At 52.9% G+C, this 57671-nt stretch carries 37 protein-coding genes (1 of these 37 only partly in view); 15 read left to right on the forward strand and 22 right to left on the reverse strand.

Annotated elements, in window-relative coordinates; genetic code table 11:
- Positions 1 to 191 precede the first annotated feature (191 nt).
- On the forward strand, positions 192 to 1145 hold the full coding sequence (locus OOT00_RS09750) for a universal stress protein (RefSeq protein WP_265425188.1): 954 nt from the start codon (positions 192 to 194) through the stop codon (positions 1143 to 1145).
- A gap of 69 nt (positions 1146 to 1214) precedes the next feature.
- On the opposite strand, the gene OOT00_RS09755 is transcribed toward OOT00_RS09750, so the two are convergent.
- The 5 genes from OOT00_RS09755 to OOT00_RS09775 all read right to left on the reverse strand — a co-directional run bounded on the left by OOT00_RS09755 (position 1215) and on the right by OOT00_RS09775 (position 6775).
- Entirely contained in the window at positions 1215 to 3401 is a 2187-nt protein-coding gene (locus tag OOT00_RS09755) for a monovalent cation:proton antiporter family protein (RefSeq protein WP_265425189.1), read from the reverse strand.
- Between the two features lie 130 nt (positions 3402 to 3531).
- A complete protein-coding gene (locus OOT00_RS09760) occupies positions 3532 to 4047 on the reverse strand; it encodes a GNAT family N-acetyltransferase (RefSeq protein WP_265425190.1) in 516 nt (171 codons plus the stop codon).
- 42 nt (positions 4048 to 4089) lie between these two features.
- Entirely contained in the window at positions 4090 to 4533 is a 444-nt protein-coding gene (locus OOT00_RS09765; protein WP_265425191.1) for a VOC family protein, read from the reverse strand.
- A 2-nt stretch (positions 4534 to 4535) separates the two neighbouring features.
- Positions 4536 to 5228, reverse strand: a complete 693-nt coding sequence (locus OOT00_RS09770) for a superoxide dismutase (RefSeq protein ID WP_303649941.1) — start codon at positions 5226 to 5228, stop codon at positions 4536 to 4538.
- An 89-nt stretch (positions 5229 to 5317) separates the two neighbouring features.
- A complete protein-coding gene (locus tag OOT00_RS09775) occupies positions 5318 to 6775 on the reverse strand; it encodes a protein adenylyltransferase SelO (protein ID WP_265425192.1) in 1458 nt (485 codons plus the stop codon).
- A gap of 377 nt (positions 6776 to 7152) precedes the next feature.
- Between OOT00_RS09775 and OOT00_RS16240 the strand changes: the two genes are divergently transcribed.
- Positions 7153 to 7863 carry a methyl-accepting chemotaxis protein gene (locus OOT00_RS16240; RefSeq protein ID WP_303649942.1) on the forward strand — a complete coding sequence of 237 codons (711 nt, stop codon included), beginning with the start codon at positions 7153 to 7155 and terminating at the stop codon, positions 7861 to 7863.
- A gap of 57 nt (positions 7864 to 7920) precedes the next feature.
- Here OOT00_RS16240 and hisF read toward each other — a convergent pair whose 3' ends face one another.
- The 6 genes from hisF to OOT00_RS09815 all read right to left on the reverse strand — a co-directional run bounded on the left by hisF (position 7921) and on the right by OOT00_RS09815 (position 17331).
- Positions 7921 to 8682 carry an imidazole glycerol phosphate synthase subunit HisF gene (gene hisF / locus OOT00_RS09790; protein ID WP_265425193.1) on the reverse strand — a complete coding sequence of 254 codons (762 nt, stop codon included), beginning with the start codon at positions 8680 to 8682 and terminating at the stop codon, positions 7921 to 7923.
- 192 nt (positions 8683 to 8874) lie between these two features.
- Entirely contained in the window at positions 8875 to 10320 is a 1446-nt protein-coding gene (locus OOT00_RS09795; protein ID WP_265425194.1) for a GntP family permease, read from the reverse strand.
- A gap of 2 nt (positions 10321 to 10322) precedes the next feature.
- On the reverse strand, positions 10323 to 11408 hold the full coding sequence (locus tag OOT00_RS09800) for a patatin-like phospholipase family protein (RefSeq protein WP_265425195.1): 1086 nt from the start codon (positions 11406 to 11408) through the stop codon (positions 10323 to 10325).
- A gap of 98 nt (positions 11409 to 11506) precedes the next feature.
- Positions 11507 to 13795: an alpha/beta fold hydrolase gene (locus OOT00_RS09805; protein WP_265425196.1), complete on the reverse strand. Its 2289-nt coding sequence runs from the start codon at positions 13793 to 13795 to the stop codon at positions 11507 to 11509.
- Between the two features lie 27 nt (positions 13796 to 13822).
- A complete protein-coding gene (locus OOT00_RS09810; protein WP_265425197.1) occupies positions 13823 to 14731 on the reverse strand; it encodes an SDR family oxidoreductase in 909 nt (302 codons plus the stop codon).
- 14 nt (positions 14732 to 14745) lie between these two features.
- Positions 14746 to 17331 carry a PAS domain S-box protein gene (locus OOT00_RS09815; protein ID WP_265425198.1) on the reverse strand — a complete coding sequence of 862 codons (2586 nt, stop codon included), beginning with the start codon at positions 17329 to 17331 and terminating at the stop codon, positions 14746 to 14748.
- A 339-nt stretch (positions 17332 to 17670) separates the two neighbouring features.
- On the opposite strand from OOT00_RS09815, the gene OOT00_RS09820 reads away from it, so the two are divergent.
- From OOT00_RS09820 to OOT00_RS09845, 6 genes are all read left to right on the forward strand, one after another.
- Positions 17671 to 18102 (forward strand): NIL domain-containing protein, encoded by a 432-nt coding sequence (locus tag OOT00_RS09820; RefSeq protein WP_265425199.1) that lies wholly within the window; start codon positions 17671 to 17673, stop codon positions 18100 to 18102.
- Positions 18099 to 19142: a tRNA 2-thiouridine(34) synthase MnmA gene (gene mnmA, locus OOT00_RS09825; RefSeq protein ID WP_265425200.1), complete on the forward strand. Its 1044-nt coding sequence runs from the start codon at positions 18099 to 18101 to the stop codon at positions 19140 to 19142. The genes OOT00_RS09820 and mnmA overlap by 4 nt, the downstream gene beginning before the upstream one ends.
- Positions 19132 to 20490, forward strand: coding sequence for a tRNA (N(6)-L-threonylcarbamoyladenosine(37)-C(2))-methylthiotransferase MtaB (gene mtaB, locus OOT00_RS09830; protein ID WP_265425201.1), 1359 nt, complete (start codon positions 19132 to 19134; stop codon positions 20488 to 20490). The genes mnmA and mtaB overlap by 11 nt, the downstream gene beginning before the upstream one ends.
- A gap of 218 nt (positions 20491 to 20708) precedes the next feature.
- A complete protein-coding gene (locus OOT00_RS09835) occupies positions 20709 to 21758 on the forward strand; it encodes a TRAP transporter substrate-binding protein (protein ID WP_265425202.1) in 1050 nt (349 codons plus the stop codon).
- A 158-nt stretch (positions 21759 to 21916) separates the two neighbouring features.
- Complete coding sequence (locus OOT00_RS09840) at positions 21917 to 22474, forward strand: TRAP transporter small permease (RefSeq protein ID WP_265425203.1); 558 nt, start codon at positions 21917 to 21919, stop codon at positions 22472 to 22474.
- An 87-nt stretch (positions 22475 to 22561) separates the two neighbouring features.
- A complete protein-coding gene (locus OOT00_RS09845; RefSeq protein ID WP_265425204.1) occupies positions 22562 to 23845 on the forward strand; it encodes a TRAP transporter large permease in 1284 nt (427 codons plus the stop codon).
- A gap of 104 nt (positions 23846 to 23949) precedes the next feature.
- Here OOT00_RS09845 and ilvC read toward each other — a convergent pair whose 3' ends face one another.
- Positions 23950 to 25416, reverse strand: a complete 1467-nt coding sequence (ilvC, locus tag OOT00_RS09850; protein WP_265425205.1) for a ketol-acid reductoisomerase — start codon at positions 25414 to 25416, stop codon at positions 23950 to 23952.
- Positions 25417 to 25563: 147 nt separating this feature from the next.
- On the opposite strand from ilvC, the gene ilvY reads away from it, so the two are divergent.
- Complete coding sequence (gene ilvY, locus OOT00_RS09855; protein ID WP_265425206.1) at positions 25564 to 26442, forward strand: HTH-type transcriptional activator IlvY; 879 nt, start codon at positions 25564 to 25566, stop codon at positions 26440 to 26442.
- A gap of 57 nt (positions 26443 to 26499) precedes the next feature.
- On the opposite strand, the gene recD is transcribed toward ilvY, so the two are convergent.
- The 4 genes from recD to recC form a co-directional block, all read right to left on the reverse strand.
- A complete protein-coding gene (recD, locus tag OOT00_RS09860; RefSeq protein ID WP_265425207.1) occupies positions 26500 to 28377 on the reverse strand; it encodes an exodeoxyribonuclease V subunit alpha in 1878 nt (625 codons plus the stop codon).
- A gap of 48 nt (positions 28378 to 28425) precedes the next feature.
- Positions 28426 to 29082 carry an HAD family hydrolase gene (locus OOT00_RS09865; RefSeq protein WP_265425208.1) on the reverse strand — a complete coding sequence of 219 codons (657 nt, stop codon included), beginning with the start codon at positions 29080 to 29082 and terminating at the stop codon, positions 28426 to 28428.
- 178 nt (positions 29083 to 29260) lie between these two features.
- Positions 29261 to 32806, reverse strand: a complete 3546-nt coding sequence (gene recB, locus OOT00_RS09870) for an exodeoxyribonuclease V subunit beta (RefSeq protein WP_265425209.1) — start codon at positions 32804 to 32806, stop codon at positions 29261 to 29263.
- Positions 32806 to 36021, reverse strand: a complete 3216-nt coding sequence (recC, locus tag OOT00_RS09875) for an exodeoxyribonuclease V subunit gamma (protein WP_265425210.1) — start codon at positions 36019 to 36021, stop codon at positions 32806 to 32808. The genes recB and recC overlap by 1 nt, the downstream gene beginning before the upstream one ends.
- A gap of 463 nt (positions 36022 to 36484) precedes the next feature.
- Here recC and OOT00_RS09880 point away from each other — a divergent pair, with 463 nt between their 5' ends.
- The 5 genes from OOT00_RS09880 to OOT00_RS09900 all read left to right on the forward strand — a co-directional run bounded on the left by OOT00_RS09880 (position 36485) and on the right by OOT00_RS09900 (position 43405).
- Positions 36485 to 38074 carry a TolC family protein gene (locus OOT00_RS09880; RefSeq protein ID WP_265425211.1) on the forward strand — a complete coding sequence of 530 codons (1590 nt, stop codon included), beginning with the start codon at positions 36485 to 36487 and terminating at the stop codon, positions 38072 to 38074.
- Positions 38075 to 38091: 17 nt separating this feature from the next.
- Positions 38092 to 39855 (forward strand): PAS domain S-box protein, encoded by a 1764-nt coding sequence (locus OOT00_RS09885; RefSeq protein ID WP_265425212.1) that lies wholly within the window; start codon positions 38092 to 38094, stop codon positions 39853 to 39855.
- On the forward strand, positions 39852 to 40538 hold the full coding sequence (locus tag OOT00_RS09890) for an ABC transporter ATP-binding protein (RefSeq protein WP_265425213.1): 687 nt from the start codon (positions 39852 to 39854) through the stop codon (positions 40536 to 40538). Before OOT00_RS09885 ends, OOT00_RS09890 begins: the two co-directional genes overlap by 4 nt.
- On the forward strand, positions 40535 to 41719 hold the full coding sequence (locus tag OOT00_RS09895; RefSeq protein WP_265425214.1) for an ABC transporter permease: 1185 nt from the start codon (positions 40535 to 40537) through the stop codon (positions 41717 to 41719). Before OOT00_RS09890 ends, OOT00_RS09895 begins: the two co-directional genes overlap by 4 nt.
- Before the next feature lie 366 nt (positions 41720 to 42085).
- Entirely contained in the window at positions 42086 to 43405 is a 1320-nt protein-coding gene (locus OOT00_RS09900) for a sigma-54 interaction domain-containing protein (RefSeq protein WP_265425215.1), read from the forward strand.
- 137 nt (positions 43406 to 43542) lie between these two features.
- On the opposite strand, the gene OOT00_RS09905 is transcribed toward OOT00_RS09900, so the two are convergent.
- The 3 genes from OOT00_RS09905 to OOT00_RS09915 all read right to left on the reverse strand — a co-directional run bounded on the left by OOT00_RS09905 (position 43543) and on the right by OOT00_RS09915 (position 46090).
- A complete protein-coding gene (locus OOT00_RS09905; RefSeq protein ID WP_265425216.1) occupies positions 43543 to 44598 on the reverse strand; it encodes a lipase secretion chaperone in 1056 nt (351 codons plus the stop codon).
- 59 nt (positions 44599 to 44657) lie between these two features.
- A complete protein-coding gene (locus OOT00_RS09910; protein WP_265425217.1) occupies positions 44658 to 45533 on the reverse strand; it encodes an esterase/lipase family protein in 876 nt (291 codons plus the stop codon).
- A gap of 272 nt (positions 45534 to 45805) precedes the next feature.
- The gene (locus OOT00_RS09915; RefSeq protein WP_265425218.1) at positions 45806 to 46090 is read right to left on the reverse strand and encodes a hypothetical protein; all 285 of its coding nucleotides are present in this window, start codon (positions 46088 to 46090) and stop codon (positions 45806 to 45808) included.
- Positions 46091 to 46212: 122 nt separating this feature from the next.
- Here OOT00_RS09915 and OOT00_RS09920 point away from each other — a divergent pair, with 122 nt between their 5' ends.
- Positions 46213 to 54048, forward strand: coding sequence for a non-ribosomal peptide synthetase (locus OOT00_RS09920; protein ID WP_265425219.1), 7836 nt, complete (start codon positions 46213 to 46215; stop codon positions 54046 to 54048).
- 205 nt (positions 54049 to 54253) lie between these two features.
- Here OOT00_RS09920 and OOT00_RS09925 read toward each other — a convergent pair whose 3' ends face one another.
- The 3 genes from OOT00_RS09925 to OOT00_RS09935 all read right to left on the reverse strand — a co-directional run.
- Complete coding sequence (locus OOT00_RS09925) at positions 54254 to 54679, reverse strand: hypothetical protein (RefSeq protein ID WP_265425220.1); 426 nt, start codon at positions 54677 to 54679, stop codon at positions 54254 to 54256.
- A gap of 257 nt (positions 54680 to 54936) precedes the next feature.
- The gene (locus OOT00_RS09930; protein WP_265425221.1) at positions 54937 to 56775 is read right to left on the reverse strand and encodes a bacteriohemerythrin; all 1839 of its coding nucleotides are present in this window, start codon (positions 56773 to 56775) and stop codon (positions 54937 to 54939) included.
- Positions 56776 to 57023: 248 nt separating this feature from the next.
- On the reverse strand, positions 57024 to 57671 hold the 3' portion of the coding sequence (locus tag OOT00_RS09935; protein WP_265425222.1) for an OmpA family protein. It continues 387 nt past the right edge of the window; only the last 648 of its 1035 coding nucleotides appear in the window; the start codon falls outside the window, past its right edge; it ends in the stop codon at positions 57024 to 57026.

Below are 57671 nucleotides of genomic sequence, written 5' to 3' on the forward strand. Positions count from 1 at the left end.
TTAGCTCACCTGAAGCAAGGCTTTACAGAATGGCAGGAAAACAGACATCCCTTTCTCCGCTCCTTTCCGCGAACAGATCCTATCCGCAATAAAATCACCCATCCGGGTATGGCACTGCCTGTGCATTGGAAAGGCACGTCAGACATGAATGATACTCAAACCGAATTACGTGCAGCGAAAAGGACCTCTGGATGAAACATACATATCTGATCGCCCTTGATGGATCCGGTCCTTCTATGGCAGCTACCCGTTATGCCGCTGCCATGCTGCCGGCGGACCGCTCTGAAATCGTTCTCTTTCTTGTGGAATCGGATATACCGGACTCCCTCTGGGATATTTATTCCGAACCGGAAAGGCTGGGCAGCGAGGACGCCCTTATGGAATGGAACAGGCGGCAGAAACAATGCTTTGCCACCATACTGGAGGCAGCACGTCAGACTTTTGTGGATGCTGGTTTTGCAAGGAAGCACATATCCATCAAAATGCAGAAACGAAAAGAGGGAATTGCCCGTGATATTCTTTCGGAAAGCACGGATGGATATGCCGCCGTTTTTGCTGGCCGCAAAGGTGTCACCAATCTTCCCCGTCTTCCCATAGGCAACATAAGCCGCAGGCTGGTTGCGCGTATCCAGCAGATTCCCCTTGTGCTGGTGTCAGAAAGCCTTGAAACCCGGCATATACTCATCGGCTTTGACAATTCACGGGACTCCCGCCGCTGCCTGCGTCTTGCAGCCAGTCTTTTCGCCGATTCAGACAGATACATCCATATCCGCCACATTGCCCGCACCCAGCTTCCCTTTCCCTGCCCTTCCCATGAAGTGGCAGCAGGCATCCTGCGGGAAGCACAGTCAAAAGACCGGTATGGAAAAATGGAGTCGGCCCTGCAAAAAGCGGCTCAGATACTGCAAGACAACCACTTCCGCAAAGACAGCATCGACTGTCTCATTGCGGAAGGGTACATGAACCGTTCCCTTGGCCTTCTCGACATAGCGGAAAAAAATGCCTGGGGTACCATCATGGTCGGCCGAAGGGGGCTTTCAAGGATGCAGGATTTTCTGGTCGGCAGGGTAGGAGAAAAGCTTGTGGAATTGTCAAGGGACCAGACCATATGGATTGTGCCTGAAAATTCCACGGTCTGGCCCTGACAGAGGGGCATCCATGCCAGGCTGGCAGCCGTCTTCCCCCACCGATAAAAAAAGAACCGGGCACAACCATCAGAGCGCCCCCTGAAGTTGCAGCTGCCCTATAACCCGACTGGTACCAATCACAATCAGCCTGTCTCCTCCCAGCAGCTTTTCCGCAGGCTGAACAGCCGTAATCTTCTCCCTGTCGCGACGGATTCCCACAAGGGTAACACCATAACTTTGCCGGAAACGGACCTCTCCGATGGACTGCCCCGCAAGAACAGAATCTCCTGCCACCAAGAGTTCTGCAATTTCAAAACGGTCGGCAAGCTCCGAGCCTTTCCGAACATCCAGCTGGTTGAGAACCCTTCCTGCTTCCTTCAAGCCAGCAGGCGGTCCAACAATGAGCAGCCGGTCTCCCGGAAAAATTCTGAACTCAGGTCCGGGATCATAATGGATGCCCCCCCCCCTGCTCACAGCGATAATGGAAACTCCGGTGAGAGACCGCAAGGGAATATCCCTGATCAGCTGCCCCGCTGCCGTAGCATCGGACTGCACCCGTACCTCCAGAAAGGAAACAGGCCAGTCAATATTTTCAGGGAGAAAATCCATAGCGTAGGTCAGGGCATCTGCTGCCTGCTCCGTGGCATCCTTGAAGGGCCGGAAAACAAGATGAGCACCAGCTTTTTCAAATTCTCCGGCCTCTCTCTCGGACAGTGCTGTCATGGCCAGCTTTCCCGTATAACCGGATTCTTTGAGGTTATGGGCCAGAGCCAGATTCATTTCTCTGGAACGGACCGTACTGAGCACCCATCGGGTTCTGTTCAGAGGAAGATGCTCATGCATATCCGGATCTGCGATGTCTCCGTACAGCACGGGAACTCCGCGCTCCCGCCAGCGATCCAGTACGACCGGATCGAAATCCACACATAAAACAGACTTTTCCCTGCGCAGCAGGTAATCCGCCAGACCGCTGCCATAATTCCCCAGCCCCACAAGAATAACATCCACATCACCGCTGTCCTCCGATGTGTCAATGGCCATCTCTCTGTATGGAATGGAGCGCTCAAAAATTTTTAGGGGTTCTGAGAAAAACTCATACAGTGAGGAGGAATATAAAATCATATACGTGGAAAGAAAAATGGTGACAACTCCTACCAGGGTAATCAGCCCCACGGTTTCACCGCTTATATGCCCGATACTTAAGCCAAGGGCCGCCACGATAAGGGAAAACTCACTGATCTGTGCCACCGTTAAGCCCGCCAGCAGAGATGTACGCCGACGGTACCCCATATAGCCCATGATAATGAGAACAATCAGGGGATTTCCGATGAGAACAAAAATGGAAAAAACAATGGCTGCGCCCAGCTGGGACCCAACCATATCCCACTCCAGACGCGCCCCCAGATCGATGAAAAAAAAGAGCAGAAGGAAGTCCCTCAGGCCCGTCAGTCTTGCACCTATGGACTCCCTGTAATCCGTTGGCGCAAGAGAGACACCGGCCAGAAATGCGCCCACTTCCTTGCTGAAGCCCAGCACTTCACTGGCAGCGCCCAGAAAAACCGCCCATGCAATGGCAAAAAGGGTCAGAAGCTCCAGAGAATGGGCCAGACGCCGGACCAGAATAGGCAGAACATATTTCATGGTAAGGGCAATACAGCCTAAAAAACCGAATCCTTTCGCAACAATGAAAAAAGTGGAAAGCCATGCTCCCTCTTCCGTGGTGAGGGAAGAACCAAAGGTCGTGAGAGCCACAAGGGCCAGTATGGCGGCAATGTCCTGAATAATCAGAAAACCGATGGCTATCTGCCCGTGAAGGGAGTCTATCTCTTTTTTATCGGAAAGGAGCTTGACAATAATGATGGTGCTGGAAAAAGTCAGGGCCACAGCCACATAGGCCGCACTAAGCCAGTTCATGTCCAGGGCCAGTGCGATGAAAAACCCAATGACGGAGGTGAAAATAATCTGTCCCAGGCCCGTTGCCAATGCCACCGGGCCTGTGGTGCGGATCAGTTGAAGATCCAGCTTGAGCCCGACAATAAACAGCAGCAAGGCAATACCTATCTCAGCCAGCAGCTCAATCTGCTCGTAACTGTGTATGATGCCAAAGCAGGATGGACCCGCAAGAATACCCGTTGCCAGAAACATGATAATCAGAGGCTGACGCAGCTTCTGACCGATAAGACCCGCAAGGGTTGCCAGACTGAGGATAGCTGCAATTTCCACAAAAGAACTGCCGCTGGTCATACCATACTCCCATATAAGTGTTGTTCCCATACGTCATATTGCATCTCTGTTTTCATCATACAAAAACCCCTGAAGAACACAGAGGTCTTGGTAAGGAAAATCCGCATATTTTCTCATTCACAGACACAGCCCTGCAAAACATGGAACTCAAAAAAACGTTTCATGGACTGCATTCTGTCAGATCCAGCCTCCAGTACACCACACCAGACAGAGGATTATGATAATAAGGGTCTGTCTGTTCAAAACCAAGGCCCGTATACAGCTCCATGGCAGCAGCCAGCCTGTCCAGGGTATCCAGCACCATCATCCGATAACCCGATGCACGGGCTTCACGAATCAATCGGACAGCCATATCCCTGCCCAGCCCCCGCCCCCGTGCATGGGGGCGGACATAGAGACGTTTCATCTCGCAAGCCTCTTCGCCGGCAGCGGGGCAGGATCGCAGGGCAGCGCAGCCACACACATGGCCCTGATCTCTGCCAAGGAGCAGAATTCCCTCGGGAGAGGCATAGGCACCGGGAAGGCCTGCCAGTTCTTTCTCAAAATCCTGAAAACAGAGATCCACCTTCAGGAATGACTGATACTCCCTGAAAAGCTCTTTCACCGTTTCTATTTCTTCCGGAGTTTGTACGGCTGCAATATCCATCTGCCCCATCATCTTTTTTCGGATTGACAACCAAATTTCCTGCTTTCATCCCACCGCAGAAAAAAGAGCCTCTCACCGCTTCCCATCCGGATACTGACAGAGCTCCATCAGAATTCCGTCCGGCCCCAGAAAATAGACAAGCTTCTTGCCGGTTTTCTCCCATGTCTGAACCGGACTGAGAAAAGAAACATGGTGAGCCTTCAGAGCCTTTACACACCCTTCCATATCCTCCACCTGAAAGGCCAGATGACGGAAACCGGGCTGGGTGGCCAGTGAAATATTCCGGGGAATCTCTTCCGGAGGAGTATACTGCAAAAGTTCCAGCCGCATGGCAGATCCTTCATGCTCCATGGCCACAAAACGACCCTTCCGCCCGGCAAGACCTGTCACCTTTTCCAGAAAAGTCGCATCCAGATCCGAGGTCATCACAGAACGGAAGCCCAGAATCTCAAAAAATGTCAGTGACCTTTCCAGATCCGTCACAACAATATTGAGGTGATCCATACATGAAATCATGGCTATGCCTTATTCCGGATTCGCTCCAGTCGTTCTGCCACCTCCGGCCAGTTCACCACATGCCAGAACGCATCAATATAATGTCCCCTTCCGCTCTGATACTGGAGATAATAGGCATGCTCCCACACGTCCAGCCCCAGAATGGGTGTCCCTCTTTTTTTCACCGTATCCATCAGGGGATTATCCTGATTCGGTGTTGAAGTGACAAAAAGGGATCCATTGGCATCCACACACAACCAGGCCCATCCGCTGCCAAAACGGGAAAGGGCAGCCCCATTGAAAGCCTGCTGCATTCTTTCAAAAGAACCGAAGTCCTGATCAATCCGTTCCGCAAGCCTGCCCTGAGGCACCCCCCCACCATCCGGAGACATACTCTTCCAGAAAAAAGCATGGTTGTAATGTCCACCCGCATTATTCCGTAAAGCATCGGGCAGCTTGCCTGCCTGAGCCAGAAGGGTTTCCAGGGAACGGTTAGCAAAGGCCGTTCCCTTCACGGCTTCTTTCATTCTGTCGAAATATGCCCTGTGATGCTGTTCATAGTGAATTTTCATGGTTTCCGCATCAATGTGGGGCTCCAGGGCATCCAAGGCATAGGGCAAGGCTTCAAACTTCAGGCCCGACACACCATCACTACCGCCGGAACAGGACACCATAAGCAGAAAAACCGCACAGATACAACCAGACCAGATACGCATCATTCCTCCTTTATCGCACCCCGGAACCCTGTCCCGGAAATGCTGTTTTGTTTACGGGCAAAGCCCTGAAATACTGCCTGATTATTCTGTCAGGTACCGCAGAAAGTACGGTGAACCACCTCCTCCGGTGCAGGAGCCAGGGCATATTCCTCCCAACCTTCCTTTTTTTCAAAGGGATTCGACACCACAGTCAGAAGGGAATGAAACAATGAAAAATCCCCTTCCTTTTCCGCTGCTTTCAGTGCCGCCTCCACCCTGTGATTTCGTGGAATATACAAGGGGTTCACACTCCGCATGGAAGCGGCCCTCTCCTTTCCCCCTTCCCTGTTCAGCCGATGCTGCCACCTTTGCACCCATTGCTGCACAGCCTCCCTGTCCCTGAAAAGACCCGGAAAAACACTGTCCTGCGGAGATTCCGCCAGATCGCACAGACTACGGAAACCGATGGTGAAATCCACAGAATTGGCATGCATCATTCCCAGAAGATCCTGTGCCAGTGCCATGTCTTCCGGCTGCCGTGTTCTGAATCCCAGTTTTTTCCCCATGCCGGAGAGCCAGCAATCCTGAAAATAATCCGGGAAACTGGCTAAAATGGCGTTGGCTGTCTTTATATCTGCTTCATTCATGAGCGGCAGCAGGCTTTCCGCAAAACGCACCAGGTTCCAGTGGGCCATACCCGGTTGCCTGCCATAGGCATAGCGCCCATGATGATCAATGGAGCTGAACACCCGTGCCGGGCTGTAGGCATCCATGAAAGCACATGGCCCAAAATCAATGGTTTCTCCGGAAATGGCACAATTATCCGTATTCATGACGCCATGAATAAAACCCACATGCATCCATGCGGCCACAAGACGGGCCTGTGCTTTCAGCACCTCCCGAAGGAGCCCCATATGGGGGGGCACCTGCTTATCCAAATGAGGGAAATGGCGTTCAAGGGTATAGTCCGTAAGTATCTGCAGGGCCGTGACCTTATCCCGTGCGGCCAAACCGGCAAAGGTCCCCACCCGGATATGACTGGCCGCCACCCTTGTCAGCACAGCGCCCGGCAGAACGCTTTCCCTGTGCACCGGCTCGCCCGTCAGCACGGCTGCAAGGGAACGGGTTGTGGGAATACCCATGGCATGAAGGGCTTCACTGATCATATATTCCCGCAGCACGGCTCCCAGCGGAGCCCGCCCATCCCCATTGCGTGAAAAAGGGGTTTTACCCGACCCTTTCAGCTGTATATCCCACCGCTTTCCCTTGTCATCTTTGACCTCGCCCAGCAGAATGGCCCTTCCGTCTCCCAGTTGTGGAACAAAATGACCGAACTGATGACCTGCATAGGCCATGGCCAAAGGACAGGATCCTTCGGGAAGGCTGTTGCCACAGAAAATCCCTGCCCACTCATCTTCGGCAAGGGACTCCGGGTGCAGACCCAGATCCGCCATCAGCCCTCTGTTCAGAAGGATAAGGCGGGGTGCTTTCACCGCAAGCGGTTTCTGCAGCATATACAAATCATCGGGAAGACGGGCATAACTGTTATCAAAAGAAAAAACAGGCATGGTAACCTTTCGGGCCGACAGAGCCCCCAAACATTTTCCGGCATCCGGTACAACAATCCTGCCTTTTTTCCTGCACTGGCATTCTCCAGTTTCAGATCCGGCCACAAAAGGAGCTTCCGTATAAAAAAAGACTATAGCAGGGGCTGTGGCCGGAAAAAAGTATAAACCCCAACAAAAAACGACACGCTTCCGGGCACCGGCCGCCATATACGGAGCTTCTTCTTGCTATGGCAAAAAAAGCATATTATTATCATCCATTATCATTTCTCTTTCTTCCCTGCTTCCACCTTATCTGCCCCATGCCATTATGTTTCATGCGGCTTCATCAGTTCCATGGGCCAGAAACCGCCTGACCGCCATCCGAAAGGACAGCCTGTATGCACACAGAAAACACGGCCATTCCGGAAAAAGATATGATCCGAACCTTTGAAAGTGTTGCCAGCCGCATGAATGGCTTTCTGTACCGCTGCATGAACGATCCGAACTATACCATGCTCTTTATCAGCGGCATGGTAAGAAAAACCACAGGATACAACCCGGCCGATCTGCTGCACAACAGGGTGGCCTCCTATGTGTCCCTTATCCACGCCGATGATCTCGCAAAGGTGGATCAGGCCATAGAGCAGGCTCTGGCAAAACATGAAAACTGGGATATGGATTATCGCATTCACTGTGCCGATGGCAGCATACGATGGGTCAATGAACACGGAGGACCCGTCTTCAGTGACAATGGTGACATGCTGTTTCTGGAAGGGGTGATCACCGATATCAGCCAACGCAAAGAAGAGGAAACCAAACGCCGTGAACAGATGGCTGCCATCGGCATGGCCAGCCAGCAGATCATTGCCCAGACCCAGAACATCCTTGAAGTTCTGGATACCCTGAAAATGCTCAGTCTCAATGCAAGAATCGAGGCTGCCAGAGCCGGTGATGCCGGTAAAGGCTTTGCCGTCATTGCCGATGAGGTAAAAAACCTTGCCGATGAAACCGGAAAATCGGCCAAAGCCATCACGGATCTTGTCCAGACACTGGATCAGCTGCTGAACAGTGGAAAAAAAGTGGCACGGCACAGGACAGGCAAAAAATAAAAAAGCTCTGATCAGGCTGCTCCCGTGCGGTGTTGTCCACCGGCACGGGTCCGGCAATCAGGATACAGCCACACCCTTTTCTCTGAGGAATGCCTTCAGATCCGGAATGGCAATCAGACCATAGTGAAAAACCGAGGCCGCCAGCAGGATGTCGGCTCCCGCGTCCACCGCTTCATGGAAGTGTTCCAGCGTTCCCGCTCCTCCGGATGCCACAATTTCCGCAGAAACGGCCGCTTTCATGGCCCGAATAACGGGCAGGTCATAACCGGTTTTGGCTCCGTCACCCGCCTTGCTGGTGGGAAGAATCACCGGCACGCCAAAATCGTCCACCCTTTTGGCCCACTCCACGGCATCCACGCCCGTAGCCGTACGCCCTCCATTGATGTACACTTCATAACCCGAGGGCATGGAGGCATTCCGATCCACATCAATGGCAAGCGTAATCCGCTCCCTTCCCAGAGCCCTAACCAGTTCCGGTATCAGGCCCGGATTCCTGAAAGCCGCACTGCTCAGGGAAACCCTGTCCGCACCGGCCTGCAGAACCGCCTCTGCCGATGCCACATCCGCAATGCCGCCTCCCACGGTAAAGGGTACAGTGGTTACCTCGGCAACACGACGGACCACATTCAGCATGGTCTGACGTCCTTCCACCGTGGCAGTAATATCCAGAAGGGCCAGTTCATCCGCACCGCTTTCGCAGTAGGCCCTGGCGCAGGCCACGGGATCACCCGCATCCTGAATATCCACAAAATGGACCCCCTTCACCACACGCCCGTTCTGCATATCCAGACAGGGCATAATTCTCACTTGTCCGTTCATTGAAAAATCTCCTGATTTTTTCCTCGTTGCTCATCCCTCTTTACCGGATGAGCCTCTCATCTGCAGATAACAAAAAACTGACTTTCATACCGGCTTCCCAATCCGCAAAGAGGCAGCCCTTCATGAAAACCGGTTCAGCAGTGGCGGAACCCTCAGCCTATTTACGGGCTTTACGGCATTTTTTGTCAGCTCTCAAAAACTTCCAAACAGTGTTCCAAGAACAATCAGCACCACAAGGGAAACAAAAGGAACAACCATGGCCGTCATGGCAAGATCAAAATAGGCCTGGCGATGGGTCAGTCCCGTAATGGCCAGCAGTGTAATCACCGCGCCATTATGGGGAAGGGTATCCAGACCGCCTGTGGCCACGGCTGTAACGCGGTGGAGAAGATCCGGGCTGATCCCATGGAGTTCCGCCATCTGCATATAGGTATCTCCCAGAGTGGCAAGGGCAATGCTCATACCTCCCGAAGCCGAACCCGTCATCCCCGCAAGAACATTCACTCCAATGGCAAGGGAAATAAGCGGATTATTCCCCCCCAGCCCCACCACGCCATCGCGGATAAGCAGAAAAGCACCCAGCGAGGCGATAACCGCACCAAACCCCACAAGGCTTGCCGTATTAAAAATAGGCAAAAGGGAAGCATTCGCTCCGTTATCAAGGGTTTGTTTCAGATGACCCAGCCTGTTTCTGTTGGTCACAATGAGAAGAACAATGGCGATGACAAGGGCAGCGATAACAGACCAGATACCCCTTACCTTATCGATGCCGGTCTCGCCGTAAAGAGGCTGGGACAGATAAGTCGTGTCCATTCGCGGAATCACCCAAAAGGTAGCGGCAAGGTTCACGGCTATCACCAGCACCAGAGGCAGTACGGCCACCAGAACGGATGGCGGATTTTTGGGTTTTTCCTCAACGGGCAGCTCCATCAGATCAAAACCCTCACAGGCGGAACGTTCGCGAAGGTCCTTGTCCGGAATAAATTCTGCATCTTTATGATCCCCGTATCCCATGGAACCCAGTTTTTTTGCACGAAACTGCAGCCAGAGCATGCCGAGGCTGAACATAACCGCGGCCGTAATAATCCCCAGACCGGGCGCGGCAAAGGGAGAGGTCCCGAAATAAGGCATGGGAATGGCATTCTGAATGGCAGGCGTTCCGGGCAGGGCTGTCATGGTGAAGGTGAAAGCTCCAAGGGCAATACTGGCGGGTATCAGCATTTTAGGGATGTCGGCACGGCGAAACAGTGCGGCGGCAATGGGATAAACGGCAAAGGCAACCACAAAAAGGGACACCCCTCCATAGGTCATCACCGCGCAGGAAATCACCACGGCCAGAATGGCCCGGCCCGTACCGAGCTTTTCAATGATGGCATTGGCAAGAACCTCCGCACTTCCGGAATCCTCCATCAGTTTACCAAAAACCGCTCCCAGCAGAAAAACAGGGAAGTACAGGGCAATAAAATCCGCTGTGGAACCCATGAAAATCTGGGTATAACTGGCCAGCACTCGTCCTTCCAGGCTGGCCACAACGGCAAAGGTTGCCAGCACGGGGGCAAGAATCAGCAGGCTGATACCCCGGTAGGCAAGATAAATCAGAAGCCCGAGGGTCAGAAGAATGACAGAAATTCCCAGCATGACTATCCCTTCCCTTTCTTTGCTGCGTCCATGGTTTCGTCCACTTCCGGGGGTTGGAAACTGTCTGTGAAAAGACTTTTCAGATTAAAGGTGGATCGCTGCCCCAGATCTTCGAAGTGGTCGGCAAGAAAACGATCCGCCCACTGCCATCCCCTTTTGTTGAGATACTGAAGATAGGACCACTCCGCATTCATTTTACTGGACGCTTCCAGTCCCTTCAAATCTTCGTGGGCATGGATGATGTGAACGAAAATATCTCTGTATTGCTGGGAATCCAGCTTTGCCGATGCAATAATCTGGTGCAGCAGTTCAATGGAACGGAGTTCCTTGATAAGGCTGGAGTTAAAGGTAATTTCATTAATCCTGTTAATAATTTCACGGCTGGTCTTCGGCAGTGTGTCCCGGACCATCGGGTTGATCTGCACCACAATGAGATCCCGTGTAGCCGTATCCTCCACCAGGGGATAGAGGGCCGGATTTCCGATATAGCCTCCGTCCCAATAGGCTTCTCCGTCAATCTCAACAGCCTGAAACATAAGGGGCAGACAGGCAGAGGCCATGACCGCATCCACGGAAATCTCCGGCTGGGTAAATGTACGCCCCCTGCCCGTCCGCACATTGGTTGCGGTCACAAAGACCCGGATATCCGTGCAGTGGTTTACGCAGTCAAAATCCACCATGGATGAAACCAGATCTCTCAGAGGATTGATATTCATGGGATTCAGCTCATAGGGCGAAAACTGACGACTCAGCTGTTCAAAAAAAAGATAGCCCGGAGAACGCTCCATTGAATAACTGTCCGTCAGACGATCCCAGATACTGCGCTGAATGGGTGAGGTCATGGCCCCATCGCTCACTGCTTTCCAAAAATACTCAAGGGCTTCCCTTGCACCTTTACGGCCGCCACAATCCATGCCGGCGGCAACCACCACCGCATTCATGGCTCCTGCACTGGTGCCGCTCAGTGTTGCAATCTCGATTCTGTCATCATCCAGAAGCCGGTCCAGAACACCCCAGGTCAGGGCTCCGTGAGAACCACCTCCCTGCAATGCCAGATCCACAACCTTACGCTCTTTTTTTCCGGTCATTTGTTTCTCCTTTATGCCATGTAAACGCTTCAGAGAAAACAGTAGGCCATACCTGCTTTTCACTCTGTCATGCCCTGTGATATTTCCTTTGGATCCTATCATGGAATGGGGATAGTTTCATCTTTTGTATTCCCATGAAGAGAAAGGGAGCCCGCCCCCCTTCTGCGAAACGGCGGAAAGGCACCCGGCCCCACAGGTAATACCCTGCCCGACTGATCTGCCGTCGTTTTTCCCCACTCTACGAAATAATCCACTACCATGGCCTGCACTCTGTCCGAGCCCCTGACTCCCAGAACATCATGGTGTTTCCCATCCACCCGGTGCAGCTCCTTGCGATCCGTTTTCAGACGCTGAAACGCTGTCGCTGCCGCTTCCCGGGCCACAAGGGGATCTTCCGCAGCCTGCAGTACCATACAGGGCTGAAGAATCAGGCCAAGCTGATCACCGGCCTTTTCCGTCATCCGTGCCAGTTCCCGGAAGGAGGTTTCCGAATGCTCCGCATATCCCACGATCTCTTCATCCCGACCGCAGGGCAGGCGCATCCTGTTCTTTTTATTTCCCCGGAAACGGGAAAGAATCCGGTCCCAGAATGCGGCATCTTCATCCGCACACAGACGATAATCCTGAATTTTCACAGGCATCCCCGCAAGACAGAGAGCCGTAAGTCCCGGAATCCGGACTGCCAGCAGGCAGGCCAGAAGAGCCCCGAGAGAAATGCCTGCCACCGCCACATGGCCACAGAGCACATGGAGCAGGGCATAGCCCTCAAAAACGGCCTCTTCCCAGTCATCGGCCACTGTTTTTTCCAGATCTTCCGGCGTGGTGCCATGACCCGGCAGCCGCAGGGCATAAACCCAGAACCCCTCTTTCTGCAGCTTTTCTCCCAGATGACGCATCTGCTCCGGCACCCCGAGATAACCATGTATAAGGAGAATGCCCATCTTTCCCTGCCTGCCTTCAAGGAGAAAGGGCCGCCCTCCCTCCCTGTTCTGCAAAGCCGCATCCGTGCCAAAACGGCTACGGCTATCCTCAAAAGAGCGGACACCTTTTTCCAAAAGATGAGATACCAGTCTGCGCCGGATATGGAATGGCGTTTCTCTGGCCAGTCGCTGAATATGGGGCCTCAAAATGCTTAATGGTTCAATTTCATTAGCCATAACCGCAATAGGATTGGTCACGCGAATATCATGAAAATCATAATCCGCCTGAAATTTTTCTTTGTGGCGCAGCAGCTTTCCATCCTCTGTCAGGCTGAGGACCCCCCTGTCCTGGGCATAACGAAGAAAATCCGCACACCGGCCGAATCGGTCATCGGTGATAAGATGGATCTGGCTGCGATCAAGGCTTTTATGGAGATAGAGACGTTTTGCATCCAGCCTCTGGGCGGCAGCCAGGTAGACCCTTCGGCGAAGATCCTCTATATCAATAATGTCGCCGGGCATCTCCCTTACAAGGCTTGCAAACAGATGGTCCGGGTTTACCGTAGTCATGGCATAGATGGCTGCCATGTAATCCTGCATGAGCTGAAAGGCCGACTGCCGCAGCAGCTGCCTTGAAGCAATGGCATCATCGGGGCCAAAGAATTTCGGGCTGGCAATGTCTGCCGTAATGACAGGATCCTGAAGATAGGTTCCTACTTCCAGAGGACGCCCCAGCCGTATATCCACATCCACACCATCCAGCAGCATGCTGCCTTCTGTCATCAGCTCCTCGTTGACCCGCTGGGGCAAAGCATCCACGAGAAAGGCAGCCAGACGGTTCAGGGCATTTTCCCTTACCCGCAGAGGGTAATAGGTTATGTTCACAGGAACAATGCATACCGGGTGCTCCCCAATCTCTTCCGGATCCATGATATCAAAAATGTCACATATGGCCCCGGCCCTCTGGCTTTCCTTCTTCATAAGACAGCCACGGATACGCTGCCGGTAGAACTCCGCCCGCAAAGCCAGATTGGCCGCTCCTGTTTTCGGCCGGTTTTTCCCCTCTCCGTTGTCCACAAGAAAGGCATCTTCCGCCACAACCTTTTTACTTTTCACCATACTGCCCTCGGGGAATATCACCCAGTGGGCGTCTCCCTTAAGAAGGCTTTTCAGGATCAGGCGATCCCTGTCCGGTGCAGCAGTGGAAACAGCTCCCCCCTTCTCCAGAAAACCGGCCATGGCACCCGTAAAAAGGGAGTGGTGGGCCAGTGACCAGATGGGGCGACCCGTTATTTCTTCCAGAAGATAGGGAAGGATAAGGGTTTCGATCCGGGTAAAATGATTCACCGTAAAAATAACAGGGCCAGGAGGGATATGCTCTTTCCCGCTGATATGGGTTCTGGCATTGGAAAGATGATACAGGCGCTTCAGCGCAAAGGTTGTGGAAAGGAAAGCGAATCGGTTCATAGCTCCTTAGTGGACAAAGGTTAACGGTCAGGAGAAAAGGCCCAGAATGAACGCATTCATGTCAGGAAAAGGCCGGGCATCCTTCATATCCAATACATCACCCCACATGCGGGCTATGGCTTCGGGCTGCAGGGGTGTTGTAGCATCAAAGCGCACACCCCGTCCCGTGACCAGCTGCACCCGGTTCAGGCAGCCAAGTCCCATGTTAACGATGCTGCCGCTTTCCGTGCATGCGGAAGAGGTCAGCCAGAGCACCAGGGGTGCCACTGTGGCAGGGTCCATGTTTTCCAGTACCTCAGGAGGCAGGAGATCTTCGGTCATGCGGGATGCCGCCAGCGGTGCAACCACATTGGCCTGAATACCGTTCTTTCTGCCTTCTATGCAAAGAGACTGCATCAGGCCCACCAGTCCCATTTTGGCGGCAGCATAATGGGTCTGCCCGAAGTTGCCGTACAATCCTGCTGCGGAAGTCGTAAACAGGATACGGCCGTAATTTTGATCTTTCATGATGCGGAAAGCCGGGGCTGTTACACAAAAAGCCCCCTTCAGGTGCACGTCAAGAATAGCATCCCAGTCTTCGGGTTGCATCCGGGCAAGGCTCACATCCCTGAGATTACCCGCATTGTTCACCAGAATATCCAGACGGCCGTACTGCGCCACCGCCGCAGCCACCATGGATTCTCCGCCCACCGGATCCGCCACGGAATCCGTGTTGGCAAAAGCCTCTCCGCCCATGGCACGGATTTCCTCCACAACGGAGGCCGCCGGACCATCGGAATGCCCGTCTCCCCTTCTTGTGGCACCAATGTCATTCACCACCACCCGTGCACCCCGCCGGGCATAGGCCATGGCATAGGCCCGCCCCAGTCCGCCACCGGCCCCGGTGATCAGCACCACCTGATCGTCAAAACGAAGCGAGCCATTCTTTCCTTCCATCCATCCCTCCTTTTTCAGTTCGTTTCATAGGATTCCGCACAGTGCTGTTCACCTTCATACAGAAAAACCCGATCCCGCCCCCCTGCTTTGGCACCATACATGGCCTGATCCGCACGTTTACACAGCGTAATGAGATCTTCCCCATGATCCGGATAGAGGGCAATGCCGATACTGGCAGAAACATGCAGCTCATGACCCTCAATGAAAAAAGCTTTTCGGATTTCCCGGCACATAGTTTCGGCTATGCGGATGGCATCCTTTCCTAATACAATCCTGCGCAGAAGAATCACAAACTCATCTCCTCCGATGCGGGCCGCCGTGTCCGATGCTCGAATCATTTTTTCCATGCGGCCTGCAAGCTGCTGCAACAGCAGGTCTCCCACCCGGTGTCCCAGCGTATCGTTGATGGGTTTAAACCTGTCCAGATCCACAAAAAGAAGGGCAAAGGCAGCATTCTCCCTTTCTCCCTGAATCAGGGCCTGATTCACGCGATCCTCAAAGAGCGCGCGGTTGGGAAGTCCCGTGAGACTGTCGTACAGTGCCATACGGGTAATGCGCTCCTCCGCATCCTTCCATTCCTGAATATCGGCAAAATACCCGTACCACAGAATGCCGCCATCCTCCTGCAGCTCCGGCAGAGACTGCCCGGAAAACCACCGAAAATGACCGTCGCCCTTATGGGCACGGAATTCCGCCTTCCAGGGACTGAGACAAGCCGCCGAATCCAGTATGCTTTCCAAAACATAACCCAGATCATCCGGATGCATGGCATCAAAAACAGGCAGGGCATCTTCCATGACATCGTCGGGCTGAAGCCCGAAAACCTCCCCCACCCGTTCACTGATAAAAGGAAAATGGTAGCTGCCGTCGGGACGTATGCGGAACTGATAGATGGTACCGGGAATATTGGCGGCAAGCTTATTCAGCATGGACAGAGATGCCTCTCTGGACTGGGCCGCCGACCGTACTTCCGTGATGTCTCTGGCAATTCCCTGAACCCCCGCAATCTTTCCCTCACGGTCCATACAGGGAGAGGCATTGGATGTATGCCAGCGCCATCCACCATTTTTGTGCCGTACCCGGTACGTGATCCCTCCCTGTTTCTGGCCGGTATCATAAATCAGTTTCAGGAACTCATGGCAGACAGGAAGATCGTCCGGGTGAATAAAACGGGTAAAACTCCGTCCCATCACCTCCCCTACATCATGCCCCAGTATTTCCGTCCAGTTGGGAGAAACATAGGAAAGAATCCCGCTGGTATTCAGGCTGAAAATAATATCATTGGCATTTTCCACCAGCATCCGGAAGGTTTCCTCCCTTTCCCTCAATTTTTCTTCCAGCTCCTTGCGCTCCGTCACGTCAAAGAGGGTTCCCGTACTGGAGGCTCTGCCACCATAAAACGTTCTGCCGGCACTGAGCTCAACCCAGCGAATTTCCCCGTCCTTGCGCAGCATTTTCATTTCATAGCGCCGGGGAGCCTCTCTTCCTTCCTGCCGGTCCATGGCCCGCTGCATGACCATCTCCCTGTGATCCGGATGCACAAACACGGAAACATCCAGAGAAAGAAGTTCCGCCTCCGTGTACCCCAGTATGTGTCCCATGGCCGCATTCACAAGAACAAAATACCTGTCCTGCAACACATAAATCCCGGAAGCCGCACTGTCCGCAAGGGTCCGGAAACGTGCCTCACTTTCCCTCAGAGCCTCCGTGCGAACGGACACATCCCTGAGAAGCTTCCGCCGCTGTAGACCCAGAGCCAGCACATAGCTGCTTCCTCCGGCTACGCAGAGAAAAAACAACAGACCTCCCAGCAGGGGCAGCAGCCAGTCCGGCAGCACCTCCACCCTTTCACTGCGCAGCCAGCGCTGGCTGATCCGCCGGAGTTCATCATCACTAAAGGTGGCCAATGCCCCATCAATGGCACCCTGCAGCTCACTGTGACCTGTGGGCATTCCCGCTGCCAGATGCCGAGTATAAAGAAATTGTACGGCATAAAACTGCCCCGGCTGCCCATAACGGTCCAGCAGATACATACCCGTTGGATAATCCGCCACAAAAAGCTCCACCTCACCCCGCAGGGCAGCCATCACCATGGCTTCATTATTCGGAAAGGAGCGCAGCTTCATGTGGGGATATTCACTCTGCATGAATTCCAGCTCATAGCTTCCCAGGGTAATGCCCACTTCGCCCTGTTCAGGAAGCTCCAGCTTAAAAGGGATGATACCGGAAGCAGCAAAGGCATAGGCATGCACAGGCATGAAATCCGCTGAAAAATCAAAGAACTCTCTTCTTTCCGGTGAGGGAATCAGACCACCATGTACATGGGCCCTGCCTTCCCGAACCGCAGCCATGCTCTCCGCCCAGTCAGAAAGCACAAAAACCACATGCCGCCCCATAAGACGGCCCATGTCCTGCCACAGCTCAATGAGCATTCCCTTTGGCCTGCCCCCTTCATCCACAAATGAAAAGGGAGGCCAGGCCTGATCCAAAGAAACCACAAGGGGCTCCCTGGCCGATTCCCTGCCGCCATGGGACAGACCAGGAATCCAGAACAGCACTATGAAGAACCAAACAATGTTTATTTTTATATAAAAAGGCATACAGTCATGTCTTTCTGACAGTGGACACAAGTCGTGCTGTTTGTAGCCGACACACCATTTTTTTGTATGGAAACAAGGTATGAGGAAAGGCCGGACTAAGGATTGTAAAAACGTTTCCCGGGCAAGGTTCCATTCTACCAGCCAGAAGCGTGGCGACAGCAAGGATCATCATAAATCTGAAATAGTAATAAAAAATACGGGAACCCTTGCCCCTTGTCAAGAAAGCGCTGTTTCCCACCCCTTTTGAAAAGCCTTTTTTTACGAAAGCTAACTTGACAAGCCATCCTCATAAGAATAGTTTTCCATGTTTCAGACCCTGACCTGAAGAAGGAGGTTCCTTTGCAATCCAAAATTCTGATTTTACGTTTCCCTGCCGAATCCAGCCAGAAGCCTCTGGTATGCAATCTTGCCCGTAACTTTGAACTGACTTTCAACATTCTCCACGCCCAGATTCTTCCCCGCAGGGAGGGACTGATGGTTCTGGAGCTTTCCGGTAACAGGGAAAGCTTCCGCCAGGGACTGGCTTACCTTGAGGGAGAAGGAATTGATGTTCAAAATGCCGGTCAGGAAATCACACGGGATGAATCCCGCTGTACCCATTGCGGGGCCTGTACGGCCGTCTGCCCCACCGGCGCTCTCCATGTTCTGAGACCCACCATGGAAGTTGCCTTTGATCAGGAAAAATGCAGTATCTGTGAAATCTGTATTCTCACTTGCCCCACCCGGGCCATGTGCATCAAGGCCACGAAAACGGAAAAGTTTTTTGAATGAGTCCCATCCTTGTGGCCGTAAGCGGCGGTATCGACTCTCTGGTGACAGCCCGCATCTTGCAGGAGCAGGGCCATGAAATACAGGCCGCTCATTTTCTGACAGGGTATCAGAAAACTTCTGTGGATGAAGATATGCGGATTCTGGGCCAGAGGCTGGGATGCAGGGTCCACGTTCTCGATTTTTCAGAAATCTTCCGGGAAACGGTCATCAAGGATTTTGTGGACGAATACAGAACGGGTCGCACACCCAATCCATGCCTTGTATGCAACCCGGTCATCAAGTTCGGTGCCCTTATGGATGCAGCGGAAACCATGGGTTGCAAGGCCGTTGCCACGGGTCATTATGCCCGCATACTGGATCAGGACAAAGACTTCCCCCGTCTTTTACGCGGAAAGGATCCTCTGAAGGATCAATCCTATTTTCTCTCTCAGATACCAAAGGAACGCCTTGGCCGCATCCTTTTCCCTCTGGGAGAACTGACCAAAGAAGAAGTCAGAAACCGTGCTGTTCAGGCCGGCCTCCAGGCCCTTTCACCGGAAGAAAGTCAGGACATCTGTTTTCTGCCGGATGGAAAGTATGGAGATTTTCTGGAAGCATCCGGCATGCTGGAGTCACGGCCCGGCCCCATTACCACCCGTAACGGAACTGTCATTGGCACCCATCTTGGCCTGCATCGCTATACCGTAGGCCAGCGCAGAGGGCTTGGCTGTCCCGGTCCGGCACCCTACCACGTTCTCAGGCTGGATACGGCCAACAACCGTCTTGTGGTTGGCTTCCGAGAAGAAATGATGGCCGGAGAATGCCGGGTAAGTGCCATCAACTGGCTCATCCCGGAACCGGAAGCCCCCCTTTCCCTGACCGTAAAAATCCGCTACCGCCATCAGGATGTTCCGGCCACCCTTTACCCGGAAAACACTCGCACTGCCCGTATCCGTTTCCATAAACCCCAGGCGGCCGTAAGTCCCGGACAGGGCGCTGTCTTTTATCTGGGAGACCGGGTTCTTGGCGGTGGCTTTATTGATTCAGCCCATGAAAGGTGAAGGAAAACCTTCCTTCTGTAATCCCATGCCCCTTTTCTTCATCACCACCCTTGGCTGCAAGGTCAACCAGCAGGAATCCGATGCCATAGCTGCCTGCCTTGAGTCCGCAGGCTGGCAGAAAACATCCAAAATCAGGGAAGCATCCATCCTTATCCTGAATACCTGCACGGTTACGGGCAAGGCGGCAGCCCACTGCAGACAGCAGATCCGCAAAATGGTGCAGCATAATCCCACAGCCCTTTTCATGGTAACCGGGTGCTGCGCCCAAACCGAAGGGGAAGCCCTTGCCGCCATGGAAGGGGTGGATCACGTTATTCCCCATAAGGATAAACACCGCATACCGGAACTCTTGTACGCCTACAGGGAAGGCCAGCCCCTTGCCTATCCCTCCTGCCATGATGAAACGGCCTGCGAGGAAACCCTTTTCATGGATATCCCCGCCCCTGCAAGGGACATGGGACGGACCCGTGCCTTTCTGAAAATCCAGGATGGGTGCAATGCCTTCTGCACCTACTGCATCGTTCCCTATGCCAGAGGCCGCAGCCGCAGTCTCAGCCCGGACAGGGTGGTACAAAAAATAAGGGATCTGGCAGAAGCAGGCTACAGGGAGGTGGTACTGACGGGTATTCATGTAGGCATGTATGGCTCAGACCTCACTGCCCGCACCAATTTTGAAGAACTGCTCAGGATAATCCTTGCCGACGGGGAGGGTCCGAGGCTCCGGATGGGCTCTCTGGAACCCAGAGAGGTCACGGACAGCCTCATCGAACTGGCCGCTTCCAACCCCCGCGTTGCTCCCCACTTTCATATTCCCATGCAGAGCGGATCGGATGCCATTCTCAAAGCCATGGGCAGACCCTATGACAGCGTTTTTTTTGCAGAAAGGGTTTCCGCGGTTCGAAAGGCCCTGCCCCTGGCTGCCATCGGCACGGATATTCTAACGGGCTTTCCCGGAGAGCAGGAGAATCTTTTTGCCGAAAGCCGTCTTCTTGTGGAAACACTTCCCCTCACCTACCTCCACGTATTCCCCTACTCTCCCCGACCCGGCACCCCCGCCGCCGGTTTTCCGGATACCGTACCCGTAGAAACAGCCAGACAACGCAGTTCCGTACTCCGGAACATTGGCGAAGACAAACACCGTCATTTTGCAAGAAGTCTTCGCGGCCATACCCTGGAACTTATTGTTGAACGCAGCAGAGACCGGAAAACAGACCGGCTCAAAGGCCTCACCGGTAACTACCAGACCCTTTTTCTGGATGGTCCGGACAGTCTCCTGAGCCGTCAAATTTCCGTTCTGGTCACAGATACGGACGTCAATGCCTGCCTTGAAGGCACCCTTATCCCCTGAATCCTCCCACCACAGTCACACAAATCCGAACCAGACGAAACATAAGCATTGTACTCTAAGCATCTTAGGATGCACCATTGTGCCAGAGCAGCTGCAATTTCCCCACAACAAAGGAAGTGGTTCACTATATTTTTATTGTGTGCTATGGTTTTTGGTTATGCAAGGGTAGCAACCCCAACCGCAACGATACTTCGTTGCCCACTCAAAGGAGACATTGCATGCAGTTAAAAAAAACATCCGGTATTCTTATTCTTCTTTTTGCCCTGCTTTTTGCCCTTACCGGCTGCAAAAGCGGCAATGATGCACCGGAATCTGAAACCACAGGATCCACATGGCGTTATGCCCACGAAGAGTTCGAAGGGGATGTACAGGACGTATATGCCCACAAATTCAAGGAATACATTGAAGCCAATTCCAATCACAGCATTCAGATTTTCCGGTTCGGAGAACTCGGCGAATCGGACGATATTATGGAACAGACTCAGGCGGGTATTCTTCAGTTTGTGAACCAGTCTCCCGGATTTACAGGCTCTTTGATTCCGGAAGCCCAGATTTTCTTCATACCCTACCTCATGCCCGTTGCGGATGAAGACGTTGTCCGTTTTTTCCGTACCAGTGTGGCCATCAATGACATGTTTACGGAACTGTATGCGGAACAGGGACTTGAGCTGCTTTCCATGTACCCGGAAGGAGAAATGGTCGTAACGGCGGACACACCTGTCCGCTCACCGGAAGATTTCCGGGGCAAAAACATCCGCACCATGACCAACCCTCTTCTGGCGGAAACCTACCGGGCCTTTGGAGCCACCCCAACACCCCTTCCCTGGGGAGAAGTCTACGGTGCACTTCAGACCAACATCATTCAGGGTCAGGAAAATCCCATATTCTGGATACAGTCAGGTGGCCTTTATGAAGTATCTCCCAACCTCATCTTCACCGGCCATGGCTGGTTTACAACGGCCATGATGGCCAATCAGTCCTTTTATCAGGGACTGCCCGGAGAAGATCAGCAACTCATCCGGGATGCGGCGGCCCATGCATTTAATTATATAACAGAATATATCCCGGGCCTTGGTGATCGCATGCTGGAAAGAATTCTTGAGGCCAAGCCCGATGTCACCGTTACCCGCCTTAGCGAAGAAGAACAGCAGACCTTCCGTGACAGAGCACCCCAGGTGGAGCAGCGCTTCATTGAGATGACGGGAGAACGTGGTGCCAGACTTCTGGAACAGTTCAAACAGGACCTCGATAAGGTCATGCAGGACTAGCCTTCTCTCCGGTCATTCCGGTTTTTACATAACACCGGAATGACAGATTTCACCTGAAACCGTCTATCATCTGTCCCCTTGCGTATCCTTACCCGGCTACGCAGGGGACGGCTTTTTTCTATCCACTAACCTGGTACGAAAACAGGAGACATTGAAAGATGTCTAAAAAAAAAGAAAAACCCGGCCTATCCGGTATTCCGGGACGCATTGATCGGTGGATGAATCACATCGAAGCCTTTATTCTCAGCACCAGCGTCCTCCTGATGGTCGTCAACACCGTTGCCAATGTCATTGGCCGCTTTTTCTTCGGTGAAAGTCTTTTCTTTTCCGAAGAAGTCAACCGCATTCTCATTGTCATGATCACCTTTGCAGGCATCGGCTATGCAGCCCGCCACGGACGTCATATCCGCATGTCCGCATTCTATGACATACTGCCTGTACGTGCCCGGAGAATACTGATGGTATGCATTGCGTCCTTCACCTCTCTGATCATGCTCTTTCTGGCATATTTCTCCGTTGGTTATATAGCCAGCGTCTACAACACAGGCCGCGTACTGCCCACCATGGGCTTCCCTCTCTACTTCATTTACCTCTGGGTTCCCCTGGGCTTCACCATCACTGCCATTCAGTATGCACTCACCGCTCTGAAAAATGCCGTATCCAAAAAAGCCTATCTGGCCGTCAATGTGGAAGACGGCTACGAGGACATGGAGTAAAACCGGCTTTCCAACCAACAGTAACAGCCCGCTTTATGCGGCTTATCCATACAGACTGCCCCTCAGGGGCAGAAAGGAACCGTACTCATGGCAACAATTATGCTCACAACCATGATTGTGTTGCTGCTGCTGGGTTTTCCCATGATGATCCCCCTGATTGTGGGGGCTATTATCGGATTTTACATCACCTTTGACGGTTTTTCCCAGATGAACATTCTGATTCAGCAGCTTATGGGAGGTATACGGCCCACGGCCCTCATCGCCGTACCCATGTTCATTTTTGCCGCTGAGATCATGACAAGAGGCCACTCCGCAGAGAGGCTTGTCAACATGGTCATGGCTTTCATCGGGCATATCAAGGGTGGACTTGCCGTCAGCACGGCCGCTTCCTGCACTCTTTTCGGGGCTGTATCCGGTTCCACTCAGGCAACGGTGGTGGCCGTAGGGTCTCCGCTACGCCCCAGGATGCTGGAAGCAGGCTATAAAGACTCCTTTACGCTGGCACTGATCATCAATTCCAGCGATATTGCCTTTCTCATTCCCCCCAGCATCGGCATGATTCTCTATGGTATTATTTCCGGTACTTCCATCGGCGAACTGTTCATTGCCGGGATCGGACCCGGCCTGCTGATTCTTCTTCTCTTTTCCATTTACTGCGTCATCTATGCCATCATCAAGAAAGTTCCTACGGAGCCCAGATCCACATGGAAAGAACGGGCCATCGCCGTCAAGGAAGCCCTCTGGCCCCTGGGCTTTCCCGTTATCATTGTGGGCGGCATCTATGGCGGCATTTTCAGCCCCACGGAAGCAGCCGCCGTCTGCGTTCTGTACGCCATCATTCTTGAATTTCTCATTTTCCGGGTTCTTTTCATTCCGGATCTCTTCAAAATAGCCAAATCCACAGGACTGATTACAGCCGTAGTCTTTATCCTGGTGGCTGTTGGCAACGGCTTTTCGTGGATTCTTTCCTTTGCCCACATTCCCCAGAATCTTCTCGCCACCATCGGCATTAACGAGGCCGGACCCTATACGGTAATGTTTGCCATTGCTGTGGCCTTTTTCATTGCCTGCATGTTTGTGGATCCCATTGTGGTCATCCTGATACTTACCCCCATCTTTGCCCCTGCCGTGGCCAATGCCGGACTGGATCCCGTACTGGTGGGCGTTCTCATTACCCTGATGGTGGCCATCGGTTCGGCAACACCACCCTTTGGCTGTGATATTTTTACGGCCATCGCCATTTTCAAACGACCCTACTGGGAGGTGATCAAGGGAACGCCACCGTTTATAGCCATCCTGATTTCAGCCGGTGTTCTCATCACCCTCTTTCCCCAGATCGCCCTTTTTCTGAGAGACATGGCTTTCCGGTAAAACCACGCCAACAACAATCCCCCGCTCCGGCAAATCCGGAACGGGGGATTGTTTTCACCCTGAAAGACAGACAGAGTGTCTTCGGGATCCATGCCTGTCAGGCATCAGATGGCCTGCATGTTGGTCATGAAATAACGCAGGGTCCGGCCAATTTCTTCTACAGGATGATTGCGAATGGCATCGTTGATGGCAATAAGCTTTTTGTTATCCACCGTATTGTCCGTGGAACTCAGGCCTTTGCCGATCACATCCGTATCCACCTTTACCATAAAATCCTTCAGCAGAGGCACACAGGCCTGAGTGAACAGATAGTTACCGTATTCCGCCGTATCCGAAATCACCACATTCATTTCATAAAGCTTGTTACGGGCAATGGTATTGGCAATGAGCGGCGTTTCATGGAGAGACTCATAGTAGGCGGACTCCGGCTTCATACCCGCTTCCGTCATAATTTCAAAAGCAAGCTCAACACCGGCTTTCACCATGGCAATCATGAGAATACCGTGATCAAAGTACTCCTGCTCAGGAATATCCTTTTCCTGAATGGGGCACTTCTCAAAGGCGGTTTCACCGGTTTCCGCACGCCACTTCAGAAGATCGTGGTCATTGTTTGCCCAGTCCTTCATCATGGTTTCGGAAAATGCACCCTCCAGAATATCATCCATGTGCTTCTCATATAACGGGCGCATAATATCTTTAAGTTCTTCAGCCAGTTCAAAGGCTTTGACCTTGGCTGGATTGGAAAGCCTGTCCATCATGTTGGTAATACCACCATGCTTCAGGGCTTCCGTGGTAACTTCCCAGCCCTTCTGGACCAGTCTGGCGGCATAGGCACCGTCCACACCCTTTTCCACCATCTTATCAAAACAAAGCAGAGAACCGGACTGCAGCATACCGCAGAGAATGGTCTGCTCGCCCATAAGATCGGACTTTACTTCCGCCACAAAGGAAGAAAGCAGAACACCCGCCCGGTCTCCACCCGTACCAGCGCAATACGCCTTGGCAATCTCAAGTCCGTCGCCATTGGGGTCATTTTCCTCATGCACGGCAATAAGAGTGGGAACTCCGAAACCACGCACATACTCCGCACGGACTTCAGAGCCCGGAGATTTGGGAGCTACCATGATAACGGTAATATCTTCACGGATTTTCATGCCCTCTTCCACAATATTGAAACCATGGGAATAGGAAAGACAGGCACCTTTTTTCATCAGGGGCATCACGCGGGAAACCACAGGAGTATGGTATTTGTCCGGGGTAAGGTTGAGAACGAGATCGCCTTTGGGTATGACATCTTCATAGGTGCCATAGGCAAAGCTGTTTTCAGAAGCCAGCTTCCAGGGAAGCAGCTTTTCGCTGATTTCTTCGTCCCGCAGGGCATAGGTCACATCCAGACCGCTATCCCGAAGGTTCATACCCTGATTAAAGCCCTGGGCACCGCAGCCCACGATAACAATTTTTTTACCTTTCAGCTTCTCCACGCCGTTGAACTCGGAAGGATCCATAAAACGGCACTGTCCCAGCTGCTTGACCTTGTCACGGAAAGAAAGGGCGGAAAAATAATTTTTCATCAATGGGGCTCCTGCTTGTTATGGGTTTCAACAAATGGCTTTGTCGTAATATGACAGGTACTATATGGTATTTGCTATATTGCGTAAAGTGAATTAAAAGAAAGCATAAATTGCGTTGTAAGCAACCACTGTCAAAAAGGCACATCCATGCATATCGAAGAATTGGAACTGTTTCTGAACCTTGCGCGAACCCGGCATTTCCAAAAAGCAAGTGCCCAGAGCAACATCAGCCCCTCTGCCCTCTCAAGGACCATACAACGCATGGAAAACCTGCTGGGTGAAAAACTGTTTGAGAGAACCAACCGTAGCGTATCCCTCACACCGGCGGGCATTGTCTTCCGCAGCTATGCGGAGCAGATGCTGAAAACCTGGAAGGAAGGAAGGCAGGCTCTTTCACTGGAGAAGGGGGTCATTTCCGGAGAACTGGCCATCTACTGCTCCGTAACGGCCGCCTACGGCATTCTGCCCGATATGCTGGACGGCTTCCGCAGGCAGTTTCCACAGGTACACATCAAACTGCGTACGGGCGATGCGGAAAGCGCACTGGAGCAGCTGCAGAAGGGGGACACGGACATTACCATTGCCGCCCTTCCCGAACAGATGCCAGAACACATTCAGTCCATGCATGTGGCCAGCACACCCCTGGTCTGGATCCGCTCCATGAAATATGAAAAAGACCGGGATACCGTCATGAACTGGGACCGCACCCCCCTCATTCTGCCCAAACAGGGAATTGCCCGGAAACGTTTTGACCGCTGGCGCAGGGAGATGGGCATCCGGCCCACCATCTATGCCCAGGTTACGGGAAATGAAGCCATCATCGCCATGGTGCATCTGGGATGCGGCGTGGGTCTGGTTCCGGAAATGGTACTGGAGAAAAGCCCGGTGCATCACACCATTGAAACCCTTGATGTGTCTCCGCCCCTGAAACCCTATGTCATTGGCATCTGTACCCACCGGAGGAATCTCAGCAACGGGGTAACCCTTGCCTTCTGGAATACGGCAGCAGACTATGCCGTGAGCTGATCCTGATACAGAGAACCCCACAGGTAACAGACCATGGATCCTCCTGATCCCCAACTATCACAGGGCTTTTGATTTCCATATCATATCTCCCAATCCGGAAGACCGGTTCACACTTCGCCCCATTCCTATGGTCAGAATATTCCGGTCTCCGGCAAGACGGATCTCTTTTCTTGCCCTTGTAACCGCCGTATAAAGAATCTCACGGGTGAGTACAGGGGTATCCCGTTCCGGCAGTATGAGAAGAACCCGGTCAAATTCCGAACCCTGGCTTTTGTGTACGGTCATGGCAAAAACCGTTTCCACATCCGGGAGGCGAAGGGGATGAAAAGAACGGAACCCACCGCCCTCCGCAGGAAACACAACCTGCAGATCTCCGCTTTTTTCTTCCTGCATGGTAAACCCCACATCACCATTATAAAGCCCTGTAGCCGCATCATTTCTGAGCACCATAACAGGCCTTCCCGCATACCAGGGTCCTGCCACCCTGACATGACCGGTCCTTTCGAGGATTTTCTCCACCATCCCGTTCATCCCGCCAACACCGGATGGCCCTTCCCGCAGCACACAGAGAATACGGAAGCTCTCCAGAGCAGCAAAGGCCTGTTCAGGAGTGCGGGCCGCCATAAGACCTGAAAACCCGTCCTGTATCGCATCCATGAGAACAGCTTCCCGATCTCCGGCTCCTGCAACGGGATACCAGCCACAGGAAGGATCTTCCCCCTCCTCCAGCAGGGAGAGGACATCGGGCGATCGGCCCTCATTCAAGCCACGGGCCAGCCGGCCGATACCGCCTGCAGCATCAAATCGCCAGCTGCGGGTGAGTTCCACCACACAATCTGCCATGGCGGGTACTCCACTACGGGAAGTAAAGGGAAGAGCCGTACCGAAAACTTCTTTGAAATCCTCTATAAAATCAATGGAACGCTCCCATGAGGCCTGCTTGCATATTTCACCCAGAACGGCACCGGGCAGTACACTGGCCAGCTGATACCGATCTCCCAGAAGAATCAGACGGGCTCCGGGTTTCAGGGCATCCATGAGCTTTGCCATCAGAAAAAGATCCACCATGGAGACCTCATCCACCACCACAACATCCGCAGAAAGGGGATTTTCTTTATGATGACGGGGTCTCCTGCCATGGACCAGACCCAGAAGCCGGTGCAGAGTGGAAGCCGTTTCCGGTATGGCCCCAGCCATACCGCCATTCACCGATTCCAGAACCCGCTTTCCAGCCAGCATGGATTCACAAAGCCTTCCTGCGGCCTTGCCTGTAGGTGCGGCCAACACCACTTCCGGCACCGTGTCTGCCAGAGAACAGAGGCTTGCCAGCAGACGGCAGACCGTGGTGGTTTTTCCCGTTCCCGGCCCCCCCACAATCACCGAAAGACTTTTTCGGGCTGCGGCAAAGGCTGCCACCTTCTGCAGGCTGATACGTTCATTTTCTTCTGCCGGGAAATAATGATCCAGAATTTTCTTCAAAAAAGCGGAATCGGGCACAGCTGCTTTTTCCCCTGCCCTTTTCAGCAGTCCTTCGGCCACAGCCGTCTCCGCCCGGAAATAGCGCCGCAGATAGAGCCGGTTTCCCATAAGCATCAGGGGGCGGACCTCATCCCTGCACTGACCCACCAGGGGTGATGCCGCTATTTCCCGGCGCCAGGCATCCAGCCCTCCTTCCACGTCAGCCATACGGACCACCTTTGGCCAGATACCGTCCCTGCCCGCCAGATCCAGACATATATGGCCTTCCCGTGTACGTGCGGAAAGGGCTTTCACCGCCAGCTCCAGAACGGATGACATCCCCGGATCCATTCGCTGCAGCAGTGCCGTCAGATGATAATCCAGTGGCTGCAGGCCAAGCATGGCTGACAGCTTTGGTTCATCCTGCGTGGCATGCTCCGATATATCAAACGAAGTGCTCATCCCTGACTGATGCATAGAGTCTCCCGTCGCCTGCCCCTGCCCCGATGAAGATAGCGTTAAGCATCAGAAAAACAGCCTGTTAAGATCCGCCAGACTGGCTGCAAAATAATCCGCTCCGGCCTTTTCCAGCTCATCCCTGCTGCCGTAACCAAAGCCTACTCCTAAAGAAGCGATGCCATTTTCTCGGGCTCCGATCACATCATGTTCCCTGTCACCGATCATGAGGGTTTTTTCCCGAGAAATATCATGATGATCAAAAAGATACCGGATCACGGAAGCTTTTTCACATCTTGTACCATCCAGCTCACTGCCCGCCACCTCCCAAAAATAAGGAGAAAGACCAAAGGTATCCGTTATGATTCTTGCAAACACCGTTGGTTTGGATGTGGCCACAAAGAGCTTTTTTTTCTCCTGAACCAGACGGCTCAGAAAACTGTCCATACCATCCAAACAACGGTTTTCAAAAATACCCCTGTCCGCAAAATACTCCCTGTACCAGTCAATGGCTTCCATGGCCTGCTCTTGGCTAAAACCATAGTGAGTCATAAAGGAATGTTTCAGCGGAGGCCCGATAAAATGAACCAGACGTTCCAGATTTTTTTCAAGAATACCCATTTTCTTCAGGGCATACTGCACGGATTTTGTGATGCCCTCTTTGGGATCGGTGAGAGTACCGTCCAGATCAAAAAGAAAAACGTCAAACTTTTCACATAAAAACATGATCATTCCATCCATAAAAAAATGTAACGGCAGAACAGGGGCCAGAACCATGCCATCTGCAGCAGGTAATGGGAGCAGATCTCCTGCCAAAAAGGTCTTCCCCATCAGCTCGTACGGGGTCTCCCCACGAGAACATGCCGCCAACCTGTTCCATCAGCCGACCGAATAAGCTTGCCGGTCAATCCGGGCTGCTGTTCAACAATCCTTCTGCCATCATCCAGCCGGCCATCTCACGGATTCTGTCCACAGGAGGTTTTTCAAAAAAAAGCCCGCATCCCGGAGCTTTTTCAGAATCAACACCGCGCAGAAACACATAGGCTACCCCACCAAAATCCCGCTCATAATCATAGTTTTCAAGACGAAGGCGCAAGTAGCGGTCCAGGGCCAGCACATACAGATGATACTGCAGGGTATAGAGATGAACGGCCATTTCCTTTTTCAGATTTTCCGGAGTGTACGCTATGTAATCCGGCCCCAGATCATTGGATTTCCAGTCCAGCAGGTAATAGCGGCCCTTGTGGCGGAACACAAGATCCATAACACCCCTTACATATCCGGCACTGCGGGAAAAATGCAATCTTTCCAGCTGCGGGGGCAGATACTCACAGGCGCCCAGAGTGATCTTCTGTACCCATTGTGAAATAAAACCGGACTCCAGGGTGTTCAGGGGAAAATAGAAATCAAGCTCCCGCAGCTGATCCGCAAGCTCCACATCCTTCAACCTGAATCCCTCTTCCCCAAAGGGCATGGCCAGCACCCTTTCCACCATTTCCAGAATGGCGGGCAGCCATGCTTCATCATATCCGAAAAGATAAAGACTCTTGCGGACCGCAGGTTCAAACTGAAACCTTTCATGCGTAAAATCAATGTTCTCAAAAACATGATGCAGAAAGCTGCCGGGTCTTGTCCCGGCGGGGAAAGAGAAAATATCTCCTGCCGGATCTTCACTTTTGGCCGTCAGCTTTGCGATACCGTCCCTGTCCGCCGGGTTCTCCCTGTATTTTCCAGCCACAAGGGAGGAAAAGCTTGTAATACGGAAAGGATCGGCAGGAAGATGCCCCGGTGTACAACAAACCGGAATATCTGCCGTTTCCGCCAAATGTGGCAGTTTCTGACACCGGTCTTCGGGAAGAGGATGGCAGGCAAGCACACCGTCCATGGCCAGTGCGTTCATATCCTTTTGCACCTGATCCGCAGCAGGAATGACATCCGCCTCATTGTGCAATACCCAGTTGCAGGCCCTGCCTCTGGTGTTGTTGATGGAGCCCCAGACCGCATACACCCTGTGACGGGCGCGGGTAAGGGCCACATAAAGAAGGCGGGCCTGTTCCGCCATGGATTCCTTCCGAGTGAGGGACTCTTCCCGGCTTCTGTCCACCCTGCCTCCCAAATCCACGCAAAGCCGGTTTCCCTGTTCCGGATCGTGATAGACAAGAATCTTTTCGGGATTGGTTGCAGGGCCCAGTACATCCGTTGCACTGTACAGAAAGGGGCAGAAAATAATGGGATACTCAAGTCCTTTGGAGCGATGCACCGTAATCACCCGCACCCGCTGCCCATCACTTTCAAGGCGCAAGGGGGCTTCCATACGACGGGAAAAGGCCGGATTTCCCTGCCGTTCCAGCCATCGTAAAAGTACCTCCGGCCCCCTCTTCTCCTCTACTTCGGCTCCATGGAGAATTTCTGCCAGATGAAGGAGGTTGGTCACCTGCCGCTCTCCATCACCTGAACCCGCCGCCCGCACCAGCAGTCCGCCTTTTTCATACAGATAGGAAAGCATGGGGAAAACCCCCCTTTCCTGCCAAAGATTCCGGCATTCCATGAAAAAAGTACTCTCACGGTTGAAAGCCCGTTCATTGCGGTTCAGGAAATCAATGGTCTTCATGGAAAAGCCCATGATCTTTGTGCCCAGAGCCCGCCTGAGTTTGCCGCCGTTCCATGGATGATGAATGGCTGCCAGTACAGATAACAGCTCTTTGGCCTCTGAACTGTCCAGTACATTGCCGTCCGCATGGATAACCGCAGGAACACCCCGATCCGCAAGGAAATTTCGAGCCTGAAGGGCTTCTTTATTGCTGCGGACCAGAACGGCCATATCACCGGGTTCAACCCCCCTGTCTCCTATGCGGATATCTCCCCTTCTGCCGCCACCAAGAAGCCGTACAATTTCATCGGATACGGCTCCAAGAGCCCTCGGCAGAAGCTGTTTCACAGATATGGGCTTTTGATCTTCAGACTCAGCAAGCCAGAAGGTAAATGGCAGCACATTTGCCGGATCAGTCAGTACTTCCCTTGTTCTGGGTGCGGCCTTAACTGGCTGGAACTCCATCCCCTCCAGTACAAAGGCCCGGGGATTCTTTTCAAAAATACGGTTAACCGCTTCAATGAGTTCAGGATCGGAACGCCAGTTATAATCCAGAGTATAGCGTTTTCTGCTTTTTTTGGCCGCATCCAGATAGGCAAACACATCCGCCCCGCGGAAGGCGTATATGGCCTGTTTGGGATCACCAATGAGAAGAAGGGGCAGGCCCGCACGGGCAAACACCGCATCAAACACCGCATACTGCACAGGATCCGTGTCCTGAAACTCATCAATGAGGGCGGCTCCGAAAAGCTCCCGGATACGCCGGCACATACCGCCCTGATCATCTTCCAGTACGGCATTCCTCAGTGTGAGAAGAAGATCATCAAAGGTAAGAAAACCCTCTTTTTCTTTCAGGGACGCTTCTCTTTTGCGTACGGCCTGAAGGAGATCCTTCAGAAAAACGGATCGGGCCATATCAGAAACCGAGGCAAGCTCTGCCCTGGCCTTCAGCAAAGCTTCACAGGCATGGTAAAAGGGATGCTCCGGCGCAGGGGCATTTTTTTTTCTGGCCTTTTCCATATTCTCCGGTGTCAGTTTCCATAAAAACTCCGGGGAAAAAGCCTGTTTACCCGCCACCCAGTCAGCCAGCTCTCCAAGGCCCTTTTCTACGGTAGCCGTTTTCAGGATGTTCCGTTTCAGGTTTTCCGAACCTTGAAGAAAGGCGGTCAGGTTTTCACCATCATACCGCCAGATTTCCTTCACCCTTTCCTCTGCCTGCCGCACTGTTTCCTGAAAAGGCATGATATCCGGCATGGCCCCATCGGGTAAGATCAGCTGATCCGGCCCTCCATAGCGGGAGGCCAGTTGCATCAGATCTTCAGGGCTGCGTTTATCCGTCAGAATTTCCGCCATTGCAAGGTCAAGGGAAGCCACATGCCTGCGCCAGACATCATCCGCCGCATTCTGCCGCAAAAGCCCGGTATCCATTAGCAGCTCGGCATCAGACCGCAGCCCTGATTCAAAACGGTTTTCGCGGAGCATGCGGTAACAAAACGAATGAATGGTGCCGATGGCCGCCCGGTCAAAATTCCGCATGGCCCCGATGATTCGGCGCCTTGCCTCCCGGCTGCTGCCATGCCGTCTGGCCATTTCATCGGAAAAAGATTCTGAAAAGGGCCTTCCTTCCAGAGCCGCAAGGGTATCACCCAGCCTGGCATAAATCCGCTCCTTCAACTCTCCGCTGGCGGCTTCCGTGAAGGTAACCACAAGGATGCGCTCCACAGGCAGGGCATGTTCCATGACAAGGCGCACAAAAAGACTGGCAATGGTGTGAGTTTTTCCCGTTCCCGCACTGGCCTCCATAAGAAGGGTTCCTTCAAGGGGGGTATTCACGGGATCAAAGGAAGGCATGAATGCCATTATTGATTCTCCTTCAGCACTTCCATAATGGGTAGCCAGATGGTTTCGGCCATTTCTGCAAAAGGGTCTTCCAATGGATTCCTACCCCGCCACAGAAGAATATCCGCAGGGCTTGACTCCCTGAAGTGAAAATCACCTCCCTCCCAGGCAGTGATCAAAACCTCTTCCATCTCCTTGAATGACTTCTTTTTCAGAAAGGCTTCTGCCCATAATTTTGAAATGGATGGAAAAAAGGGAACAGGGCGAAGACTTGCCGATTGATACAGCTCCATGAAAGACCCCAGATGGGCAAGAGCCCTGTCCTGAGCAAAGGACCCTGCATAAAAAGAGCATCGTTGCCCGCCTTTTTTTCCCATGCCCACAAGATGCAGATCCTGCTCCATGCCCAGAGAACGGCGAACCAGAAACCGCAACCACCCTATCAACAAATCTTTAGCCCGCAGGCTTCCCGGCCGCCACCGTTTCTCACCGTCTCCATGAATGCGGGAAAGGGTGCCTTGCAGGTACCCTCCCCCCACTTGCAGAACAAAGGGCTCCTGCTCCATACAGATTTCTCCGGCCGTATCGTTAACCAGCCCAGCCAACGCCCGCGCCTCCATCATCAGGGCATCCACATGGTGTTGTCCCGGTGTACCCATGGGCAGCCGTCCTTCTGCCTCCAGCCTTTCCAGAACCACGGCCCCATCTCTGCCTTCCAGAAAAGCTGTACCCAGGGCTTCCTTAATGATGTAAGCATCCAGCCCGTTCAGTGTAAAATTTTCCCGGTCTTCCGGAGCTTCCTCTTCCCTTTCCATGGCAAGGCCAAGGATACGCTTGAGGAAAAAAGCCGAAGGATCTTCATAAAAACGGATCAGGTCTTCCAGAAGAATGGTCCGGGGCTGTGCGTCCGGTTCCAGCCTTCCATCCTGAAAAACGGCATGTGCAGGATCTTTTTTAGCATACAAGGCTTCGGCAATATCCCGGAAGGGCGCATGGAAAGAAAAAGGTTTTCCCGGTTTTGCTTCCTTTTCCACAAACAGCTTCGAAGAAAAAGGCTGCATGGGATGATTTTGCAAAAGTTGGGGCGGAAGCTCTCCCTCATCGCCTTGTACGACATCCAGAAGTTCCTGAACCAGCACGGAAGGCGGCAAAGGCTGATCATCTTCCGGACGAAAGCCCGTACAGGTAATCCAGAGTTTATCCCGCGCGGAAAGAAGGGTTTCCAGAAAAAGGTAGCGGTCGTCATCCCGGCTGGAACGGTCTCCCGGCCTTGGATCCTGCTGCATGATATCAAAGGCGGGCCTTGGCCGTGAACGGGGAAAAGCGCCATCGTTCATGCCGGAAAGGCAAACCACGGAAAAGGGAATACAGCGCATGGGTACCATGGCACAGAAGGTGATGCCACCGCCCAGCATCAGCCCGCCCTGCCCCGGCTTTTCCAGCCTCTGGCCCAGTACGGAACGCATCAGAGGAAAAGACAGCTTTTCCTTAAGATTTCCAAGCCGGGTTTCTTCCACAAAGCTATCCAAAAGAACACGCAGTCCCAGAAATTCTTCCGTGTTCTCCGCATCTTCATGGAAAAGGCCCTGCACCAGATCCCAGAGAAGATCCATCCATTCACGGGGACTGCGCTCCATTTTGGTTTCCCCGTAAAAAGCCGTCAGCCTGTCCATGAAGCCGAGAAGGCTGTTCAAGGTATCCGCCGCTTCCGGGCCCATGGGGTCATGGGGCAGGATACCACCTTTTTGCGGCATACCTCCCTCATCTTCCATGGCCATACCCAGCACCATACGGTCCAGCCCGAACCGCCAGGTCTGAGAAGCCAGACCCGGCAGATCCATGGCTTCCTTAAAGGCCGCATCCAGTCCCCAGCGGATGCGGGTATCCACCAGCCAGCTCCGGATACGATCCAGCCCTTCATCATCAAGGCCGATTTTTTTTGCAATGGGCTCTGCTTCCATAAGGTCAAAAACCTCCGAAGCACCAAAACGGGAATCCATGAGCTGCAGTACCCGCATAAGGAGACCGGCCAGACTGTTTTCCATGGCAAGAGGGCGCTCCGATATGGAATGGGGAATACGTCTGCCATCGGGTAAAGGCCGGCTGAATACCGCATCAATGTACGGAGCATAGGCACCCACATCGGGGAACATCACAAGAATATCCCTTGGCTTCGGGGGATTTTCTTGTGAAAAAAGACGTACAATCTGATCCCGCAGCACCTCCATCTCCCGCATGGGACCGTGGCAGCGATGAATGGCAATGGAGTCATCATTGTAAAGCATTGCTTCTGACAGCGCTTCTCCGGGAAGGAGGTCAAGGGAAAGAATGCGGGACTGCAGACGGTGCAGCAGGGTGTCCATACCCGGCTCAGGGGAGTGACGCCGTTCATCCCCTTTCATACCCGCCAGTCTGCGGAAAAAATCCTGCCCCGTGCGCCCCAGGGATGTCAGCAGGGGATGCCCTTTTTCCGCATGAAGATCTTCAGCAGAAAGACCTGTTTCTTCGGCCCTGATCACACTGTTTTCCCAAAATGACTCACAGCGCACTTCGCCCCAGTATTCCTGACAGGGATCCAGGAGATACCAGCGGATGTCCACGAACTCCGATAACTGCTCCATAAAATCAAGGTATAATGGAGGCAGGGCGGAAACCCCGAAAATAGAAATCCTACGGGGAAGTTTTACATTTTTTAAGAATACCGAAGCCTTCTGGAGCAGCATCACCCTGTGGGGAGCTTCCATGGCTTTGTGGAGCATGCGCCACAGCCCGGCCTGAAAGTGATCTTCTTCCCCCCTTTCCCAGCCAAGAATTCTGTCCGGCCGGAACATGAGATACTGATCAAAAAGGTCAGCCAGCATGTCCCCAAGCTGAAAACGCTTCAGAGGGTCATGGCCCATGTAGCGGGACACAGCCCCGCTGTCCGGTGAATCAGGAAGGCGGGCAAGGGCCTCAAAACAGGCCCACCGCAGGCTGTCCGGTTTCCAGGGATCTTCTTCGGGGAAAAGGGGTTTCAGGGGCCGCAACAGCCTTGTCATCAGGCTTGCCGGAAAAAGAAACCGGGCATGGGAAGCAATACCTGTCCATTTTGCCATTTCCATGGACAGCCAGCGTTCCATACCCCGGCTCTGCACCACAATGATTTCCGGCTCCATGGGGTCCGGCGGATCTTCCATGAGATGGGCGGCAAGGTTGGCCGCCAGTACTTCCATGCGGTTGCTCACAAATCGCTGCACTCAGGTCCTCTCTCTGGTTTTTTCTTTTTTCCGATGCATACTTCTGATACCGCCTTGTGCCGCAAACTTTGTCACATTTTTAAAGGGAATCATGGTAGCTGCCATCTTCAAAATTGTATAGGCAGAAATACAGAAAAATCAGAACAGACGGGTAATCTGCCGAATCATCCTAAAAACTGCCCGGCAGAAACCTGTGAGCCCTACAATATTCATGACTAAAAAAAACATTTGATGGCATACGGAACATCTTGAATAAAATTACCACATTGAATTATGATAGGTTCGCAAAAAGCCTAAACACTGTTAATAGCTGCACTGCTTGTTATGTAATTAGATTGACAGCCATACGGCTACTGTAAAACCTGATGGAGCCTCCCGAACTTTGGCAGGTCCATCCCATTATGAGTTATATTGTTACCCCTACTATACATACAATTCAGCCGGAAGGGTGTCAGGAAACAACATGAAACATGCCCGTTTACGGATTGCAGGACTCCTGACTTTACTTTTTTTCTGTGCATCCCTCCCCCTTTTTTCTTACGGAAATCCCATTACCCCGGAGCCTGAGTTTCCTCCCGTTCTGGAACTCAGCCTTACGGAAGCCATTCATCTGGCCCTTCGGCAGAACCGTACCATTGAGAGTGCCTATCTCTCCAGAATACTCCAAAAATTTGAACTGGGTCAGGAGATGACCCGTTTTTCTCCCAACCTCGACATCAGTCCTCAGGCCAGCACAAAAACCACAGGCACAGCCAGAGATTATGCCTCCGACGGCCCGGATACCACAAGATCCCGCACAGACAATTCCGACCTATCCCTTGTCAGTACCGTCTCCCAGAAAATTCCCACGGGCGGTGAAATGATCTTTGCCTGGGAAAACGGCTTTGAAAGCCATTATCACAAAGAAGACGCCAGCTCCGGTGAAGCACAGAGAGGTCTTTCCCAATGGTCTGTCGGATTTCGCCAGCCCCTGCTGAAAGACGGGGGGCTTGACTACAACACCGCTCCCCTCAGGCGTGCGGCCATGCAGGAAGAAAATAATATCCGATCCTTGAGGGATACCCTGATCAGCACCATTTCCGGGGTGATACAGGATTACCGGACCCTGTTATCCTTTTATCAGGACATGGAAGTACAGGAAGATGCCCTGACCAAGGCAAGGGAACAGCTTGAGGTCACCCGTACCATGATTGAAACGGGAAGGCGTGCACCCAACGAAATTCTCCAGTCGGAAGCCAACCTTACCCGGCAGGAGCTGGCCTTTGAGGAAGCAAAGGCACAGATGGACGATGCCCATCTGGCTCTTTTGCAACGTCTTGAAATTAGCGGGAACACCACCCTTATCCCAACGGAAAAAATCATCTACAAACCCATAGAACCCGTTTTTGAAGAATGTCTGGCACTGGCCCTTGAAAGGGATAATTCCTACCTCTCTGCCCTCACATCTCTGGAGATGGCAAAAATAAGACTTTCCGATGCAAAAAATCAGAGACTTTGGAATCTTGATCTGGAAGGAGGCTACAAAGATGGCTGGAATCACCGGAAAAACGATCCCTCCTACCGTCAGGAAGAGTGGTGGGTAGGCCTCCGCCTGAAAATTCCCCTGCCCCTCTACGGAGATCAGAAATACAACAGGGAAATGCCCCTTCTTTCCGCACGGATTCATCTCCGCAATGCCAACATGCAGCTGCTTACGGCCAGAGAATCCCTTGAAAACAATGTCCGCAATGCCGTTCGCCAGGTGGCCTCCAGCCTCCGGCGGGTGGAACTGGCCTCCAAAACCCGTCAGTTTTCTGAAGAGAACTTCCTTGTCAGCGAACTGCAATACAAGCTGGGGAGAATTTCCAACGCGGATTTCATCCGGGAACAGGACAAGCTCCGGGATGACAGGCTGGCGGAAATCAGGGCCATCATGACCTACCAGAACAGTCTCACCCGGCTGGACGCTCTGCTGGCCACCACCCTGGATACCTGGAACATCGCCTTTATCACCGAGCGCGCCGATCTGGAAGCGGAATATCTGGGCGGAAAAACCTGGATGCTCCACCGCTGAATCCAAAGGACAGACCAATGAATATAAAAGCTGATATTCAAAAAGATTTCCACCAGAGTGTTCTGGACAACATGAGAGACGGCGTTATGGCCCTGAACTTTCAGGGCAGCATTACCCTTTTCAACCCTGCGGCTGCAACCATTCTGGGGATGGATGCCCGTGTTGTACGGGAGCATACCTTTGCCGAGGTCTTTCTTGCTGCGGAAGAAGAAAACGATGCCTTCAATCAGATGGTTCTGGATGCCGTCACCCGAAAAAAAGTGGGACAACGGGAAACCGTTGCCTTTATCCGGCCCGACGGCCAAAAAATGACCTTAAGTCTTTCCTCCTCCTGGCTGCACCGTGAAGAAGAAAAAGAAGCCATGGGTGTGGTGGTGGTTTTTTCTGACATTACGGAGCTGACGGTTCTGCAGGAACAGGAAAGGAACAATTCCAGAAAACTGGCCAAGGCCTATGAAGAAATAGAGGCCAGCAACCTCAGGCTGACGGGGCTTCTTAAAAGGGTACAGATGGTGAGAGGGCTTGCCACGGCAGGTATCATCCTTTTTTTTGTGGGGCTTGGCTATTTTCATTTTCAGGGTTTTTCTAATCTGTCTTCCCCTGCAAAGGAAATAAAATCCGCACGAATGATGGCAGAAGGAACGCAGGGTATCCATACCGTAACAACCAGCCCCGTTACCTCCAGCATTTCCCTTTCAGGCCGTCTCCAGCCTCTGGAAGAAATCATGATTACGGCTCCCTTTGACGCAAAAATTCTTGAACGCCACTTTTCCTTTGGTCAGGTAGTGGACAAGGGCGATATTCTTCTGCTGCTGGATACGACTGAAACAAAAATGAAACTCAGGGAAGCAAGAAGCAGCTATATCAAAGCTCTGCAGAATTATGAAGAGCTGGCCTCATGGAATGAAAGCACGGAAATGGCAAGGGCCAGACGCAGTCTGCAACGGGCAGAAAGCAGCCTTGAAAATCATATCCGTCAGCTGGAGGAAGCCACCCTGCTTTTTGACAGGGGTATCATTCCTGCTCAGGAGCTGGACAGGGCAAAGCAGCAGGTGGAAACCAGCCGCATGGACCTTATCTCCAGCCGGGAAGAAATGACGTCCACCCATAAAAAGGCCAGTCCTGAAAACCTGAGCATTGTTACCATGGAGCTGGATAATGCCAGCTTACGGTTAAGTGAGCTGGAATCCCTCCTCGCCCAGGCCGAAGTACGGGCACCTGTGTCCGGCGTGGTGATTCAACCCGTGACAGAAGAGAGCAAAAAACAGTCTCTGGATCAGGGCGCCAGAGTGCAGGCAGGTACCGCCCTCTTTGCACTGGGAGACCTCAGTGGCCTTAAGGTGTTTTCCCGTGTGGATGAAGTGGAGATTGGAAGACTCTCTTTGAATCAGACGGTAAGGGCAAGGGGAGATGCCTTCCCCGGTATTATACTGGATGGATATCTTTCCCACATATCAGCGCAGGCAACCTCAGAAGGCAGCAGGGAAGCTCCGGGATTTGAGGTACAGGTAACCCTTCCTGAACTGAGCGCAAAAGCCGTTACGTCCATACGGATCGGTATGAGCGCAGACCTTGAAATCCTTATATATGATAACCCGAAAGCGTTACTGGTTCCCCTTTATCTGGTGCGGTCCATGGGCAACCATGCCATGGTGCGGATTATAAGGGATGACGGCAGCATGGAAGAACGGAAGGTGACAACGGGCATCACCACCCCGGTCTCCGTGGAAATCCTTTCAGGGCTTGAAAGCGGAGAGCGCCTCGGAGGATGGACACCATGAGCCTTCTGAAACTTGAAAACATCAAAAAATCTTTTACCCTGGGGCCTGTTCAGGTACACGTTCTCAAAGGTGTGAGCTTTGGGGTGGATGCCGGAGAAATGCTTGCCATCATGGGTACTTCTGGAAGCGGTAAATCCACCCTGATGAACATCATCGGTTTTCTTGACCAGCCGGATTCGGGCCGTTATCTGCTGGAAGGAAAAGAAACGGCCAAACTGTCCGACAGCGAACTCTCCGGTATACGCAACCAGAAAATCGGTTTTGTTTTCCAGCAGTTCAACTTACTTGGCAAACTCACGGCCCTTGAAAATGTTTGCCTTCCTCTGGTGTACAGGGGCATTCCTGAAAAAGAACAGAAACCTATGGCCATGGCAATACTGGAAAAGGTGGGAATGGGAGACAGGGCCGGGCACAAGCCCATGGAACTTTCAGGGGGACAGCAGCAGCGGGTGGCCATTGCCCGTGCTCTGGTAGGTACCCCTTCCATTCTGCTGGCAGATGAACCCACAGGTGCCCTTGATACCCGTGTGGGCCAGGAAATAATGAATCTTTTTCTGGAGCTGAACAGCACACATAAAATCACCACCCTCATCATCACCCATGATCCCCGCATTGCCGCTCAGTGCCCTGGAATCGTCCGCATGCAGGACGGATATGTTGCCAGTTCGGAGGAAAGCCGATGATCCTCAAAGCCAATCTCAGGGAAGCTGCGCGCTCCCTTATCTCTGCACGCCAGCGTTCCATCCTTGCCCTGCTGGGCATTGTCATCGGCATTGCTTCCGTCATCGCCCTGGTTTCCATCGGAACCCTTGCCCAGAGGGAAAGCATGCGCCAGTTTATGGAAATGGGAACGGATATTCTCTCCGTACAGGCGGAACAGGGTCGTGGCGGAGGCACATCCAAAGGTTTCAGGCTCCAGGATATCCTCATTATACCCGAAGGCCTGTCTTCCATCGCTACCGTAGCCCCCTATGCCTCCTCCTATGGAGAGCTGAGGAAAGACGGAAAGCGCATGGGCATCCCAGCCCTTGGCGTTACGGAATCCTTTTTTCACATGAACAGGCTCACCATGGCAGAAGGCCGCTTTATCTCCGATCTCGATGGCATCACAACCCATGCCTGCCTGAGCAGCAATCTTGCTGCAAAGCTGAAGGCTCAGGGCATTTCCACAGATCCGGGGAGCGAACTGTATTACGACAACCGTAAAGTTACCGTGGTGGGAACTCTGGAGCCCGTAGCCATGGGCGGCATGAGACCCTATGAAATTCAGGAAGGACTTCTGATGCCCCTTCCTGCAGTGCTGCGTATGTCTCCCCAGAGTATCATCAACACTTTCATGGCCCGTCTTTCTCCGGACTTCACCACAGGCATGGGAACAGAAGATCTCAACACTTATTTCTCGGCTCTTCCGGACAGAATGCAATTGCGTATCATGAGTCCGGAACAGATGATCGCCCATATGGAACGCCAGTTCCGCATGTTCACCCTGCTTCTGGGAGCCATCGGCAGTATCTCCCTCATTGTGGGCGGTGTGGGTGTGATGAATGTCATGCTGGTTTCCGTTACGGAAAGAAAACGGGAAATAGGTATCCGCCGGGCTTTGGGGGCCAGAAAAAAAGATATTCAGTGGCAGTTTCTCATAGAATCCGTACTCCTTTCCCTGGTGGGGGGCCTTGTGGGCAGCCTCATCGGTGTGGCAACCTCATGGGGCATTGCCCGGTATTCAGGATGGCAGTTTGAAATTATCCATGGCGCTTTGATCCTTGGTGTCGGCGTATCCGTAGCCATTGGTATCTTCTTTGGCTATTACCCGGCACGGCAGGCCGCTGCCCTGAATCCCATTCAGGCCCTGCGCACGGACTGATGTCCGGAAAAATGCAAGCCTGATACAACTTCTGGCTAGCGGCCATATCTGCCAAACGGGTGCAGAGGTACCCCGTCTATTGGCTCATGACGCACTCTTATGCGTAAAGCTTCCTGTCTCTGTGCGGAAACGGCAAAAACTCGCCGCCACAGGCAGACTGAACTTTTTGATCACCATAGCAGGCATCCGCAGGCTGCCTTTTTGCCAGCTCAGACAGAGTAGCGTTTCTTTCGCACAGAGTATTGTGAAACCCGAATCCGAAACGACTGCAACGTCACGGACAAACAGCCAGAGCGCCTTACACAAAAACCAGATCGGCAAAACAACAGTGCTGAATAGCAACCGGATAACAATTTGGAAAAAAACATGAGCGATAAAACCCCTTTGCCTCCCGATGTTGAACGCCTTCTCAAACTGATGGAACAGATCTGCCACGATCTTGTCTGGAACCGCTACGACCGGGTAGCAACCCTTTTTGAGCTTACCCAAAGCACCATCTGCCCCGAGCCCATCGCAAGCCTTGCGGAATCCTTCGGCATGATGCTGGTCAAAATCGAAGCACGGGAATTTCAGATGGAAGAAATGCTGAAAAACCTGAAAGAAACCAGTAAAGCCTTAGAGATTTCCCGCAGACAGCTACTCAAAGAAAACGAAGGCCTCAAAAAGGGTCTTATGGAACGATTTTCCCCCAAGCGCATTGTGGGACAAAGTCAGGCCATGCGCCAGATTCTGGACCAGACGGAACGCATAGCAGACACATCCGTAAATGTGCTCATCACAGGGGAAACGGGAACGGGAAAAGAACTCATCGCCAAAGCCCTTCATTATAATTCTACCCGCAAAACCAGACCCTTTATCGCCATCAACTGCTCGGCCATTCCGGAAAGTCTGTTTGAAAGTGAACTTTTCGGCATTGAGAAAGGGATCGCTACGGGTGTGAATATGAGAAAAGGCCTTGTGGAACAGGCTGGCGGCGGCACCCTCTTTCTCGATGAAATCGGGGATATGCCCTTACACATCCAGGCCAAAATTCTGCGGGTACTGGAGGAACGGGAAATTACAAGGGTAGGAAGCTCCACTGTCATTCCCGTTGATCTGAGGGTGGTGGCCGCCACGCACCGCGATCTCAAAACAGAGACAAAGGCCGGACGCTTCCGGGAGGATCTTTTCTTCCGCCTGAATGTCATATCCCTTGCCCTGCCTCCCCTGCGTGAACGGACCGGAGACATTCCTCTTTTACTCCAGCGTTTTCTGGATCTGCACTGTCGTCAGATGAACCGGCCCCTGCTCAAGATCAGGCCAGAAGCCATGGCTTGCCTCCTGTCCCACCACTGGCCGGGCAATGTACGGGAGCTGGAAAACGAGGTGGAGCGTGTTGTGGCTCTCTCCTATTCCGAATTCATCCGGCTGGAGGACCTGTCTTTGCATATCCGCCAGGAAAGCTCCGTTCCAGACAATCCTGTGCTTTCGGGAAACACAGAAAAAAAAGAGACCCTTGCCCTCTATGACGATGGCAGCAAAAATCAACCTTCGGGAAAGCACTTCTCTCTGGAAGAAAACGAAAAGGTACTGATTGAAAGGACACTGGAGGCCACTGGCGGCAACAGAAGCCAGGCGGCCCGTATGCTGGGGATCAGCCGGGAGGGATTAAGAAAAAAAATGAAAAAGCTTTTTGCCGAAGACTGAGCCGAACTATTCAGGTCGGCTCAAACGCTTACGCTGCCTGAATGGGTTCGGCAACAGCCTGTTCTGAAACAGGCAAAAAATCCAGATTGCCGCCCAAAGGGAAAAAGCCCCCCGGGAAAACCCATACCACAATCCCTTCAGCCCTTATTTTTTTCAGCGGTCTCCATGCGTTCCTTTACATCCGCCTCTATACGCTCCCTTCTTATGATGGTATCCGCATCATCACCGAAAAAGCGATTCCGCAGCTCTTCCATCTCTCTTTCTTTTTGAACAGAATCCAGATAGGGGTTCTGTTCCATAGCGGATTTCTGTTGCCGGTACACGTTTTCTTTTTCCTGCTGTGCCCTTACCTCCTGATCAAGGGCTTCCAGCCCTGCCACCACATCGTCACTGAAACTGGCCTGTCTCAGTTCCCGAATTCGTTCTCTCTTTTCTTCTTCCGAGGCCATCCGGCCAAAATCCGCCTGATGCACAGCCATAAGCTCCCGGTAACGCTGGTGGGCGTTCCCTTCTGCAGGTGGCGCTTCATCCCGGTCCAGCCGATAGAGAGAGTCCAGTTCTTCAAGGGCATGGAGCTTTTCACGGGAAATCGTTTCCGGATCCGTAATGATGCTCTTTCTCGTCATACGATACTGCGTTCTGGCCATTTCACTGCCAAAAAGCCACTTCGTATACTCCTCGCCAAGATAGGCCATACGAAAATTCCCTATGTCCTCCAGAATAACAAGACTGTCTTCCAGCGTACGGGGAAACGGCCGCAGGGCAAGATAAGCAGCCAGCGCCATTTCGCTTTCAATATACGGACGGTAAAAACTCAAAATAACTTCCGCACGCTCTTTTCCATGGTTTTCCAGCAGCCAGCCCCGTACAGCCTCCATGTGCTCCGCATAATCCCTGACCTGACCAAAGGACTGGCTCAGCCACGCAAACAGGTTCCGGACATCCTCCGGACTCTCTTCCATCATGCAATGCGGAACAGGATCTTTGAACCCTTCTTCTGCCCGAAACAATCCGGCACAGCCCCCCGCTGCTGCCCCATGTGCTTCCACGAATATGGACTGGGAGTCTGCTTCCAGCAAAAAAGCACCCTCGTTTCCTTCATGCCTGTTTTCCCAATAAAAATAAAAAACGACAAACAGAAGCAGTACCGGTATTCCGATCCAACGGATAAAATGGAGCATATATCCTTTCATAGCCAGCCTCCGGAATAAGCTATCCCTTCAGACCACCTGCCGGTCTGAAGGGATAGCTGTCAATAGCCACGGGCTTTCAGGTCGGCGGCTATATTTTTATAAAATTGCGGTGCATGGAAACCCGGAGTGATACCAAGCAGCATTCCCACAATATTCAGATGATCACAACCCGGAGAATACCAGGCACCTTCCTGTACTCCCCTGAACTTACCCCATTTTGCGCTTTCAACACTGACCAGTCCATCATTGGCTCCCTCAAGCCCGAGCATAATCAGCCAGGGAACCTGCATGAGAACACTGGGAGCACCCCATTTTGCCTTCGCTGCCCAGCTCTGATAATACACACCTTCCTTGTCCGGAGTATTGGGATTAAAAACCTGCCGCATATGATGCGTCGTTACGGCCCATCCATTGGCAAGGCTGTCCGGATTGCTGTCTCCCATGATAAGAGCATAAATCATGTCCAGAGAACCGCCAACAAGGCTATGATATTTTTGAGGAATGCCATTCATGATCATATCTGCCATGGCACTGCCCTGATGGGGACCCGCTATGCTGGTGAAACTTGCCGTATAGGGGGCAAGCCCCAGATTGCTGATGGCGTATCGGGAATAGAGAGCGCCATGGGAATGACCGATGATATTTACCTTTTCCGCCCCGGATATTACCAGAATCTCCATGACCTGATTTCTGAAATCCAGGGCCTTGGCTTCCGTGGAATCCATTCCATTGACCGCTGAGATATACACTTCTGCACCCGCACCTTCAAGGGCAGCGGGAATGGCACCCCAGTAATCCATGATCCCCGCAATCCTTGCGGATGCTCCCATGCCGTGGGCCAGTACCAGAGGATAACGGGTATCATACTTTGCATGGGCAGCGGGCACAGCCATACAGACCAAACAAAAAATGGTTACAAATCCTTTCCCGTACATGGCAAACTCCTTTTCAGATCGGTTTCCTGTTACTGCGAGCCAGAGCCGTCCCCTCGCAATGGTCTGCTGCTGCAGGGAAAACGCCTTGCACAGAAATTCATACTAACTCAGCACGAAAAAGCCGTCCCTGCAAAATAAACACAACTCTTATTTTGCGAACACTGTTCATGTATGCCCGATAAATATTCCTATACCATTGATATGTCAAGTATAAAAAAGTAAACCCATCACCATGCATCCCTTCCGAGCCATTCACAACCCGGGGAAGGTCTTTACAGAGAAAACACCTGATCAAAAATCCTGAAGCATCCATCGGCTTCTTCGCTAATGGATGCTTCAGGATTTTTGATGCGGAGTGGTCCCACCAGAGCATCAAAAACCGGACACTGTTTTTCCACTGGTATTTTTTTATTCCGCCAGATGCCAATAAAATGCAAAAAAAAGACAAAAGCTATGATAAAAAAGAGCATACGATGGAAAACACCGATTCTGAACACAGACAGATCATTGTGACACCGGATAACTGGCCATCCTTTTTCAAAAAAGTGCAGAAACAACTGCCTCCTTTTTTCCCCATCGGACAATGGACCCTGCACTGTGAGAGCAAAAAGCAAAACCTGATTCCTGCTGAAATGTGGCCGCCCCCCTTCACCCCTTTTCAAAAAAAGGAAGCTCCCCTATGCCTGCCTTCTTTTCCCTGACCCATGCGGAAAAACGCATCTATCTTACCCAGAAAATGCATCCGGAATCATCCATGTGGAATGTCCCCACCTCCTTCCGGCTGCCTTCCGGAGACGGGGATCTTCTGTTTAAAGCCGTGCAGCTTTTTCTGAAAAAGCGAAAGGATCTTCAGGTCCGGTTCAGGGAAAAGGATGGCATTCCGCAGAAGTACTTTTCAGACAGGGAAGACATTCCCCTTCTCATGCTGGATTTTTCAGAGAGAGATGAAAAAGACTGTATGACGTGGATGGTAAAACAGAGCAGAACCCCCATGCCCATGCTGGAACATCCCCTCCATGTCTTTGCCATTTTAAAGGGAACAGGCGGCCTTACCTTTCTCTATACCTGCTACCACCACATCGCCATGGACGGAACGTCCAGTGCCATGGCAGCGGGCCAGATTCTCCATATTTACAAGAGTCTTATGGAAGGCAGAAGCCCGGATCTGCCGGATTGTTATGATACAACCTCCCTTGTGGAAGCACTGGAGGCAGAACAGCGTTATCTCCATTCAGAAACAGCAAATCAGGACAAGAGCTATTGGCTGCAACGCTTTGACAACCTGCCGGAACCCCTTGATTTTGGAGGAAAACCACTAAGAGGCCCCCGGCCCTTACAAAAACTTGTCCGGTCCTTCCGTCCTTATACCACACAAAAACTTACGGACTTCTGCGCAGAGCATAAAACCTCTCCCTTCCGGGTGCTGCTGGCGGCGGCTTCCCTCTATTTTTGCCGGACCCTGAACCGAAAGGATCTGATTCTGGGTTCGGCCACGGCCAACCGCCACCCGAAATCCCTGAAAAACGCCATGACCATGAGCGTCAGTACCCTTGCCCTCCGCTTTACGGTAAAGGGTGAAGAGAGCTTTCTGAATCTGCTGGACCAGAGCCGCCGTCTTGTGAAAGAAGCCCTTGCCCATGAACGCTATCCCTATGATCTGCTCATGGCAGACCTTCGGTCTTTGCACGGAGAAAAACCGGACCTTATCAGCACCTCCTTTGTGGAATTCCTGAAACCGGATCTGCCCGAAGGCGGTGAAACCTGCTGGCACAATTATGGTGAATCGGAAATGGCCCTTACGGCCTATTTTTCCTTTCCCGGAAGAAAAAATATCGGAAAGACTGGGGGCCAAAATGCTCCGGCAGAGCTGATTTTCATGTATCAGGAAGAGCGCTTTGAACCCTGGTTCATGGAACAGATGGCAAGCCATCTGGAAGCCATCCTCCTTCAGGGAATGGAAAACCCCCATCTTCAGGTAAGGGAGCTTTCCTTTCTCAGTTCAAAGGAAAGGAAAACAATCATCGAGGGCTTCAACCCCAAGGAGGCCATACCCGAAAGCCGCAATACCCTTCCGGCCCATATGGAGGCACAGGCCCGGCGCAGACCCGGAGCAAGGGCTGTGGTGTGGCGGGAAAAGGTTCTGACCTACGGAGAACTGGACTCTTTATCCAATGCCCTTGCCCGAAAACTGCTGGCCATGGGAGCAGGCCCGGGAACCGTGGTGGGCCTTCTCATGGACCGTTGTCCGGAACTCATCACTGCCCAGGTGGCCATCCTCAAAACCGGTGCGGCCTTTATGCCCATTGATGCAGGGTACCCGGATTCCCGCATCACTTTCATGCTGGAGGATGTGGCGGCTCCCTTCCTCATCACCCAGACCCGCTTTATAGCGGAAAAGGATTTTCAGCACACCCTCCTTTTGAATATGGATGATCCGGATATTTTTGAAAAAGAAACATCCCCCCTGCCTCCGGCATCCTCTCCGGATGAAGCCTGTGTGGTGATCTACACGTCCGGCTCCACGGGAAAACCCAAGGGGGTTCTCCTCACCCATCAGGGCATCGCCAACATCATCCTTGCCACCATTCAGGCAGACGGCATCACTGCCCGTGACAAAATTGCCAAACATGCAAGTTTTTCCTTTGACGCCAGCCTCATGGAAGTGTTTGTGGCCCTTTTTTCCGGAGCAGAACTCCATCTCGTCCCCGAAGAAATCCGGCTTTCCTTAGGTCCGCTCAATACCTTTTATGAACAAAACGGCATCACATGGAGCTTTCTCACCACCCAGCTGGGGGAACAGTTCATGGAATTCATGGACAACAGTTCCCTTAGCACCCTGCAGGTGGGTGGCGAAAAACTGCGCACCTTCACCCCCCGATCCTATAAGCTTCGAAATCTCTACGGTCCTACGGAATGCTGCATCTATGTTACGGGGCAGCTTATTGAGCACATGGAAGAAAATATTCCCATCGGCCGTCCCATGCCCGGATGCCGCATCTATATTCTCGATGCCTTCGGCCATCCCCAGCCGCCGGGAATGGCAGGCGAACTCTGCATCGCAGGACCTTGCGTGGCCCTCGGGTACCACAGAAGAGAAGAAAAAACCGCCGAATGCTTTGTGGCCGACCCCTTTTACCCCGGCGAACGAATGTACCGCAGCGGTGATCTGGCAAGCTTCCGGCCCGATGGTGTGATTCTTCATCTCGGCCGCATGGACAGACAGGTGAAGCTCAGGGGCTTTCGCATTGAACTGGGCGAAATTGAAAATGCCATGCTGGAGATGAAAGGCATTCAGCAGGCGGCGGTGGCGGATTTCAAGGATAGCAGCAACAGGGTTTATCTTTGTGGCTACTATGCAGGCAAAGGCGTTTTGCCAAAGGATCTGAAAAAAGAGCTTTCAAAACGCCTCCCCGAATATATGGTGCCCCTGCATCTGATCCCTTTAGCTACGCTGCCCCTCAATCCCAGCGGAAAAATTGACCGCATGAAGCTTCCAAAGCCCGAAGTCCAGTTCACACAAACTCTGGAATATATACCTCCGGCTCCGGGACTTGAAAGCGAACTGACCGCCATCTGGGGCGATGTGCTGAATCAGACAAACCTCAGTGCCACCGCCGACTTTTTCCAGTGTGGCGGAGATTCCCTGAGGGCTGTGCGCCTGCAGGTGCAGTTGGCAAAGGTGCTGGGCCATGAGGTTTCCCTTTCCGATATTTTTTCCTGCACCAGCCCGAAAAACATGGCCGCATTTCTTGCAAAGCAGGACGGTACAGAACTCCGCAGCATAAAACCTGCGGCCAAAGCTCCCTGGTATCCGGCCACCACTGCCCAGCAGCAGCTTTTTCTCTTAAGCCGCATGGAAGGCATCGGCTGCACCTACAACATGCCCTTTGCCCTCCATCTGGAAGGGCCCTTGGACAGAAAAGCCCTGTCTTCAGCCCTTCAGGCACTGGTGCAGCGCCATGAATCCCTGCGTACCCGTTTTGCCATCAAAGAAGGCCGCTGTGTCCAGATTCCCGAAGATTCCGCTGCGTTGAAAATGGAGTTTCAGCAGACAGGCAAAGATGATCTGGATGCCTCCATCCGGAACTTCATCCGGCCCTTTGATCCGGCCAAAGCACCCCTCTTCCGTGTGCGGCTGCTGGCCATTCAGGAATCAGATGAACAGCATCACATTCTGCTTCTGGACATGCACCATCTGGTGAGCGATGGCGTGTCCGTGGGTATCCTCGTCCGGGAACTGGCAAGCCTCTATGGGGGGCAAACCCTTCCCGAACCCCTTTTGCAGCACAAGGATGTGACGGTCTGGGAAGCCGGTCGGGAAAAAGCCGCCGCCATGGAGCATGGAGCCTTCTGGATTTCCCTTTTTGCGGATCCTCCGGAAGCCTCCCTGCCTGCGGATAAACCCAGACCCCCCGGAGCAGACTTTGCCGGTGATGTGCATGTGGAAGTGCTGGAACCGGAACTGAGCGCAGGGCTTCAGGACATGGCCAGAAAATCCGGGGCCACCCTGCATCAGGTTCTTCTTTCCGCCCTCTCCGTTCTCGTGGGACGCTGGAGTGATGCGGAAGACCTTGTCATCGGCACCAGCACCGCAGGCCGGGACCTGCCCGGAGCCGAATCCCTTGTGGGCATGTTCGTGCGCACCCTTCCCACCCGGCACCGGCCCGAAGGACAGAAAAGTTTTGCCGGACTTCTGGCGGAAACCAGAGATCAGATGCGCCGGATTTACAGCCACAGTGCCTACCCCATTTCCTCCCTTTACGAAAAACTGGGGCTTAACCGGGGACCGGGCCGTCATCCCCTCTTTGACCTGAACTTTGTCATGCAGGAAACGGGGCTGGATGATGCGCTTACAAGCGGCAATTTGCGGCTAGCTGTGGAGTCTCTTCCCACCCAGACGGCCAAATTTGATATCTCCTTTGGAGCCAGACTCAGAAATGGCAGCATCCACCTGAGCGTGGACTACCGCAGCGCACTGTACCAGAAGGAAACCATTGCACGGATGAGCTCCCATCTCACCCGTATCCTCCGGGCTGTGACGGCGGACATGGAGGCTCCCCTTGCCTCCATAGACATGCTGGGACCGGAAGAGCGGCATACCCTGCTCCACCGCTTCAACCCCAGACCCACTCCCGGCCCTTTCTGGCCGACCGTAAGCCATGCCATTGCCCTGCATGCAAAAAATGCCCCCGATAAAATTGCCATTGTGGCCGGAAATCAGAAGCTTTCCTATGCAGAGCTTGACAAGAGGGCCAATGCGGCGGCAGCAAAACTTTTGGAAAAGGGCCTGCCAGCCAACAGCATCGTTGCTGTGGCTGCGGACCGATCCGTCTGGGCCGTGGCAGCCATGCTGGCCGCACTCCGGGCCGGAGCCGCCTATGTGGCCATTGATCCGGCGTATCCTGAAGAAAGAAAAAACTTTATCCTTGAAGATACGGCGGCGGATTTTCTTCTGGGTTCTTCGGAAAGCCTGCAGGCCTTTGGCTTTACGGGTGAAAGTATGGCCATGGATCAGCCGGATATGGGGAAAGGAGCAAGGGACCCCGGCAGGGCTGCGGGCGGTCATCAGCTGGCCTACCTCATCTTTACCTCCGGTTCAACGGGTCAACCCAAGGGAGTGGCCATAGAGCACCATTCCATGGTCAATTTCATCCACTGGTATGCCACCCACCACGGCATAGGCAAAGATTCCAGCACCGCCGCCTTTGCCGCCTTCAGCTTTGATGTATCCGTGGTGCAGATTTTTGCCCCCCTCACCGCTGGTGGCACCCTGCACATCATCCCGGAACAGCTTCGCCTTTCTCCGCCGGAACTGGATGCCTACTTCATGGCAGAAAACATCAGCCATGCCCATTTCCCCACCCAGTTTGCGGAACAGTTCATGCGCATGGTTGAGGGGCGCTCCCTGAAAACCCTTGTGGTGGGCGGCGACCGCCTCAGCCGCTACCGCATTGGTCCCTACAGGCTCACCAATGAATACGGCCCCAGCGAAACCACCATGGCCTGCCTCAGCTATGATGTACCCGCCGTCATGGAAAGACCACCCGTGGGCTCACCCGTGGCCAACTACCGGGTGTATATACTGGACAGCCGGGGCAGACTGGCACCCATCGGCATGCCCGGAGAAATCTGCGTGGCAGGAGCCGGTGTGGCAAGGGGCTACCACAACCGGCCGGAGCTTACGGAAAAAGGCTTTGTTCCGGACCCCTTTGCAGCGGGAGAACGCATGTACCGCACCGGAGACCGGGGCCGATGGCTCAGCAGTGGTGTGGTGGAATTCATGGACCGGCTGGATTTTCAGGTAAAAATCCGGGGATTCCGCATTGAGCCTGCCGAAATCGCCCGACGCATGCAGGAGGTGGAAGGACTGCTGGAAAGTGTGGTCATCGCCCGGGAGGAAGGTTCCGGCAACAAGGTGCTGGTGGCTTATTTCACGGCAAAGGAAAATCTGGCTTCCGAAACGGTGAAAGCCTATCTCCGCTCCGTACTGCCGGAATACATGATTCCCGTTCATTTTGTGGGCCTTGACTCCATGCCCCTCAATGTCAACGGCAAGATTGACCGCAAAAAACTGCCTGCTCCGGAACTGGCTGACCCGTCGTCCACCGCAGGGCCCCTTGAAGCCCGCACGGAAAAGGAGAAAAAAATTCTTGCCTGCTGGGAAGAGGTGCTGGGCCACAGAAACTTCAGCCCCCTTGATTCCTTCTTTGAAATCGGCGGAGATTCCCTCAGCGCCATCGCCCTTCTGGCGGGTTTAAGCGAATATTTCGACATTTCCGCATCGGACATCTTTGCCCATCCGTCCTTTGCAGAACAGACAAAACGTTTCAGGGAAGTCAGCGGTGGCAGGGCCAGCCGTCTGCTGCGCCTTCAGGAGATGATCCGGCCCCTGCCCGAAGACCCGGCCTTTGCCCCTGAACAGCAGGACTACGCAGAAGCCAGAAGCCGCATCTCCATGCTGGATACCCGTACCGTCCGTTTTCCGGAACATGTGCTTCTCACAGGGGCCACGGGTACCCTGGGAGTGGATCTTCTCAAAGAACTCCTCTCGGAAACATCCGCCCGCATCACAGCCCTGATAAGGGCCGGATCTCCGGAAGAGGGAAGAAAACGCCTTGCCTCCATCTATCACCAGCGTTTTCAGGAGGATATCAGCCTTCTTGCCGGAGACAGACTGCGGGTGCTGCCTGCGGATCTGGGGAAAGGATATTTCGGCATGGACGAAGCCTCCTTTACGGCCCTTGCCATGGACGTGGATGCCATACTGCATTCCGCTGCCCTCACCCGCCATTATGGTGCATGGGAGGAATTTGCGGAAGCCAATGTGGACAGTGTCCGCCATATCATGGATTTTGCCAAAACAGGCAAAGACAAGGAGCTGCACCATGTCTCCACCACTTCCATAGCCGCGGGCAAGGTGGAAGGCCGCAGCCGCATGCTGTTTTCTGAACTGGATCTGGATAAGGGACAAAGGGCCGATAACTTCTATGTAAAATCCAAATTTGAGGCGGAAAAACTCCTGCATGGGGCCCGGAAGGAAGGGCTTGCCGTCCGAATTTACAGGGCAGGCAACATTACCTGCGATTCCCTTACCGGGGCTCTGCAGCGCAATGTGGAAGACAACGCCTTTTACCAGCAGGTGAGGGCCTATGTGAACCTTGGGGCCGCACCGGACATGATGGATACCCGTAACATGACCTTTGTGGATCAGGCGGCAAAGGCCATCGTACTTCTCATGGGCAGACCGGGACTTTCCGGCCAGACCTTCCACATCCAGAACCCCCTTCTGCTCCAACTCTCCACAGCCCTTGCCGACCCGGCTCTGGAACTTTCCTGTCAGGCCACACCCTTTAGGGATTTCATTTCCTTTGTGGCAGATCATGCGGGACATAAGGGCTTTGAAGAATACGTGGAACGCCTGCTGCTCCATTCGGGATGGCAGGACTGGCTGCAGAATCCAGCCCAGACTGCCGCAGAAATCCGTGCGGACCGCACCGCAGACATTCTTTCCCTTCTGGGCTTTACCTGGAAAACACCGGGCCCTGATGATCTCAGGGGCTTTATCCGCCATGCCCTGAAAGACCGCATCCGCATGCTGCGAGCACTTGCCCCCTTCTCTTCCCTGAAGGAAGAAAGCCTCTTTACACTGGCCTGCCGCATGAAACCGGAATCCTTTGGCGGAGAAGATCGGCTTCAGACCGAAGGCCAGCCCATAGATGCCCTGCGATTTGTCATGGATGGTATTGTGGAAACCTACCGGCACAACCGCAGCGGCTGGATCGGCACCGTTCGGATAACCGGTCCCGGAGCCTGCACAGGGGAAGAGGCCCTGCCACCGGGCAGAAATCCCGGAGCAGGCAGCACGGTGGAAGCCATAGAACCTGTCTTTGCCTTCTCCGTATCCCTTGCAGACATGCGCAGTCTCATCCGGAAAGACCCGGATCTTGGGTTCATGCTGCTGGAAATAGCCTCAGGAAAAAATGATCAGGCAGAAAGGCTTTTTGTGGCGGTGTAAACAGTCTGCAGATTTTCAGCTGATTTCATGACGCAGAGAGGAATTCATTCCCCACTCCGCTGAAACAAAAGCAAACGTTCTTCCGTTTTATAGTGGCTGTGACCTTCATCAGAACAGCGGACATCAATGTTCTTCATAAAAAGAACACTGTCATCCATTTCATTGCGGAGGGCTTGTTTGAATAGAAATGGAATCTCAATATTGTTTACAGACTCGCACTATCCAGATGCAGAGTCCCGGATACACAGCTCTGGGAAGTCCGCTGCAAGGATGGATTCGGCGCTTTACCGGCCTGCAGAAATGCCAGCATTATAAATACAACGGCCGGTAATACCCAATACCAGTACCTTACAATCACCAACCCCTTATAGGAAGGGTGGGGCCGCATTGTATCCTTATCCGGCATTGTAAGACTGCCCTTGATCCAGCCGTATGCAACCATGCCAGCAAAGCCCCCCAGAAGGAACAGACCCACAGCCAGACAATACAGCGCCGCACCTTCCAACAGCGTCCCCACCTCCGGATTCCAACGATCAGCAAGGAAGAAAGAATCCTGTCCAAGGAGGTACAGGCCACTGAAGAACATGGCCAGCGCCAACATAACATTCAAAACAATTCGGAATTTATTCATAATCTATGCTCCTGATGCCACGAACACACGCCACTTTATAATGGAAGAAAAGCGGCAACAAACCACCCGTTGCTGTGCTGGCATTATTGGGTTCCTTCCCCACCCGGCAGGCAAGCAGCCTGATTTTTGACCGGGCTTAAAAAGATCCGCCATGAGAAAGGGGGCGGCATACGATATGCCATTGTCCTGAACCTTCCCATGACTAAAGCCAGGGGCTTGGCGGCGACATTCGGTAAATCGGGTTGAACGATGAATACTCAGTCTGTTTTACCCATTTTTCCTTTAAGAAAGGGAACATAAGCCATATCGGTCTGTAAGATGTGGGTATGAAGCCAGTCTTTGAGAAAATCCATAAGATCCATGGTGACCGTTGCCTTTCCGCTCTCAAAATCCCTCTGAATCCCGGCAACCCTGGCCACAAGATTATTGTGAACCTTTCCGTGGGATCGGCTTTCCGGGTACCCGTATCTGGCAAAAAGCTCTTCCTCATAGGCAAAATGAGATACGGTGTAGTCCGCAAGCTGCTTAAGGATACTCCCCAGCTCAGCGGCCCCTTTTTGAAGCCGCATGGCCTTGTGAAGCTGGTTGATCAGTCGTACAAGCTCTCTGTGCTGGGCATCTATGGACTGTATGGATGTGGCAAGGCGTGGAGTCCACGGCATCAGATCCGGTATATCCGCTGCCTTCAGCCCGGACGCAAGATGTCCGGTCGTCCCCTTATTGGACACCCTGAAAACGGCAATCATTTCCCTGAGGCTTGAAGCCAGAAGATCCAGATCCTTTGCGCTGATGCTCATATGTCTGGACCGGCCGGACATTTCCGCCGCCACCGTATCCACGGTGGCAATATCCCTTGCAATTTCCGATGCCACAAGGGAACTCTGGGCCACGTTTTCATTCACTTCCCGAATACCGATGGAAGCCTGATCAATGTTCGCCGCCACCTCGGATGCCGTTGAAGACTGTTCGTCCACGGAAACAACAATCTCATTTACAATCTGGTCCACCTGAGAGATCACATGGGAAATGGTTCCCACTTCCTCTACGGTCTCACGGGTGGATGACTGAATTCCCCCTATCTTTTCACGGATAATCCGGGTGGCATCCGCCGTCTGCTCTGCCAGTTTCTTGATCTCACCGGCCACAACGGCAAAACCCTTGCCGTATTCGCCAGCACGCGCCGCCTCGATGGTGGCATTGAGGGCCAGAAGATTGGTCTGCTCCGCAATTTCCGTAATCAGCTCCGTCACATTACCAATTTCCAGAGCTGCCGCACCCAGAGTGCCGACCTTACCGGAAACCACATGTACCTGATTTCTGGCTTTGGTTGAAATGTGAAGAGCCTCCCGGCAGTTTCCAGCCACTCCTGAAATATTGATCTGCATCTGTGCGGCGGCCTCTGCCACCATGCCGATGTTGGTGGACGCTTCTTCGCTGGCCGCTGCCACCGTATGCATGCTGGTATTCATCTCTTCGGCTGCGGCAGCAACAGAATTGGAGCGGCGGTACAGATCCGCCGATTCCGCCTCCATCTCAGCAGAAACCATGGAAACCTCAGAAGATGCCGCCGCTATGCTCTGGGTTTTCCCGCCAACACTCATGATAATGTCATCAAGTGTGGCCACAAACAGATCAAATCCGGCCGCAAGGCTGCCGATTTCATCCTTTCTCACAAGCCCCATACGAACGGTGAGGTCCCGCTCTTTTCCTTTAATGGCCTTGCGCAGGCTGGCATTCAGTTCTCTGACGGGAATAAGAAAAATGCGGTTGAACAAAAAGCCCATGGCAAGCATGACAAAGAGCAGGCTGGCTGCTGCGGCCAGCCCCATACGAATCAGCATACCATGGGAAAGGGTATGGGGCATGGCGCGAACATCTTTATAAATCCCTCCCAGTGCGGCCCTGGCTTCGCCATTCATACCTGCTGTATCCATTGCCTGAATCTGTTCTGCTATACCGGCAGCAATGCGGGAGCTGTGATCCATCTGCACATGGAGGAAAGCCCACAGCATGAAAATCAGAGCCAGAATCACCACAAGCAGGAGCGACCCTGCAATTTTAAAATCCAGACTTTTTTTACCAAACGATGCTACCATGGGTACCTGCCTCAACCACTAAAGTCCATACAAAAGCAGAGCGCCACCAGCTGGGCCTGCTGAAAAGCCATTGAAGCAGAATATATAAAAAACGGCCTGTCCCGCTCCATCCCGAAAACGGCTATTGATACTCCCGGCCTTTCAAAAATTCAAACCTAAAATGACAGATCCGCGCGATTCTGTCAGCAAAGCCAAAGTCTCTATACCAGACTCCGGCTCCAGACACCCAACGATTCCTGGACAGAATATCACAAGGTTCCGTCAGAAGACGGGGTGATCCTCACCAGTTCCACACGTCGGTTTTTTGCCCGTCCTTCCGGAATCTCATTAGTGGCAACGGGAGCCAGCGGCCCAACCCCCTTCGGAATCATACGGCCCGCCTCTATGCCGGATCTGACCAACTCATCCACAACAGCTTTCGCCCGGTTTTCAGATAAACGGATATTGAAATCCAGTTTGCCCACACCATCCGTGTGACCCACAACATAAAAACGCTCACTACTGTTTTGCTTCAGATAACGGGCTATCTTACCAATCGTTTCAGAAGATTCAGCCTTGACCCGGAATTTTCCCGAATCAAAGAGAATACCATAAAAAGCACTGAAGCCCTTTTCTTTCAACTCCGACTCAAATCCGCCTGTAGCCTCTCCCACCACAACCTCAAAGCCTGTTTCCTCCACCACATCCACCCGAAATCCCGGCTGGGGCCAGCCAACGGCTCCTCCCTGAGTGATCATCACACTCACATAAACAGTTCCCTGCTCTGTTTCTTTCTTAGCTGTAATATAATGATGAAAACGGGCACCGGTTATGGGACCGGAATTACGAAAACCATAATCACTTTCAAAGGGATTTTTACCATACCACTGATTGACAAAGCGCGACCCGGCATTTTC

It is taken from the genome of Desulfobotulus pelophilus (assembly GCF_026155325.1).
GTDB lineage: Bacteria > Desulfobacterota > Desulfobacteria > Desulfobacterales > ASO4-4 > Desulfobotulus > Desulfobotulus pelophilus.

Coding starts and splice junctions, on each gene's coding strand:
- OOT00_RS09750 (WP_265425188.1), top strand. CDS start 192: ATGAAACATACATATCTGATCGCCCTTGATGGATCCGGTCCTTCTATG.
- OOT00_RS09755 (WP_265425189.1), bottom strand. CDS start 3,401: ATGGGAACAACACTTATATGGGAGTATGGTATGACCAGCGGCAGTTCT.
- OOT00_RS09765 (WP_265425191.1), bottom strand. CDS start 4,533: ATGATTTCATGTATGGATCACCTCAATATTGTTGTGACGGATCTGGAA.
- OOT00_RS09770 (WP_303649941.1), bottom strand. CDS start 5,228: ATGCGTATCTGGTCTGGTTGTATCTGTGCGGTTTTTCTGCTTATGGTG.
- OOT00_RS09775 (WP_265425192.1), bottom strand. CDS start 6,775: ATGCCTGTTTTTTCTTTTGATAACAGTTATGCCCGTCTTCCCGATGAT.
- OOT00_RS16240 (WP_303649942.1), top strand. CDS start 7,153: ATGCACACAGAAAACACGGCCATTCCGGAAAAAGATATGATCCGAACC.
- hisF (WP_265425193.1), bottom strand. CDS start 8,682: ATGAACGGACAAGTGAGAATTATGCCCTGTCTGGATATGCAGAACGGG.
- OOT00_RS09795 (WP_265425194.1), bottom strand. CDS start 10,320: ATGCTGGGAATTTCTGTCATTCTTCTGACCCTCGGGCTTCTGATTTAT.
- OOT00_RS09800 (WP_265425195.1), bottom strand. CDS start 11,408: ATGACCGGAAAAAAAGAGCGTAAGGTTGTGGATCTGGCATTGCAGGGA.
- OOT00_RS09805 (WP_265425196.1), bottom strand. CDS start 13,795: ATGAACCGATTCGCTTTCCTTTCCACAACCTTTGCGCTGAAGCGCCTG.
- OOT00_RS09810 (WP_265425197.1), bottom strand. CDS start 14,731: ATGGAAGGAAAGAATGGCTCGCTTCGTTTTGACGATCAGGTGGTGCTG.
- OOT00_RS09815 (WP_265425198.1), bottom strand. CDS start 17,331: ATGCCTTTTTATATAAAAATAAACATTGTTTGGTTCTTCATAGTGCTG.
- mnmA (WP_265425200.1), top strand. CDS start 18,099: ATGAGTCCCATCCTTGTGGCCGTAAGCGGCGGTATCGACTCTCTGGTG.
- mtaB (WP_265425201.1), top strand. CDS start 19,132: ATGAAAGGTGAAGGAAAACCTTCCTTCTGTAATCCCATGCCCCTTTTC.
- OOT00_RS09835 (WP_265425202.1), top strand. CDS start 20,709: ATGCAGTTAAAAAAAACATCCGGTATTCTTATTCTTCTTTTTGCCCTG.
- OOT00_RS09840 (WP_265425203.1), top strand. CDS start 21,917: ATGTCTAAAAAAAAAGAAAAACCCGGCCTATCCGGTATTCCGGGACGC.
- OOT00_RS09845 (WP_265425204.1), top strand. CDS start 22,562: ATGGCAACAATTATGCTCACAACCATGATTGTGTTGCTGCTGCTGGGT.
- ilvC (WP_265425205.1), bottom strand. CDS start 25,416: ATGAAAAATTATTTTTCCGCCCTTTCTTTCCGTGACAAGGTCAAGCAG.
- ilvY (WP_265425206.1), top strand. CDS start 25,564: ATGCATATCGAAGAATTGGAACTGTTTCTGAACCTTGCGCGAACCCGG.
- recD (WP_265425207.1), bottom strand. CDS start 28,377: ATGCATCAGTCAGGGATGAGCACTTCGTTTGATATATCGGAGCATGCC.
- OOT00_RS09865 (WP_265425208.1), bottom strand. CDS start 29,082: ATGTTTTTATGTGAAAAGTTTGACGTTTTTCTTTTTGATCTGGACGGT.
- recB (WP_265425209.1), bottom strand. CDS start 32,806: ATGGCATTCATGCCTTCCTTTGATCCCGTGAATACCCCCCTTGAAGGA.
- OOT00_RS09880 (WP_265425211.1), top strand. CDS start 36,485: ATGAAACATGCCCGTTTACGGATTGCAGGACTCCTGACTTTACTTTTT.
- OOT00_RS09885 (WP_265425212.1), top strand. CDS start 38,092: ATGAATATAAAAGCTGATATTCAAAAAGATTTCCACCAGAGTGTTCTG.
- OOT00_RS09890 (WP_265425213.1), top strand. CDS start 39,852: ATGAGCCTTCTGAAACTTGAAAACATCAAAAAATCTTTTACCCTGGGG.
- OOT00_RS09895 (WP_265425214.1), top strand. CDS start 40,535: ATGATCCTCAAAGCCAATCTCAGGGAAGCTGCGCGCTCCCTTATCTCT.
- OOT00_RS09900 (WP_265425215.1), top strand. CDS start 42,086: ATGAGCGATAAAACCCCTTTGCCTCCCGATGTTGAACGCCTTCTCAAA.
- OOT00_RS09905 (WP_265425216.1), bottom strand. CDS start 44,598: ATGAAAGGATATATGCTCCATTTTATCCGTTGGATCGGAATACCGGTA.
- OOT00_RS09910 (WP_265425217.1), bottom strand. CDS start 45,533: ATGTACGGGAAAGGATTTGTAACCATTTTTTGTTTGGTCTGTATGGCT.
- OOT00_RS09920 (WP_265425219.1), top strand. CDS start 46,213: ATGCCTGCCTTCTTTTCCCTGACCCATGCGGAAAAACGCATCTATCTT.
- OOT00_RS09925 (WP_265425220.1), bottom strand. CDS start 54,679: ATGAATAAATTCCGAATTGTTTTGAATGTTATGTTGGCGCTGGCCATG.
- OOT00_RS09930 (WP_265425221.1), bottom strand. CDS start 56,775: ATGGTAGCATCGTTTGGTAAAAAAAGTCTGGATTTTAAAATTGCAGGG.